Source organism: Streptomyces sp. MK7 (assembly GCF_032658145.1).
GTDB classification, from domain to species: domain Bacteria; phylum Actinomycetota; class Actinomycetes; order Streptomycetales; family Streptomycetaceae; genus Streptomyces; species Streptomyces spiralis.
Map to the genome: position 1 here is coordinate 1 of NZ_JAVACL010000037.1, position 56990 is coordinate 56990.

Sequence of the window (56990 nt, forward strand, 5' to 3'; positions counted from 1 at the left end):
GGCTGGAACCGGGCCGGCCGGCCCACCGGCATCGAGGACGTCGAGACCCAGGCCGAGGCAGCCTGAACCGAGGACCCGGAAACCACCGGGGTGGCGGCCAGGCGGTCCCGCCACCCCAACGGGCGGTTCAGCGCAGTGCGTCGAGGGCGGCGACGATGTCGGAGGGCTCGGCGCGGGTGGTGTGGTCGGTGGTGACGAAGGCCCAACGGATCACGCCGCCGCGGTCGATGACGTAGGTGGCGGGCAGCGGCAGGGTGTGCGGATGCCCGTCGTTGACGCGCTGGAGGTCGAGGCCCAGCCTGTCGTACACGGCGGCGAGGTCGTCGGGCAGGTCGAAGGCGAGGCCGTACTGCTTGGCCGTGTCGGAGCCGATGTCACTGAGGACGTCGAAGGCGAGGCCGTGCTTCTCGGCGAGGCTGAGGGACTCGTCGGGAATCTGCGGGGAGACAGCCACGAGGCGTGCGTCGCGCGCGATGATGTCGGCGTGGTGCTGTTGGAGCGCACGCAGCGCGATGTTGCAGTACGGGCACCAGGCGCCGCGGTAGAAGGTCAGGACGACGGGGCCGTCTGCGAGCAGGTCGTCCAGGGCCACGGTCTTGCCGGTGGCCGCGGGAAGCCGGAAGCGGGGCGCCCGGTCGCCGGCGCCGAGGGCCCGGTCGGCCTGTCCGGAGTCGGCGAGTTCCTGGCCCGCCCGGCGCATGATCTCGCGGATCTCCGCGGGAATCTGCTCCTGGCGGGCGGTGTAGAAGGCGCGCAGTTCGCTGTTGAGGGTGGTCAAGGATGTTCCTCTCGATCGGCGCGACGGAGATACTTGGAATGACCGTTTCAAGATAGCCGCGGGCCGGGCCGGGGCGCCAGTATCCTGGACCGGTCGTTTCAGGAGGACGAGGTGAGTCATGGCGGACATCAAGCACTTCGACCCGGATGGGGCCCTGGAGACGGTGGAGCGCCTGTTCTGGCGGCAGGGCTTGGCATCCACCGGCATCCAGGACGTCGTGGCGGCGACCGGCCTCAACCGCTCGAGCCTCTATGCGACCTTCGGTGGCAAGCAGGAGCTCTACCTCGCCGCACTGCGTCGCTACGTCGAGCATCGCTCCCGGCCGGCGTTCCGCCTGCTCGCACAGGACGACCGGGACGACCGGGGGCTGCCCGCCGTCGCAGACTTCTTCGCCGGCCTGATCGAGGCGCGATGCACGGGCGAATACGCCCGCTGGGGATGCATGGTCGCCAACGCGCACGCCGGTGCCGAGCAGGGGTCACCCGACGTCCGCGCCGTCCTCGACCGGCACCATCAGGAGCTGCGGGACGCGATGCGCGCGGCGCTCGTCATGGCCGAGACCGACGGCCGACTCGCTCCGGGGACCGACCCCGAGACCTGGGCCGAACTGCTCGCCCTGCTCGCCTACGGCGTGAACCTGCGCTCGCGCGCCGGAGCCGACCCCCGGTCGCTGCACCGGACGGTGACGGCCGCACTGGAGCCGATCGCTCATCCGTCCGCCAGGGCCGCGAAGCCCGATTGAATCGGCGGCGGCGCGTCGATCGCTCACGACTCCTGCGCTGTCGACGTCCACCGTCACTGAGCCGACCCCGGGGACACGCTCGACCTCCGCGGTGACGGATGCCGCGCAGCGTGCTCAGACCATGCCCGTAACGGTGCAGCGGGTCTCGGTCACGCCGACCCCTTCTCGCTGCCGGCGTCGGCGGGCAATGCGCGGGTGGCCATGTGTGCTCGGCGCATGCGCCCGTCGGCGGCGAAGCGGCCGAAGAAACAGACCTCGATGGCGAGGTCCTTGCCCCGCTGAGAAGCGTGCAGGGTGTAACGGGCGGCGATCCGGTCGCCGTCAGCGATGGCCTCGTGCACGTCCATCCGGATGGTGGGCCGGTTCTTGCGGACCGGGCGGGTGTGCGCGATGAGCTTGTCGCGGTCGATCCGGTGCCCGTCGGCCACCTGGATGATGTCCGGTGTGTGGAAGCGGTCGACGATCACCGCCGGGTCCTCGTCGCTCTGCAGCAACTCCTCCGTGAAGGAGGTGAAGAAGCCGGCGATGAACTCCTTGGGACCGGTCTCGTGGAGTGGGGTCATGGTGCTCCCGTCGGTCTGGGACTCCGCTAACTTTTACACTATGTAAGGATTGCAGGCCCCGTTACCTTTGACAAGGTGTAAGAGATGATGTCGCCTCCACCCCGCAAACGCCGGGCTGACGCCCACCGCAGCAGGGCAGCCATCCTGGATGCCGCGCCTCGGGTTCTCGACGCCGATCCGGACGCCGGCCTGGAGGCCGTAGCCGTCGCCGCCGGCGTGACCCGGCAGACCGTGTATGCCCACTTCCCCTCTCGTGAGCAGCTGCTGCTGGCCGTCGTCGACCGCGTCACCGAGGAGGCCGCAGCCGCGATGGACGCCGTCGAGCTCGATACCGGACCGGCTGCGGAGGCGCTGATGCGTCTGCTCGAAGCCGGCATGAAGGCGGCCCGGCGCTACCCCGTACTGCTGCAGAGGATCGCCGCCCTGCGTGTCAGCCCGCCGGCTGACCGGGACCGGCACAGGCCCGTCGCCGACCGCATCGAACAGGTGATTCTGCGGGGCCGGGAGAGCGGGGAATTCGATGACCGGCTACCGGTCGACTGGCTGGTCGCGGCGACCATCAGGCTCGGCCACATGGCGAGTGAGGAACGGGACGCAGGCCGGATGACCGGGACGGCCGCGCAGGACGCGCTTCGCACGAGCCTGTTCCGTCTGCTTGATGCGACCGGCGGGGAGGATGTCTCAAGGGCGCGCAGGTAAGTGCGTCGCGTCGGCCGGCGGCGTCTGCGGTGACGTGGTCACCTGGTGTGCGTCCGGTTTCGTGTCCTGAGCCGGAAGACGGCCAGTCCCACGATGCTGAACGCGGCGGCCCAGGCGAGCCCGAGGGCGAGATGCCCCCACAAGGCGGTCCGGCCGAAGGAGCCGCCGACGGCGAACTGCATGGGCCCGAAGGACGGGAACCACTGAAGGACGGGCTTGTTGGCGAGGGGATTGCCGAGAGGGTTCTGGAGGAAGGTGTCCATCAGCCCGCCCATGATGATCAGGAAGAAGCCCTCCAGGTCTCGCTTCACCAGGACGCCGAGAAGCAGCCCGAGGGCGCCGTAGGTGAGGGCGATGGCCGCGAACCCGGTGAGCACGGCGAACCAGCCGCCCACGGTCGGCCGCCAGAAGAACAGGATGGCCAGCGCGGTGTACAGGGCGATCGCGCCGGTGACCGCCGCGATGGCGAGGGTCTTGGCGCCGATGAGGGTGGACTGCCGGAATCCGGCGAAGACGAGGCGCCGGTCGAAGGCGAGGGCCTTGCGCACGGCGTCGAAGACGACGAACCCGGCGATCATCGTGACGGAGTTGAGGCCCGCGGAGATCAGGGTGAGGCGAGCGCCGTCGACGTGCAGGACCTTCCCCGTGGCGTACAGCTTGAAGTCCAGCACCTGACCCGAGGCCATGGCGTCCATCACCAGATACCAGACCGGCACGAAGACGACCAGCAGCAGTCCGGCGAGCCGGTTGCGGGTCTGGTCGCGCACCGAGAAGCGCAGCGCGGTGGAGAACTGACCGTACAGCACGTCGTGTCGTGAGGTGTCAGGCGCCGACATGGTGGTCCTCCCGGGATGCGGTACGTGGGGTGAGGCGGCCGTCGGTGAGGTCGGCCAGCAGGTCGAAGCGGTCCTGCTCGAAGACGAGATGGGTGATGATCACGACGGCTTTGCCGCGGGCGCGCAGGTTCTCGACCAGGTCCCAGAACCGCAGGTAGGTCTCCCAGTCGAAGCCCTGGTACGGCTCGTCGAGGAGGAGGACGTCCGGGTCGTGGAGCAGGGCCAGGGTGAGGTTGAGCTTCTGGCGGGTGCCGCCGGACAGCTCGCCGGCGGCCGACCGCTCGTACCGCTCGAAGCCGAGGAGACTGACGAGTTCGCGGCCCCGGTCCAGGTCGGGCAGGCGCCGGGCGGCGGCGAAGTAGCGCAGGTGCTGCTCGACGGTGAGCGCCCCGTTCAGGACCGGGTCCTGCGGACAGTAGCCGAGTGCCCCGGACAGGGCGACTTCGCCGCGGTCCGCGGGCTGGGTGCCGGCCAGGATCTTCAGCAGGGTCGACTTGCCGGCGCCGTTCTCGCCGACGACGGCGACGAGTTGCCCGGGGGCGACCGTCAGCTCGGCCCCGCGCAGAACGATGTGCCTGCCGTACGCCTTGTGGATGTCGTTGGCCTGAAGAACAGGTGCTGGTACTGGAGTTGAGCCGGTCGCCACGCGCGGCCTCCCTATGGGTTGTCTCTTTGAGGTTGTGGCGGTGCCGCGTTCAGTCCGCCCGCGTAGATGCTGAGCATCTCCGGCGCCCAGCGGGCCATGCCCTCGGCCGACAGCGGGTCCGTGCCGAGGACTTCGGCCAGACGGTCGCGCAGCAGGAACAGGGCAAGGTCGTTGGCGAGGAGCAGGGCGGCGCGCACCACCGGGTCCGCCCCGGGTGCGGCCAGTCCGGCCGCGGCCAGGCCGTCCAGCGCGGTGCTGCTCAGTTCGTACAGACGCCGGAACAGCAACCGCCCGGCGTCCGTGTCCGACAGCAGGAGCCGGCGCAGGTAACCCGGCAGGGGCGAGTCGTCCGGAAGGTGACGGGCGAACGCCTCGCTCAGCGAGCTCGCCCCGGCACCGGGATCGAGCAGTTCCGCTCCGCCGTCACCGGTCAGCTCGCCGAGCATCGCCTCGAAGACGTCCAGCACATACTGGTCGACCTCCTGGCGCAGCCCCTCCTTCGATCCGAAGTGGTGCACGACCAGGGCGGGCGACACACCCGCGGCGGACGCGATCTGCCGCACGCTGACCGCCTCCGGCCCGTGGGCGGCGAACAGGCGCAGCGCCTCGTCACGGATGACGGCCCGCGTGGTGCGGTCGTCGGGGATTGAACGCATGTACAGCATGCTAAACGATTGTTCAGTCCACGTCCAGGTGGGGTGCGCGCGATCTGCCGACGGAGTGCTCCCTTCGGCGGGTGTGGTCGGCGCGGGCCTGCTCGGTGACGGTTGGCGCGGAGGGCGGGGGCTCTCGTGGGCCGCCTGGCCGGGCGCGCCCTTGATCTGCTCTGACACGCCATCGCCGGCAGCCGCGCCCCCTTTGTGTGGCCTGTCGGCGGTCGGTGCGTCGCCCCACCCGCGATACGGGGCTTCACTCCATGGGCGCCGGGCAACCCCGACCGCCGACTCGGCCCCCAGTGCAAGCTTTGCATGATGCAAAAGCCGAGCGCCAGAACTTCGGGTATGTTGCGGCCGAGGCGCGAGCGCGACCGCTGTATCGGCCGGGCGGCTGGGGAGCGGGCGCCGGCCTCCAGTCGCACGAACGGAATGGATCTGGCGGCCTCCCGGAACTCCCCCCACCCCCGTCCCGGGCAAGCACGTGAACGCGCGCAGGCGATGTCCGGTCCGCGGATGTCGCCGGGCGTGGCGCGCCGTGATCTCGGCGTCGTCGGCCGGTTCGCGCTCTGCGGCTTCCCTGTCAGCTCCCGGCCTCAATTGGGTAAAGAGCCGAGGCGGGAGCCGCTTGGCCGGGAAAACCTTTGCATAGTCTAAAAGATGAGAGGGCCTGTGTGGTGGATGTGATCCGGCGGCTCTCGTTGTTGTCGGGCCGCTGGAGGGACGTCGTGACGGTGGGTAGACCGGGATCGGGTTCCGTGCTGCTGTCCTGGCTGCCGGTGGTGGCGATGGTGGTGGTGGCCGTGGCGGACGTGGTCGCGGGGCCGGGGGTGGGGTTCTTGCCGTTGGTCTCGCTCGGACCGGCTTTCGCGGGGCTTGTCGGGGGGTGGCGGCGTACGGCGTCGATCGGTGTGGTGGCTCTGCTGCTGTGCGTGGGGCTGGGCTTGTACGACGGGCTGTTCGAGGAGCGCCGGGGGTTCACGGCGATGGCGTCGGTGGCGGGGGTCACCGGCGCGGGTGTCGTGGCGGCCGTGATGCGCTCGCGCAGGGAGGCGGAGCTGGCGAGTGTGAGGTCGATCGCGGAGGTGGCCCAGCGGGTGCTGCTGCGGCCGGTGCCGCGTTCGGCGGGCCGGCTGCAGGCGGCGGTGTCGTACACCTCGGCGGTCGCGGCGGCGCGTATCGGTGGTGACCTGTACGAGGTGGTCGCCTCGCCGCACGGCATCCGTGTGATCGTCGGCGATGTGCAGGGCAAGGGGCTGGCCGCGGTGGAGACGGCCGCCGTCGTGCTGGGGGCCTTCCGGGAGGCGGCGCACGACGAGCCCGATCTGGTCGGGCTGGGCGAGCGGCTGGAGCGGAGCGTGGCCCGGGAGCTGGAGGGGGAGAGGTTCGTGACCGCGGTGCTCGCCGAATTCGGGTCGGAGCGGGAGGTGGTCTTCCTCAATCACGGTCATCCGGCGCCGATGGTCGTCCGTGCCGACGGCGGTGTCGACTTCCTCCAGCCGCCCTCCTACGCCCTCCCGCTGGGCCTGGGCGTCCACGGGGTCGAGGGGCCGAAGCCCTATCGGGTGGACTTCGCGCCGGGCGATCAGCTGCTGCTGTACACCGACGGCGTCACCGAGGCCCGCGACCCGCAAGGCTCCTTCTACCCCCTCGGGGACCGGGCGGGCCTGCTGAAGGAGCCCGACGCGCAGCGCGCCCTGGAGACCCTGCGCGCGGACCTGGTCCGGCACGCCGCCGGGCCGCTCCACGACGACGCCGCGATGCTCCTGCTCCGCTACCACGGCCATGCCACAGGGCAGTGTTCTCCCGTCGAGTGAAGCGCGCCGGCGTCGGCACGGTAGAAAGGACGTATGCCTGAGCGAGAGACCCCTGTGGGTGCCGTGGACGATGTCGATGCCGTCACCCGGGCGGTGCTGACCGCGTCGCGCCTGCTGGTGGCCGTCTCCGCCCGCTCGCTCGCCGCGGTGGAGGACCGGGTGACCGTGGCCCAGTTCCGGATGCTGGTGGTGCTGTCCAGCCGGGGGACGACCAAGCTGGTCGAACTAGCCGAACTGCTCCGGGTGGCGCCCTCCACCGCCATGCGCATGGTCGACCGGCTGATCGCCGTCGGTCTCGCCGACCGGAGACCCAACCCCGCCAACCGTCGCGAGACCCTGCTGCAGTTGACCGGGGAAGGCCGGCGTACGGTCGAGGAGGTCACCGCCAGGCGCCGTTCCGAGATCGCTGCCATCGTCGCACGGCTCCGGCCGACCGAGCGGCTGGCGCTCGTCGAGGCGCTCAACGCCTTCAACGAGGCGGGAGGGGAGCCTCCGGCCCCCGGAACGGACGCCCCGGAGCCGCACCCGCTCGGCTGGATCACGGACGGAGCGATGGCGGAGGACACGTGACCCGCTCCGGGTCCGTCGCACACCTGCTCGCTCGCAGGCCGCCCATCACCGGATCCCCCAGGTTTTGCATAATGCAACGCAGCTGTTGGACCGGGTCCGCCGACGGGCGTGGAAGGGACGCGGAAGTGTGACACCCATGCGCCGAAGGCGTCGCCCCTCGACCCATGCCGAGCCGCACCTGATGGCGCACCTGCGGACCATGGTGTGGGGCCCTGCCGAGTTCGTCGGGCTGCCGCCCGGGTGGCTCCTCGGCGAGGGGATCCTCGCGGGCAGCCTCGGCGCCGCGGCGATCGTCGGCACGGCCGTCCTGGGCGCCTGGACGGGCAGGCCCTCGCTGGCCGACGGCGAGGCGGGGCTGGTGTGCGCGGTGGCCCTCGCCCTGTACGTGGCTCTGGTGGGTGCGGGCCGTGCACTGATCGGTGTCACCGCCCTGCTCGGAGTGTGCCTCGCGCTCCAGGCGCCGCAGGCCGCCGCCGGCGTGGTGCTGGCGGAACGGGGGCGGGTCCAGTCCGTGGTGGTGACCTCGGTCGAGGGCGGCCGGGGGCCGGACAGGGAACACGGCCGCTACCTCTGCTCGGTGACGGACCACGACGGCGTCCCGCTCAAGGTCCGCATCTGGCGCGGCTGCGAAGTCGGGACGCGACCCGGGGACGCGCTCGCCGTCGTCTACGATCCCGAAGGGCGGGTGCCGCCACGCGGTGCGGCACCGGAGGGACCGGGACCGCTGCGCGACCTGGCACCGTGGGGCGCGGCCCTCATCGCCGCGACCGTGACCGCCGTGGTGCGCTCGTACCGGCTTCCCGGCCCTTCGTGACGTTCCGCCGTCCCCCGCGTCGGGGCGCCCCGGTCCGCCGCTGATCAACCCGTGGCAGGGGTGGCCGACGGGCCGGGCGCGGCCGTGTTCGTCGACACTCCGGCGGGTGGCGTGAGGGCGACGACAGGTGCCCCCGGCTGCGGCGGAGGCGGCGTGACCTGACCGGTCGGGAGCTTGGGCGGAGTCGTCTCCTGGAAGTTGACCTGGTCGAAGTTGACCAGTCCTGTGTTCTCCAGCACGGTGATGTGGTCCAGCACGACGTCGTTGGCCTGGTTGGCCAGCTGGCGGACCAGGGTGTTCTCGGTGGTGGCGCGGATCTTGGCGATGGCCGGGAAGATCTGGCCGTGCGTCACCCGGAGGATGTTGGCCAGGTCGGAGTCGAACTGCTTGCCCTTGTCCGCCGTCAACGTCGCCACGAAGCCCTGCTGCTGCGGGGTGGCCTGATTGGGGAGTGTGATCCCCAACTGGGGGGCGATCTTGCGGCAGGTCGCGTCGAGCGCGGCGTGTCCGATGACCAGGTGCTGGCCGGCGGTTCGTACGGCTGTGGATGTCCCCTTGGCGAGGGCCATCTCGCCGGAGGGGAATTCCCACAGTCCGGCGGAGCGCACCTTGACAACGAAGTCCCGGTCGGCCTCGGTGAGCGGACCGAAGGGGGTGTTGGCGATCACGCGGGACGGATTGCCGGAGGTGTGCTGCATCCCGAGCATGCTCGGGTAGGCGAGGGCGGCGAGTGTCAGGCTCAGTGCGCCGCCCACGAAGACGGTCCCGATGGTGCTGCGCGACATGTGCGCGGTGCCTCCTGGTGTGAGCGGTTGGACGACAGGAGGTACGGAGGCGCCCCGCGAAACTACCTTTGCTCCAGGTAAAATTTGCACCATCTCATATTGGAGCATCCCGCAAGATGAGCCGCGACTCCCGGCCGGCGCGGCCGGTCAGGCGCTGACGGGCGAGGCCGTGAAGGGGCCGACGGTCGCTGATGGATCCACGCACCGGCGAAGCGTCGTCGTCATCTCTCGTGCAGGCGCGCCGATGCCACGCGCCCGGGCCGCATGATGCGTATCTTGCGGCCTTCACAGGCGGGGCAGCGCGGTGACTGCAGTGGTGAGGGTACGGGCCTGCCGTCGAGGTGGTAAGTGGCGATGGTCCGCCCCTGATCGTCCAAGGTCACATCGATGTCGTACACGCTTTCCCACCCGTGTCCGCAGTCGAGGCATACGAACGAGTAGGCGTGCTGGACGTGCTTGATGTCCATGGCTCACCTCCGGGTCTGGTCGAGCCCCCTCTCTCTATTTTTGCACAATGCAAAAAGATCACGGCCGTAGAACGCGCAGCGCCCGGAGAGGGGCACGGTCAGGTGGTGGCATGCACGGCGCGCAACGCGCTTTGGTGGCTGAGCCAGCCGACCGGCTTGCCCCGTTCGGAGTCGAGGACGGGAACCCCGGAGCCGGCGGCTGACAGCAGGGTGTGCAAGGCCTGGCCGATGGGCTGGTCGGGAGTGACGGGTGCGGGTGGCTCGGCGAGCTGCCCGACCGTCGCGGGCGCGGCGTCAGGCTGTTCGGCGAGGGCCTCGGCGACCGACTGGGCGGTGACGACTCCGACGTACTGGCCGGTTTCGTCGACGACCGGGAGTGCGCCGTGGCCGGAGAGGCTCAGCAGGTCCGCGGCGTCCGCCAGGGGCGTGATCGCAGCCAGGGGGGAGGGCAGCGGCTCCATGACGGTGCCGACATGCTGGCGGCCGATGCGGGCCCCGGGTGCGGCGCCTTCGAGGTCGATGCCGCGGCGGCGCAGCTTGAGGGTGTAGATGGTGTCGCGGCTGAGCAGACGGCTGGTGGCGGTGGCCAGCACGATGGCCAGCATCAGGGGCAGGATGATCGAGTACTCGCCGGTCAGCTCGAAAAGGATGACCACCGCGGTGATCGGTGCCCGGGCCGCGCCGGCGAACACCGCGCCCATGCCCACCAGTGCGTACGCTCCCACTGCACCGGCCGTGCCGGGCAACAGGTGGTGGACGCCGATGCCGTAGGCCGAACCGAGCATCGCGCCGATGAACAGGCTGGGTGCGAAGACGCCGCCCGAGCCGCCGATGCCGATCGTCAGACTGGTCGCCACCATCTTGCCGAGCAGCAGGACCAGCAGGAAGCCGACCGCGTAGCCGCCCTGGGTCGCCTTCTCCAGGACCGGGTAGCCGACGCCGTACATCTGCGGCAGAGCCAGCAGCACCAGTCCGAGCGCGAGCCCGCCGACCGCGGGACGCAGCCACTCCGGGCCGCGCCAGAGCCAGTCGCAGGCGTCCTCGATCAGGTAGAGGAAGCGCGTGAAGCCCACCCCGACCGCGGTGGCCGCCAGGCCGAGGAGTGCGAACAGGCCGTACTGGGCGGGGTTGTCGACGTGGAAGTCCGGAAGGCTGAGGAAGGCGGCGTCACCGAAAGCGGCCCGTCCGATGATGCTCGCGGTGACGCTGGCCAGTACGGTCGCGCCGAACGCCTCGGCGGAGAAGGTGCCAAGGATCAGTTCCATGGCGAAGAAGACCCCGGCCAGGGGAGCGTTGAAGGTGGCTGCGATGCCGCCCGCCGCACCGCAGGCGACCAGGAGCTTTGTGCGGCCCTCGGTCGCCTTCGTCACCCGGCCCAGGGTCGAGCCGAGCGCCGAGCCGATCTGCACGATCGGGCCTTCGCGGCCCACCGAGCCGCCGGAGCCGATGGTCAGGGCCGAGGCGAGCGTCTTGACGACGGCGACCTTGGGGCTGATCCGTCCGCCGCGCTGGGCGACCGCGACCATCACCTCGGGCACGCCATGCCCGCGGGCCTCCCTGGCGAACCGGTGTACCAGGGGGCCGTAGAGCAGTCCGCCGATCACCGGGGTGAGCAGGACGAAGTACGGACCGAGCCAGGGCACGTGCGGGTTGCCGGCGCCGGGGGACGCGGAGTAGTCGGCGTGGCCGGACAGCAGGCGGGTGAAGGTCTTGATGCACCAGCGGAAGACGACCGAGCCCGCGCCCGCCCCGGCACCGACCACCACGGCCAGTGCCATCACGGCCCACGGGGCGTTGCGCAGTTCCGCGATCGTCGGCGTGGGCGCGATGCCCCTCGCCGTGGTGGTGGACGACTTCTTCCCGTCCCGTGCTGCCGGTGTGGCAATCATCGATTCCCCTTTCTTACTTTTGCATTATGCAAAACGAGCGCGGGGAGTGCGCCACCTGTCCACCCAGTGGGACACAATGGTCCTGTACGTGGGATGCGTCGATGGGAGCGCGGGGAGCGCGGGGAGGCCCGGAGGGCCTCTGGGTGCCCTCCGGGCCTCCACCGGCGAAAAGGGGCCGCCGCGGCGGTCACCGACCGCCATGACCACCGTGCCGTCCAGGAGCTCGCACCGCACAGAAAGGGGTAGTACCGACGTGCCCGATTCCAGCCCCCTGGAGCTGATCCGCCTTTCGGACGAGGAGCAGAGCGTCTCCCTGCGCATCATCGGAGGAATGAGCTTCTCCGGCACTGACCAGTGCGATGCCCTCCATGCCGAGATCGTGGTCGGCACCGGATTCGTCAGTGGTCGCGTCGAGCTGTATCTCAACGCGTACGACCTCGACAGCTGGGCCGAGGTTTTGGAGGCTGTCGCGGCCGGAAGGAAGGCCACCTGGCTGGAGAGCGGACGCTCCCCGCGGATCATGATCGACCCCACGGAGGAGACCGAGAGCGGGTGCACGGAGGTGAGCGTCTGCGACGTCGCCGGCTCGCAGGTCTTCGTCACCGTGCCCATCGTGAATCAGCCCGATTGGGGCGCCCACCGCCGGCTGCTCGCGGCGGTCAGAAGCCGATTCCAGCTGGAGCGGTGCCCGCCTGGTCCTGGACACGCTGCCGTACGGCGTTGAGAAGCCGTACGGCGTTGAGAACGTCGCTCTCGCTCAGCACCCCGCACCCCTGCCGGCCGTGCTCGACCCAGTCGCTGCCGACCGGGGCGCCGGCATGCATCCGGGCTCGGTCGGTCAGCGGGTGGCTTCCTCGGGGGTGGGCGGGGAGACGAGGCCGTGCAGCATCAGGTCGAGGGCGGCGAGCAGTTCCTTCGTCAGCGTGCCGGTCGGGGCGTCGGGGCGACCGCACCAGCGGTAGAGGGCGCCGAGGTAGATGTCACGCAGGGCGTTGCCCGCGTGCTCGGGGGCGACGTGCTCGCGGAACTCTCCGCGCTGCATGCCCGTGGCCGCGATCTGGGCGAACAGGTCGGCGAGGTAGGGCTCCTCGACCAGGGGGTGCCCCGCGCGGACCCAGGCCATGAGCAGGGCCCCGGTCTCCTTCTGGTGCTCCTCGCTCATCCGGCCGAGAACCGTCATGCAGCGGCGCAGCTGTTCGGCGGCCGAGCCGCCGCCGCGGCCGTCCGAGGCCAGGGCGGTCGTGAGGGTGCTGCGGCGCTTCTCCCCCCAGGTGCTGAGCAGGTCTTCCTTGTGCTGGAAGTAGTTGAAGAAGGTGCCACGCGCGACGTCGGCCCGCTCCGCGATCTCGTCGATGGAGGTTTCGTCGTAGCCCTGCTCCGTGAACAGGGTGAGGGCCGCGTCGTAGAGCCGCTCCTTCGTCCTGATCTTGTTGCGTTCCCGTCGGCCCAGTGGGGCCGGCGCCTGGTCCACTGCTCCCGTCGCGCTCACAGTGACTCCGCTCTGCTGGTTGGCGATCAGATCCCTCCCCCTCCAGATTGATGTACCACAGTTTAAATATGTTGTACAGTCGAAGTTGGAGGCGGTAGGGGCTTCCTGAAGTGCCGAGCGTCCGCGGCCGACTCCGCTGGAGCCGGAGTGTCATGACGGGGTGTCGGGCGCCGGCGGTCGAGCTGGTCCTCGGGCGTCTCAAGGGCCCCGCGGGCGGCGGTCCGTGGCAAGGAGGCCGTGGGTACTCTCACCGCCGCTTGTGGTGCGGCCCGTCCGGGGTCGCGATGCCGTGCAGCAGCAGGTCGAGGGCATGTTGCAGATCGGCGCCGAGCGAGTGCTGCTCCGCCGGGGCCGGCGGGCCCGGCGGCAGACCACGCCGATGTAGAGGTCGCGCAGGAGTTCGCCCACCTGCCTGGAATCGAGGGCGTCGGGGAAGCACCATGCGCTGGGACCTGGAGGTCGTCGACACCTACGAGTACGACGGCGGCCCTCCGCCGACCACGCCGCTCTCACTGTTCGCGGGGGAGGCGGACCCACTGGTCCCGCCCGAGCGGGTCCGCCGCCGGCGGGCGCACACCCGGGCCTCCGCCGTCTTCCACCGCCTGCCCGGTGGCCACTTCTACCTGTTCGACCGGGCCGCCGAGGTCTGCCGGCGCATCGTCGAGGACGTCACCGCCCACACGCGCCGCACCGTCGCGACCCGGGCACCGGCCCCACCGGCCCAGGAGGCTCTCCAGGCCGGCGCATCGCGTCCGGCCGTTCCCGGGTCGCCCTGACGGAGGCCGGTGGACATCCGGGCCCTGCCTCCGATGCCCGCCTTTCGGCCGACTCCGAAACGAGAGATGCTGGTGTGACGTCGCCCGCGGACGAGCGAACAAAAGCGGGCCGGAGCGCATCTCACGCTTCGCGAGGCCCACCTCGTGTGCATACGGCCCTGAGCGCGACGCGTACCGTCGCGTCTTCCGAAAGGAGATCGGGCGATGAATCTCTCGTCGTACCGGGACAGCAGAAGCGAGACAGCACCCCGGAGAAGCGCGACAGCACCCCGGCGGCTGCGCGGCCGGGTCACGACCGCCGGCAGAGCGAGCGGGGCCGCCGCCGTGGCGGCGGTGCTCCTGGCGGGCTGCGGCGCGGGCGCCGGCACGCCCAAGGCGACCGGTCACTCCAGTGGCCCCGGCGTGTCCCCCGCCCCGCCCGCCGCGTCCTCGGCCTCCCGTCCCGCCAAGACCCCGCATACCTCGCTCGCTCCGGACCTCTCCGCCACCGCGACCGCCAAGGCGTGCACCAACAGCTCGAAGCTGGCCGGGTGGTCGAACCGCCGGCTGGCCATGCTGACCATCGCCGTCCCGGTGTCGGAGACCTCGGTGTCCGACGCCACCTCCGAGGTGAGCGCCGGCGCGGGCGGAGTGCTGCTCTTCGGCAGCAAGGCGCCCTCCGACCTCGGCGCCCGGCTGACCACCCTGAAGTCCCATGTGCCCGGCCACCTCGGCCTGCTGGTGATGACCGACGAGGAGGGCGGCGGCATCCAGCGCATGGCCAACCTCGTCGGATCCCTGCCCTGGGCCGCGTACATGGGTGCGCACTGGACCCCGGCCCAGATCCAGCAGAACGTCGCGAAGGTCGCCACCAAGATGGCGGCCGCCCAGGTGAACATGAACCTCGCGCCGGTGGTCGACGTCGACGGCAGGAACGTGGCACCCAGCAAGACCAACCCCGACGGATGGCGCTCCTTCAGCGGCAACACCACGGTGGTCTCCAAGGCCGGTGTCGCGTACATGAACGGGATGCGCGCCGGTGGCGTGATACCCGTCGTCAAGCACTTCCCGGGCATAGGCGGCTCCACCTACAACTCCGACTTCGGCCCCGCCCGCACCCTGCCCTGGTCCACCCTGCAGAAGGTGGCCGTCCCGCCGTTCACAGCGGCCATCAAGGCAGGTGCCCCGGCCATCATGGTCGCCAACAACATCGTGCCGGGCCTGGGCACCAACCCGGCGGGCCTGTCGCCCACCGCCATCGGCGAGCTGCGCGGCAAGATGGGCTTCAAGGGGCTGGTGCTCACCGACTCGCTCAGCGCCAAGGCGATCTCCGCCGCCGGCTTCAGCGTGCCCGCCGCCGCCGTGCAGGCCCTGCGCTCCGGTGCCGACATGGTCTTGTTCGACCTGAAGGGCAACGTCAGCTCCCAGACGTCCTCGATCGCGACGGCGATCACCAACGCGGTGACCGGCGGACACCTCTCCCGCAGCCGCCTCATCGACGCGGCGGGGCACGTCCTGGCCGTCCGGCACGTGAACCTCTGTTCCTGAGCGATCCCGCTCCTGACCGCCGGCCATCGCGGCCGGGTGCGCCACGCCCGGTCAGGAGCGCTCGCCGGTGCTCTCCCGCACGGCCAGCCGGTGGCCGACGAGGCGGTCGACGGCGTCCTCCGAGTCCGGCCGGTCGATCCGGTCGATCAGCAGGGACACCGCGCTGTCCGCGATGGCCTCCTTGTCCGGAGCGATCGTGGTGAGGCTCGGCACGCTGAAACGTGAGGCCTCGATGTCGTCGAACCCGACCACGTCGAGGTCGTCGGGGGCGCGCAGGCCGGCCTCGTGCAGGGCACGCAGCGCGCCGAGGGCGAGGTGGTCGTTCAGGCACAGCAGGGCGTCCGGGCGTGGCCGCCGCTCCAGCAGGGCGGCCGCCGCCCGGGCGCCGTCCTGCCAGTGGTAGTGCTCGACCGGTACGACCAGATCCGGTGTGAACGGGACATGGGCGGCCCGCAGAGCCGACTGGTAGCCCTTGGTGCGCAGCCGGTCGGTGCCCTGCCGGCCCCGGACCGCGCCTCCGACGACCGCGATGGTGCGCCGCCCCCGGGCGAGCAGGTGCCCGGTCGCCTCACGGGCGGCGCCGACGTTGTCGATGCCCACATGATCCACCGCGCCCGGGGCCTGGCGCTCCCCGAGGAGGACGACGGGCAGCCGGGTGTCCCGTGTGGCGAGGTCGCGCGGCGTCAGCGACAGCGGGCTGAGGATGATCCCGTCGGTGAACTGGGCGTCGAACCCGTGCAGGGCGGACAGTTCGCGCTCGCGGACCCCACCGGTCTGGTGCAGCAGAACGGTGCGGCCGCGCCGGTCCGCCGCGGCCATCACGTGCTTGGCCAGCTCGGAGAAGTAGGCGACGTCGAGCTCGGGGACCGCCAGCGTGATCATGCCGGTGCGGCCCTGGCGCAGCTGCCGGCCGGCGAGGTTGACCCGGTAGCCGAGCGCCTCGATGGCTTCCCGCACGGCGGCCCGGGTGTGCTCCGAGACGTGTTCGAAGTCGTTGATCACGTTGGAGACGGTCTTGGGGGAGACGCCCGCGTACTCCGCGACGTCCTTGATCCTCGGCCTGGTCGCCACCGCCGCACCTCCTTCCCCTCCGGTGGGATCCTATCCGCGATCACGGGAGCGACGGCGGCTCCGGCTTCTCGTCCGGACCGGGCTGTGCGCCGGTGACGATGCGGCGGATCGTCTCCAGCGGCAGCTTCGGCGAACCGTCCGCGTACAGCAGGCCGTTGGTCTCCTGGGCGGTGTCCATGAACTGCGTGTAGCAGAAGCCCGCGACGACCGGACTCGCGTGCAGCGCACCGAAGATGTCGCCGAGCAGGGCCGCGTACTGGGCCTCGGAGCCGGTCCGGGTGTACGAGAAGTCGCCGTCGTCGGCGCGTACCGACAGGCCGCCGAACTCGGTGATCATCAAGGGGGTGTCACCGGCGGCGTACCGCTCCTTCTGCCGCGGGCCGACCGACAGCACGCGCCCCTGCGGGCCGGGACCGGCGAGCAGCCGGTCGAACGCGGCGGCGTCGCCGTAGCGCCGGGTCAGCACCTGAGGGTCGGAGGAGTAGTCGTGCACGCCGAGGATGTCGCTGTCGGTGTGCTCCCAGCCCTCGTTGGACATCACCGGCCGGGTCGGGTCCAGGGCCCGCGTGAGGTGGGCCAGGGCGAGGGAGTAGTGCCGCTGCGCGGGGTCGTGGGGGATGTCCGAGGCGCCCCAGCTCTCGTTGATCGGCACCCAGGTGACGATCGACGGGTGGCTGCGGTCGCGCCGCACCATGGCCGGCCACTCACGGGTGAGCAGCTCCACGGCCTCGGTGCCGAACTCGTACGCGGCACCGGTCTCGCCCCACACCAGCAGCCCCAGCCGGTCGGCCCAGTACAGGAAGCGCGGGTCCTCGGCCTTCTGGTGGACGCGGACCGCGTTGAAGCCCATCGCCTTGATCAGCTCGACCTCGCGGCGCAGCTCGGCGGTCCCGGAGTTCGCGATCAGGGTGTCGGGGCGGTAGCCCTGGTTGAGCACCGAACGCACGTAGTAGGGGCGGCCGTTCAGCAGGAAGGCGCCGCGGCCGACGCCCGCGCTGCGCAGGCCCACATAGCTGTCCACCGTGTCGAGCACCGCGGACGTGTCCGCCTCGCGCACGGTCACCCGCGCGTCGAGCAGGGTCGGCCGCTCGGGGCTCCACAGCAGTTCCTGGCGGTCGATTCCGTTGCGCAGCGCGGGAACGACGAGGTCGATCCGGCAGCGCGGGGTGCGCACCGTGCTGGTGCTCTCGGCCAGCACCTCCCCGTCACGGCTCAGCACGATCTCCACGGTCACCGGGGCGGCCGGCACCTGGGCCAGGGTGAGTTCGGCCAGCACGCCGCGCGCGGGGTCGGGGATCCAGGCGAGGTCGGTGATGTGCTGGGCGGCCACCGTCTCGGCCCACACCGTCTGCCAGATGCCGGTGGTCCGCTCGTACCAGACCTCGTGCGGGCGGTCCTGCCAGTCCTGCTTGCCGCGCGGCTGTGCGAGGTCGGCCGGCCGGTCCTCGGCCCGGACGACGAGCAGGTGCTCGTCGGCACCGGGGCGCAGCGCATGGGTCACATCGGCGGTGAACGGGGTCTGGCCGCCCACGTGTTCGGCCACCAGGCGGCCGTCCAGCCACACCTTCGCCCGGTGGTCGACGGCTCCGAAGTGCACCAGCGCCCGCCCGCCGTCGTCGGCCGCGAGGAGCTCGTGGGGTATGCGGCGGCGGTACCAGACCACCGCGTGCGGTGCGGTCTCGCCGATGCCCGAGGCGGGGGCCTCGGGCGGGTAGGGGACGGTGATCTCCCGGTCGAACGCGCCCGTCACCCCCTCGGTGAACCACGCGGCGCGCTCGCCCTCGTCGGCGTCGTCGTACCCGAACTCCCAGACGCCGTCCAGGCTGTGCCACCGCTCCCGCCGCAGGATCGGCCTCGGATACGTCCCGTCCTGCTCGCTCACCCTCACTGATCCTCCTTCTGCCGCTCCGTACGTCCCCGGCCACGGCGTCTCCACGATCGAAGTGCTGCCATCATGAGTGATCGTTTACATCGATGCAAGGACAGATCGGGGGACGAAACGGCGCCGTCGGTGCGGCAGGTCACGTGACGCCGGGAAAGAGGCGGACCTCGGATGGGACTACTTTCCGCCGGTGTATTGCATCGTTGTAAATCGTGTGTCAGGGTCTGCGCCATCGAGGCCACATCGAATTCAACGAGGTGCACACCCCTATGAGTGGAGCGATGGCGCGCCGACGGCTCCTGGCCCTCGGCGGTGGACTCGCCCTGACCGGAGCGCTCGCGGCATGCTCCTCACCGCTCGCATCCGGCCTGACGGGCTCTCAGCCGAACACCGCGGACGTCATCTTCTGGAACCTGTTCACCGGCGGTGACGGCGCCAACATGGTGCTGATGGAGGACAGGTTCCGGAAGACCCACCCGGGGACCTCCGTCGAAGCGACCGTCCTCGCCTGGGGCAACCCCTACTACACGAAACTGGCACTGGCCACCGCGAGCGGCACGCCCCCGGACGTCGGCATCGTCCACCTGTCGCGGCTCCCGCTGCTGGCCGCCTCCGACCTGCTGGATCCGGTCGAACGGGCCGGACTGGGCGAACTGGGCATCACCGAGGACAAGTTCACGCCCGCGGCCTGGCGCAAGGCCACCGTGGACGGGACGGTGTACGCGGTGCCCCTGGACACGCACCCCTTCGTCCTCTACTACAACGTCGACCTGGCCCGCAGGGCCGGCCTCCTCGACGCCGCCGGCGACGGCCTCGTCCCGCTCAAGGGCAAGGAGGACTTCCTGGCCGCCGTCAAGGCGATGAAGACGGCGGGCGGCGCCCAGTACGGAGCGGTGATGTCGGTCATCGCCGACCCGTCCACGGCGTGGCGCTACTTCAGCATGATCTACTCCGGCCTGGCCGGTCCGGTCGTCACGGACTCCGGTACCAGGATCGACCTCGACACCGAGGCGGTGCGGGAGACGGTCGCCTTCATGCAGAGCCTCACCGCCGACGGCCTCATGCCGGGAGAACTGAACGGTTCCGGCGCGAACGCCCTGTTCAGCACGGGCAAGGCCGGTTTCCTCTTCGACGGCGAGTGGCAGATCCCGGCATACCGGCAGGTCAAGGGCCTCCGCTTCGACGTCGTGCCGTTCCCGGCGCTGCTCGGGCCGAAACCGGTGGCCTACGCCGACTCGCACGCCCTGGTCCTGCCCCGCAACGGCAGACGCTCGCCGACCCGTACCCGCGACGCGGCGCAGTTCATCAGGAGCCTGCTCGACAACAGCGCCGTATGGGCCGAGGGCGGGCACATCCCCGCCTGGCTGCCGACCCAGCGCAGCAAGGCGTTCCTCGACCAGTCGCCGCAGCGCAACTACGTACAGGCCGCCTTCGACGCCCGGTACGACCCCGAGGCCTGGTACACCGGCGCGGGTTCGGACTTCCAGAGCGTCGTCGGCGGGACGGTCATCGAGGCCATCGCCGGGCGGCTCAGCCCCAAGGACGCGGTGGCCGGCCTGCGTTCCGACCTGAAGCGGTTCACCACGGCACGACCGCCGGTCACGATGAAGTAGGAGGCTTCAGTCACCATGACGACCGCCGTCCCGACGCGACCGGCATCCACGGCGCCCGCAGCGGCCCCGCCCGCCGACCGGCCCTCCCGCTCCGAACGCCGGGCCGGAGCGCTGCTCACCGCTCCGTTCCTCGTGATCTACCTGCTGTTCCTGATCGGCCCGCTGCTCGTGGGCGTGGGCTTGAGCTTCTTCAACACCACCACCGTCAAGAGCGGTCTGGGCGACTGGGTCGGCCTGTCCAACTACTCCGAGGTGATCACCGACCCGCAGTTCTGGGACGCCATGTGGCACTCGGTGCTCTTCACCCTGCTGACCACACCACCCCTGGTCGTCCTCGCGCTGGCCGGTGCCGTCCTCGCCTCCCGCGTACGGCGCGGCCGGGTCCTGTACCGCCTCGCGTTCTTCGCGCCGTACGTCGTGCCGTCGTCCGTCGTCGCGTTGATCTTCCTGTGGATGTACACCCCGCAGATCGGACTCCTGCCGAAGATCTTCGACGCCGTCGGCCTGCCCGTGCCCGACTTCATCGGCAGCACCGCGGGCGGCTGGACCGCCGTGACGCTGATGACGCTGTGGTGGACCTTCGGCTTCAACTTCGTCCTCTACACCGCCGCGATCCAGGACGTCCCGCCGGACGTCTACGAGGCGGCGGCCATCGACGGAGCGGGCCCCTGGCAGCAGATCCGCCACATCACGGTGCCGCTGCTCGGCCGGACCACCAGCCTGGTGCTGATCCTGCAGATCCTCGCCTCGCTGAAGGTCTTCGACCAGATCTACCTGCTCCTCGCCGGAGGGCCCGACCAGTCCACCCGCCCGGTCATCGAGTACATCTACGACACCGGCTTCACCGCGTACCGGGGCGGCTACGGCGCCGCCGCCACCATGGTCTATTTCGTCGTCATCGTCGCGATCTCGGCGGCCTGGTACGGGCTGCGCCGCCGCCGCGCGAGCAGCACCGCGGCCTGAGCGGAGGATTCATGACCACCATCACCCAGCCGCGGCCCGCCACGACGAAGAGCGCGCCGGCGACCGACGGCGCGGCGCTCTTCAACCGGCTCTGCGCCGTGTGCGTGACCCTGTTCGCCCTGATCTGGCTGGTGCCCTTCGCCTGGGCGATCGCCACCTCCCTGCGCTCCGACGGATCGATCACCCAGAACCCGACATCGCTGTTCGCCGGCGGCTGGTCCCTCCACGCCTACTCCTCGGCATGGGACAACCATCCGATCGGCACCTGGTACCTCAACAGCCTGGTCATCTCGGCACTCGCCGTGATCTTCACGGTGGCCTTCGGCTCGATGGCCGGCTTCGCGCTGGCGTTCCTGCGCCACCGCGGCCGGGCCGCGGTGATGGCCCTGGTCGCCGCGGGGCTGATGCTGCCGAGCGAGGCGCTCGTGCTGCCGCAGTTCATCGAGTACCGGGCGTTCCACCTGCTCGGCACCTTCTGGGCGCTGATCCTGCCCTCGATCGCCGCGCCGATCTCGGTGTTCGTCTTCCAGTCGTTCTTCCGCGGCATCCCCCTCGCCCTGATCGAGGCCGCCCGCATCGACGGAGCGAGCTGGTGGCGGATCTACGCGAGGGTCTGCATGCCGCTGTGCCGTCCGGCGCTGTCCACGGTCGCCATCCTGACCTTCGTCACCACCTGGAACTCCTTCCTCTGGCCGCTGCTCGTCCTCAACCAGACCAAGTCCCAGACCATCCCGGTGGGCCTCGCCTCCCTGGTCAGCAACAGCAACATCCAGTACGCCGAGGTGATGGCCTCCTCGGTGCTGGGCTTCCTCCCGCTGATCGCCGTGTTCCTGGTCTTCCAGCGGCAGATCGTGCAGGGAGTCGCCACGACCGGCATCAAGTAGGGGGGCAGCGTGCGCCGCGCGCCGCGGCCTGGAACAGCGGGGTCCGGGTACCCGAGGCGAAAGACCAGGCCGCCCGCAGGCGAGGAGGTCCGAGTGGCGTGGAGACACCCTCACGGAACCGCGGCGCGCACCGGACCCAGCTGCCACCGCTCCTGGGCGGCGACGACCTGGACCGCCTCCAGGCCGGACTGCAGCGGCTGGCCCACGCGCACGGCCGGATGCGCTCTCTGCTGGACGCGGTGGTGGCCATCAGCGGCACCCTGGAACTCGACGTGGTCCTGCGCACCATCACCGAGTCGGCCCGGCGGCTGATCGACGCGCGCTACGCCGCCATCGGCGTCCTCGGCGAGGACGGCAGGTTCTCCGAACTGATCACCTCCGGATTCGGCGCCGACCAGTTCCGCGGGGAGTCCGGTGCTGAACTGCCGCACGGCACCGGACTCCTGGGCGAGCTCGTCCGCGAGCCCAAGCCGCTGCGGGTGGACGACCTGTCGGCGCACCCCAGCGCCTCGGGCTTCCCCGAAGGCCACCCCGTGATGACCAGCCTGCTCGGTGCGCCCATCTCGGTGCGCCACACCATCTACGGCAACCTCTATCTCGCCGACGAGCACGGAGGCGCCTCCACCGACGACGACGAGGAGATCGTCACCGCCCTGGCCGGTGCGGCCGGCGTGGCCATCGAGCACGCACGTCTCTACGAGCGCATGCGCCAGGCCACCGAGGACCTGCTCACCCAGGGCGGCGGGACGTTCCACGACGACGTCGCCCTGCTCGCCGCCCGCCTCGCCCCCTGACAACCAGGGTGCGCATCGACGCTTCGGCCACCGAGCCGGCGTGCGCCGGTGACCGCTCCCGGTGCCGGCGGGGGGCGGCCGGCGCGGCGCCGAGGAGGCCGACGAGCGCCGTTGTGCACGGACGACCGGGACCCCACCGCGGGTCGCGGTGGGGTCCCGGTGGTGGCCGGAGGGGATCACAGGAGCCAGCGGTTGCGGCTGACGAAAGGCAGGCGCGCCCACAGCCGGCCCAGTCCCCAGGCGGCGCCCGCACCGGTGGCCGCGAGGGCGATCAGGGCGAGGGCGTAGACGAGGTGGTAGTCGGCGAAGGGATTCGTCGACATGCTGGCCGTGCCGTCGGAAAGGTGCTTGGCCGGCGGCCACTCGGCCATCCACATCAGCGCCATCATCACGGTGCCGGCCACGGCGGCGAGCCGCAGTCCGATCCCCGCGATCAGCGCGACGCCGACGCCCAGCAGACCGAGCATGAACAGCCAGTCGGCCCAGGTGTCGCCGGCCCAGGAGTGGAACGTCGACTTCATCGGTCCGGCGGCGACCGAGCCGAGGAAGCCCTTCGTCGGCGAACCGCCGTCGATCCAGCCCTTGCCCGACGGGGTCGCGTAGCCGAAGCCGAACGTCTTGTCCAGGAACGCCCACAGGAAGACGAACCCGAGCAGCACCCGCAGCCCGGCCAGGGCGAGGGCACCGCCCGCGGTCGCCGTGGCGGCCTCGGAGGTGACGGCGGCGGAGCCCGAAGCGGTTCCGGTCCGGCGCAGGAACGACAGGTGGAAGCCGACGTGCCGGTGGGAGTGGTCGTGCACGGCCATGATCTTCATCCCTTCCAGGGGGTCCCGCGGGCTCTCGGACGGTCGCGGGGTGAGCGGTCGCTCTCGGTGCGCCACCAATGTCCCGCTGTGGCGACCGGGTGCGCAGGGGCTGTGCGGCCCGGCCGCCGGGGCCGAACGTCCTTGCTCGTAAGGCCCGTTCAGCCGTCACGGGCGGGTCACTGGGCCGCGAGGCCCCGGGCGCGGAACTGCGCCCGTACCCGTTCGACGAGGGCCTCGTCCGGGACGGGGTTGTCCCGCAGCGGGAACGGGATGCCCAGCGCGTCGTACTTGTGCGCGCCGAGTTTGTGGAACGGCAGCACGTCGACCCGCTCGACACTGTCCAGGCCGGCCACGAACCGGGCCAGCCCGTCCACCGCCCGCTCGTCGTCGGTCCATCCGGGCACCAGGACGTACCGGATCCACATCCGTACGCCGAGCCGGGCCAGCCGGGTGGCGAAGTTGAGGGTGGGTGTCAGGTCTCCGCCGGTGAGCCTGCGGTAGGTGGCGACGTCGAAGGACTTGATGTCCAGCAGCACCAGGTCGGTGTCGGCGAGGAGTTCGTCCGTGGCCCGGTCGCCGAGGAAGCCGGAGGTGTCCAGGGCGGTGTGCAGGCCCTCCTCCTTGCAGCGGCGCAGGACGGCACCCGTGAAGGCGGACTGGAGCAGGGGCTCGCCGCCGGTGAGGGTGACGCCGCCGCCGGCCGTGGTGACGAAGGGGCGGTACTTGCCGATCTCCGCCATCACCTCGTCCACGGTGACCTCCCGCCCGTCCCGCATGTGCCAGGTGTCGGGATTCGCGCAGTACAGGCACCGCAGCGGGCAGCCGCTGACGAAGAGAACGAACCGGGTCCCGGGACCGTCCACGCCGGTGGACAGGTCCCAGGAGTGGATCCGGCCGGTGACGGGGCGGCCCGCGGCCGGCTCGCCCGCGCCCACGGCGGGCCTGGTCATGGCACTCACAGCGCCCCGTGGAAGGTACGGCTGATCACGTCGAGCTGCTGCTCGCGGGTGAGCCGGACGAAGTTGACCGCGTATCCGGAGACACGGATGGTCAGCTCGGGATACTTCTCCGGGTGCTCCATGGCGTCCTCCAGGACGGCCCGGTTCAGCACGTTGACGTTCATGTGGAAGCCACCGGCCGACATGTAGGCGTCGAGGATGCCCACCAGGTTGGTCGCCCGGTCCTCAGGAACGTGTCCCAGGCCTTCCGGGGTGATGGTCGTGGTCAGCGAGATGCCGTCGCGTGCCTCCTCGTACGGCAGCTTGGCCACCGACAGCGCGGAGGCGGCCACCCCGTGCCGGTCGCGCCCGTTCATCGGGTTGGCGCCGGGAGCGAAGGGCGCGCCGGCGCGACGGCCGTCGGGCGTGTTGCCGGTGTGCTTGCCGTAGACCACGTTGGAGGTGATGGTCAGCACCGACTGGGTGTGCTCGGCGTCGCGGTAGGCGGGGTGCCGGCGCACCTTCGCCATGAACGACTCGACCAGGTCCACGGCCAGCCGGTCGGCGCGGTCGTCGTTGTTGCCGTACGCCGGGTACTCGCCCTCGACCTCGTAGTCGACGGCCAGCCCGGTGCCGTCCCGGATCACCTTCACCCGCGCGTGCTTCACCGCCGACAGGCTGTCCGCGGCCACCGACAGGCCGGCGATGCCACAGGCCATGAACCGGTGCACCGGGTAGTCGTGCAGGGCCATCTCCAGGCGCTCGTAGGCGTACTTGTCGTGCATGTAGTGGATGACGTTGAGCGCGTCGACGTACGTCTCGGCGAGCCAGTCCAGCACGCGGTCGTACGCCGCCGAGAGCTCCTCGTGGTCCAGGTACTCGCCGGTCAGCGCGGGCGCCGGCGGGGCGACCTGCTCGCCGCTCAGCTCGTCCCGGCCGCCGTTGATCGCGTACAGCAGGGCCTTGGCGAGGTTGACGCGGGCGCCGAAGAACTGCATCTGCCGGCCGACCGCCATGGCCGAGACACAGCAGGCGATCGCGGTGTCGTCGCCGGTGCGCGGGCGCATCAGGTCGTCGGACTCGTACTGGATGGCGCTGGTGTCGATGGAGACCCGCGCGCAGAACTCCTTGAAGCCGGCGGGCAGCCGGGGCGACCACAGCACGGTCAGGTTCGGCTCCGGCGCGGGGCCGAGGTTGTAGAGGGTCTGCAGGAAGCGGAAGGACGTGCGGGTGATCAGCGGCCGGCCGTCGCGGCCGATGCCGCCGATGGACTCCGTCACCCAGGTCGGGTCGCCGGAGAACAGGGCGTCGTACTCGGGCGTGCGCAGGAAGCGGACGATCCGCAGCTTGATCACGAAGTCGTCGATCAGCTCCTGCGCGCCTGTCTCGTCGAGGGTGCCCTCGTCCAGGTCGCGCTGGAGGTAGACGTCCAGGAAGGTCGAGGTGCGGCCCAGCGACATCGCGGCGCCGTTCTGCTCCTTCACGGCGGCCAGGTAGCCGAGGTACAGCCACTGCACGGCCTCGTGGGCGGTGGCGGCGGGGCGGGTGACGTCGCAGCCGTAGGAGGCGGCCATCCGGGCGAGTTCGCCCAGCGCGCGGATCTGCTCGGCCAGCTCCTCGCGGTCGCGGATGACGTCGCCGGTGGAGGGACGGGCGTCCAGCAGGGCGCGTTCGGCGCGCTTGGCCTCGATCAGCCGGTCGGTGCCGTAGAGGGCCACGCGCCGGTAGTCGCCGATGATCCGGCCGCGGCCGTAGGCGTCCGGCAGTCCGGTGATGATGCCGGCCTTGCGGGCGGCCCGCATCCCGGGGGTGTAGGCGTCGAAGACGCCGTCGTTGTGGGTCTTGCGGTAGGTGCCGAAGACCTTGGTGACGAACGGGTCGGGCTCGTATCCGTACGCCTTCAGCCCGTTCTCCACCATGCGCAGCCCGCCGTTCGGCATGATCGCGCGCTTGAGCGGGGCGTCGGTCTGCAGTCCGACGATGAGCTCGCGGTCTCGGTCGATGTAGCCGGGGGCGTGCGAGGTGATCGTCGAGGGCGTGGCCGCGTCGACGTCGTGGATGCCCTTGCGCCGCTCCTCCGGGAACAGCGCGCTGACCTTCTGCCACACGGTACGGGTGCGGTTCGTGGCGCCCGCCAGGAAGCCCGCGTCACCCTCGTACGGCGCGTAGTTCGCCTGGACGAAGTCGCGGACGTCGATCCGCTCACGCCATCCGGTCCCGGCGAAGTGCCGCCAGGCGCCCGCCGTCCCGCTGCCGTCCCTGCCGCTGGCTGTCACCGTCGCGGTCATCACGGTTCCTCTCCCTGTGCGCTTGTGGCTCACCGTCGATGCTGGCCGTACCGGACGGGGGCGAGGAGTGCCGGACAGTGCATGGGCCGTGGCCGTCCGGCCCCGGCCCGGAAGGATCGGAATAGGGCCGATCGGCCCTGTCCGCGGGTCCCGTTTTCCGGGAAGGTGTGCTGTGGAATGCGTATCCCATGGCAAGGAGTGACTGACACATGGCGGACCGTGAGCAGGCCGGCCCCGACGCCCCGGTCCGGGTCTTTCTCCTCGACGATCACGAGGTGGTACGGCGCGGGGTGCACGACCTGCTGAACGACGAACCGGACATCGAGGTGGTCGGCGAGGCCGCCACCGTCGAGCAGGCGCTGGTGCGTGTACCGGCGCTGCGTCCGGACGTCGCGGTGCTGGACGTCCGGCTGCCCGACGGGGACGGTGTGACGGTCTGCCGTGAGCTGCGCTCCCGCCTGCCGGAGCTGGCCTGTCTGATGCTGACCTCGTTCGACGACGAGGAGGCGCTGCTGGACTCGATCATGGCGGGCGCGTCCGGGTACGTGCTCAAGCAGATCCAGGGCTCCGACCTGGTCTCGGCCGTGCGCACGGTGGCGCGCGGTCAGTCGCTGCTCGACCCCAGCGCCACGACGAAGCTGATGGCCCGGCTGAGGGGTGGTCAACAGCAGGAGGAGGAGCCGGATGTGCTGCCCGGTCTCACCGACCGGGAGCGGGAGATCCTGGATCTGATCGGTGAGGGCCTGACCAACCGTCAGATCGGCCAGCGGCTGTACCTGGCGGAGAAGACGGTGAAGAACCACATCTCCCGGCTGCTGGCCAAGCTCGGCGTCGAGCGGCGCATCCAGGCCGCGGTCATCGCCACCCAGGCCCGCGACCGGCTGCGCGGCGAGAAGTCCTGACCTCCGGGCGGGTCGAGCACGGTGCCGGCCCCTGCGACGTGCGGGCCCGGCGTGGACCGTGCGGCCCGAGAAGCCGGCGCGGCGCGCCGCGACCGTGGCATGGACGTCATCCGCTTCGCCCCGCACGGGCTGCCGGCCTCGAGAGGTCGAGGTGGTGCCGGTCGCGGGCGACGCCTGCGGGATCGGGGTCTGCGGCCGCGACCTCACCGCCGGCCGGCGGCGGTCCGGGACCGCGTGTCGACGCGGTCCCCGACGGCCGACGACCGCCCGGCCCGCACGGTCACGGCGTCCCGCACGGCCGGTGCCGTGAGGTCCCGGCCGTGCGTGTGGCCGTGCGGTCGCCCGGCCGGCTCACCGCAGGTCCCGAAGGTCCCGGCCCCCCACGCCCCCCACGTCCCCCAGGTCCCTTGTGTCCGTGAGGACCTCCCGGACGGCGCGGCGCGGTGAGGCGGGGCCTTCGGGGCCGTACCCGAGCCGGACCACCATCTGGGCGTGACCGCGCCTGCCGTTCGCCTGCGGTCCGATCCGGGCGCGCAGGTCCGGCCACTCCAGGCTCTGGTGCAGCAGTGAGGCCCGTACGCCGTGTGCCGTGGCCACCAGCAGCACCCGCTCCAGCGCCTGGCCGGCGCGCAGCCAGTCGGCGCGGCGGTCGTGGGCGGTGGACAGCACCGCGATCAGCGGGTGCGTCTCGTAGGGGCGGGCGGGGAGCACGGCGGGGTGCCGGCGGGCGCCGAAGTCCCGCATCGGGACGTGGCCGCGGAAGTCCTGGTGGCCCTGCGCCGCCGACGGGATGCCGAGTCCGGCGGGCGCCGCTCCCGGTTCGCGCACCCAGCGGCGGCTCTCGGCCGCGCGATCGACGTCGGCGGTGTTGCGCCGCTCCGCCTCCCGGGTGACCCGGAGGACCCGTTCGGCCTCGTCCGGCGTGGCGACGGCCAGCGCGGCCCCCTCGGCCTGGGCGGCCTCGGACAGTTCGGTGAGGACACCGGCGGGCAGCGGCCGGTCGGAGAACGGGAACCGGCTGCTGTGCCGCTGCCACAAGGCGTCGTACAGCCCGGGCACGAGAGGGGAGTGCGGCGGGCCGGCCAGCCGCACGGTGGCGAGTAACGTGGGCCGGTCGGGGCGTGGCAGCAGCCGGGTGACCGGCTCCCGGCCGAAGTGTGCCGCGGCCACCCGCACGTTGAGGAGTGCGCAGCCCACGGAGACGTGGAGGGCGCGGCCGGCCGGGTCGGTGTGGCGCAGGCCGCGCTCCGCGGCGGCGCGGATCTCCAGCGTGCCGGTGTCCGGCCGGATCCGGAAACGCCAGGGCTGGGTGTTGTGGATGGAGGGGGCCACCACGGCGGCGGCGACCAGTTTGTCGTGCGTCGAGACGTCGAGCGTGGTGCCGGTGCTCATCGGTACTCCTCCCCGCGGACCGCGTTGGGCGGCGCTGGTCGGTGACCGCCCCAGTCTGGGACGGCGCCGCCACGGCGGGCAGGGACCGAGTGGGCCCCGGTCTGCCCCGTACGGCCCTGCCGCACGGTCCCTGCGGACTACTGGGGACGGTCGGCCCCGAGGGGGGACCTGCGGCCCCTGACCCGGACCCCGCGGCGGCGGCGATGCTCGTGGCGGATCCCTCGTGGCGGATCCCTCGTTCCGGATCACTCGCAGGAGGTGGAGACCATGCCCCGCACCGTCACCGTCGGTCTCGACGGGTCGCCCGAGAGCCGCGCCGCCGCTGAATGGGCGGCACGGGAGGCGAAGCTGCTCGACGCGTCGGTGAAGCTCGTGCACGTGTGGGAGCCCGTGCCACAGGCCATGGCGCAGGCGCCGCTGCTGGGCGCGGAGACCCACCAGCACTGGACCGAGAGGGTGCCCCGCGAGGCGGCCGAGGGCCTTCGGCTGCGCCACCCCGGCGTCGAGGTCGTGACCGAGCAACTGCCGGGCCGCCCGGCCGACCTGCTCGCCAAGGTGGCCAGGGAGGCCGACCTGTTCGTGCTGGGCTCGCGGGCCCTGGGCGGGGTCGGCGGATTCATGGTCGGCTCCGTCGGCCTGTCCGTCATCGCCCACGCCGACCGGCCCGTCGTCCTGGTCCGCGCCGGTGAACAGGCCGCGGACGAGCACGCGATGGACCCCGCGGGCGTCCCGTCCACGGCGACTCCCTTCCGGCCCGTCGTCCTGGGCCTGGACACCACCGCCCCGGACGAGGACCTGATCGGGTTCGCCTTCGAGGCGGCCCTGCGCCGCCGCACCTCGCTGCGGGTCGTGCACGGCTGGTACCCGCCCCCGTACTACAGCTACGCCATGCCCGTCGACGCCGAACTGCACGCGTCGCTGGCGGCGACCGAGGCCGCCGCCCTGACCGACGTGCTGCGCCCGTGGCGGCAGAAGTACCCGGACGTCGAGGTCGTCGAGGAGTGCCGCTGCGCCGGCCCCGCCGAGCTCCTGGTCGACGCCTCCCGGGAGGCCTCCCTGGTCGTCGTCGGCCGGCGCGTGCGCCGCAACCCGCTCGGCGCCCACATCGGCCATGTCACCCATGCCGCGCTGCACCACGCCACCGCGCCCGTCGCCGTCGTGGCGCACGGCTGAACCCGGCCCCGGAAGCTCGAGGAGGCAGAGATGAGGACGACGGACCTGCCACTGGTCGTCGGGGTCGACGGTTCCGAACCCAGCCTGCGGGCCGTGGACTGGGCGGCCGACGAGGCCGCCCTGCGCCAGGTCCCGCTGCGGGTGGTGTACGCCTCGCTGTGGGAGCGCTACGAGCACACCGCCCTCGCGCGCGAGCTGGGCAAGCCGGACGAGCATGTGCGCGCCCAGGTCGTCGTCGAGGCGGCGGCTCTGCGTGCCCGCGCCCGTCAGGACGGCCTGACGGTCGTCGGGGCCGCTCTGCCCGAGGAGCCCGAGTACACGCTCGTGCGGGAGGGCCGCGAAGCCTGCGCGCTGGTCGTGGGCACCCGTGGCCGCAGCGGGGTCGCCGGCCTGCTGCTCGGCTCGGTCAGCCTGTTCGTGGCCGCGCACGCCGACTGCCCGGTCGTCGTGGTCCGCGGCAACAACGACAACCAGGCCCGCACCCCGGTCCACGGCCGCGTCGTCGTCGGCGTCGGGGACGGAACCTCGAGCGGGGACGGGAACGGGCCCGCGGCCGCGGTGCGGTTCGCCGCCCGGGAGGCCGGGCTGCGCGCGGCCGTCCTGGAGGCGGTACGTGCCTGGCGGTCGCCCGCGCGTGCGAGCGTCGAGCACCCGCTCATCGACGGCCAGCCCGACCCGTACGAGGTGCGGGCAGCGGAGGCCCTGGACGTCGCGCTGCGGGACGTGCCGCAGGATGTGAAAGTGCGGTGCCACGCCGTGGAGGGACCGGCCCGCAGGGTGCTGCTCGCCGCCGCCCACGAGGCCGATCTGCTGGTCGTCGGCGCCCGCCGCCGGACCGGGCACTTCGGGCTTCAGCTCGGCCGGACCGCCCACACCGTCCTGCACCACTCGGCCTGCCCGGTCGCCGTGGTGCCGGAACGCGAACGGGAACGGGAACGGGCATAGGCCGGTGGGCGCGGGATCGGGCCGGCTTCGTGCCGCCGGCGTCCCGCGCCTCGCAGACCATGGGGGCCGTCCGGTCCCCGGTCCACCCCCAACAGCCCCTGGGCCCGCCGGTCCGCGCCGCCGGATGCTCGAAACAGGAGGGCGACCAGGTACCGGCGCCGGAATGGAGGGAACGGACATGCAGCACGACAAGATCGGTTCCGTGATGACCGCCGAGGTCGTCCGGGCCGAGTACGGCACTCCGTTCAAGGAGATCGCACGCATGCTCGTCGACCACCGGATCAGCGGGCTGCCCGTGGTCGACGAGGAGGACCGGGTCATCGGGGTCATCTCGGAGACCGACCTGATGTCGCGCCAGGCCCAGGCGCCCGGCGCCCACGAGCCGCCGAGGCGCCAATGGCTGTCCGGCCTGAGCGCGAGCGGACGCCGGCGGGCGGCGAAGGCGAGTGCGCGTACGGCCGGTCAGCTGATGACCGAGCCACCCGTCACCGTGCACGCCGACGACACCATCGTGGAGGCCGCCCGGACCATGGCCCGCCGGCAGGTGGAAAGGCTGCCGGTGGTGGACGAGGAGGACCGGCTGGTCGGCATCGTCACCCGGCGCGATCTGCTGCGGGTGTTCCTGCGGCCCGATGCCGAGATCCGCGAGGAGGTCGTCCGCGAGGTGCTGGGGAACACCCTGTGGCTGGCCCCGGGCACCGTGTCCGTGTCGGTGACCGAGGGCGTGATCACCCTGGAGGGCCACCTGGAACGCCGGACCGACACCGAGATCGCCGTGTCGATGACCCGGCAGATCGACGGTGTGGTCGACGTGGTCGACAAGCTCACCTTCCGGCTGGACGACGCGCGCATCCAGCCCGAGGACCAGGCCCTGCACGGCGTGGCCGACAACTGGCTGCGCGGACGGTGAGAGGAGGTGGATCACCATGGCAGCCAAGGTCCTGGTCGCCTACGGATCGACCAACGGCTCGACGGCGCGGATAGCCCGGACCGTGGCCGAGACCCTGCGCCGGGACGGTATCGAGGCCGAGGCACTGCCCGCCCCGTCGGTGGCGGCGGTGACCCCCTTCGACGCGGTGGTCGTCGGTGGCGGGCTGTACGCCGGGCGCTGGCACAAGGACGCCCGCCGCTTCGTGCGGCGCCACCGCCGGTCGCTGGCCGGCCGCCCGCTGTGGTTCTTCAGCAGCGGGCCGCTGGACGGCTCGGCGTCCGAACGGGACATCCCGCCCGTGGCGGCGGTGCGGCGCATGATGACGCGGCTGGACGTCACCGGTCACGCCACGTTCGGCGGCCGGCTGGAGGAGGGTGCGAAGGGACGCGTGGCCCGCATGATCGTGCACTCCGGGAAGGGCGGGGACTTCCGGGACTTCCCGGCGATCGAGGCATGGGCGGACCGGATCGCGAAGGAGCTGGACAACAGGAGCGGCGGAGGGAGCCGGTGACCGAACGGACCGCGTCGCCCCGGTGCCCGGGTCTCGGCACCGGGGCGTTTCGCGTGCGGCGGGGTACCTGGCGGCGGCACATGGACCGGGGGCGCATTGCCGGGGCGAGGGGCGCGGGGCGGGGGCGAGGGGTCAGGGCGCACGGGCCGACGCACAGGGCCAGGGAGCATGGTCCGGCGGGGAGGAGATTCTCTCTCGGAGCCACGGAGCCACGGAGCCACGGAGCCACGGAGCCACGGAGCCACGGAGCCACGGAGCCACGGAGCCACGGAGCCACGGGGGGCCGGGGAAGAGGGTCTCAGGGCCCCGGGCCCTGCCGCAGTCACCTGGCCGTGCGCCCGGGGGCGGTCAGCTCGGTTGCCGTGTGCTCGGGCGGGTCAGTCAGCTCGTCCACTGGTCCCAGCGGGGGCGATCAGGTCCCCTGCTCTGAGTCTGGGGACTCTCGCCCGCCGACCTGGGGCAGGCCGGTCAGCGGGGCGTGCGCGGTCCGCCGGAGGGCCGCCCGCCGATGTCGCCGACAGGGGACAAACCGGCCTATACGGTCGGGCCGTTCTCCGGTGCGGCCGGGACCGACGGCCCTCGTCCGACGGCCCCCGCCGCCCGACGATGGAAGCACGAGGTACGGCTGCACTGGCCCAACCGGACGGAGGGACGGACCGGCTCATGTATCGCAACGACGGATTCCGCGAACTCCAACGGCACGAGTGCCTGCGCCTGCTGGCCACGGCGCAGGTGGGCCGCATCGTCCACACGCGCCACGCCCTGCCCGCGGTGCTCCCGGTCAACTTCGCCCTGGACGGCGACGGCGCGGTGCTGCTGCGCACCTCGGCCGACTCCGAGCTGGTGCGCGCCGTCGACGGCGCGGTCGTCGCCTTCGAGGCCGACGAGCTGGACGCGGCCGCCCACTCCGGGTGGAGCGTCGTGGTCACCGGCCGCGCCTCGGTGGTGACCGATCCGGCCGATCGCCGGCGGCTGGCCCGCAGCGGCCCCAGCTCCTGGGCACCCTCGCCCCGGGAGGTCTTCGTCCGCATCGATCCGGAGCTGGTCACCGGCCGCGAACTGGCCGGCGGCCTCAGCCTGTACGGCCTCGATTCCTTCTTCTGACTTCTTCCGGCCTTCGGGCCCCTCCGCGGACCTTCCGGTCTGCCGACCTTCCCACCTTCCGACCTTCCGAGCGCACCCGCGGGAGGACGCCATGCAGGATTCCCAGTACACCGTCGGCGACGTGATGACCCCCACCGTCGTCGCCCTGGCCGGCGGCGCGACGTTCAAGGAGATCGCTCGGACGATGCGGCAGTGGGGCGTCAGCGCGATGCCCGTACTGGACGGCTTCGGCCGGGTGGTCGGCGTCGTCTCCGAGGCCGACCTGCTGCGCAAGGAGGAGTTCCGCGACAGCGACCCGGACTGGCCGGGAGAGCGACCCCGCCCGGCCGATGCCGCCAGGGCGCGGGCGGTGACGGCGGAGGAGCTGATGAGCACCCCGGCCGTCACCGTCCACCCCGGCGCCGGCCTGGGGCGGGCGGCCCGCCTGATGGCACGGCACGGCGTCAAGCGGCTCCCGGTCGTCGGCGACGACGGCGTGCTCACCGGCATCGTCAGCCGCTGCGACCTGCTGAAAGTGTTCCTGCGCAGCGACGAGGACATCGCCGAGGAGGTCCGCCGTCAGGTCGTCGCCGACCGGTTCCCGGTCCCCCTGGACGCCCTGCGGGTGACCGTGCGCGAGGGTGTGGTCACCCTCACCGGGCGGGTCCCGGAAACCTCATTGGTGCCGCTCGCCGTACGCCTGGTGCGCTCCGTCGAGGGCGTGGTGGACGTGCGCTGCCTGCTCACCGGACCGCCGCGCCGACCTGTACTGGAACCCGACCTGACCGATGGCGAGAAACCGTCTTCCCGTCCGACGGGCGCTTCCAGCGCCGGGCCCGAACCCTGACCGGTCGGCCACCTTGTTGATCGCCCTCGGCGTGAGGCTGTTCCGCAGGTTCCTGCGCCAGGACGGCCGGGGCGGCCAGGACGGTCCGGGGCAGGGCGGGTACGCGTCCCGGACCGGCCGGGGCACCGGGCAGGCCCCCTGACCGTCCCGGTGGACCCGGACGACGTCGCTCGTCATCACCTCGAGCGTGGGGGAGCCGGCAACCGACGACAACGCCGCTGGAGGCCCCCCTACGCCCTAATGGCAGTGGGAGGGCGTGCCGGCTCCCGCGTCTGCGCCATGAACAGCCGGACAGGCGCTCAGCGCTCCGGGCCACCGCGCCACGGGGGCGGTGTGGCCGCCCTGCGGGCAGCGTCCTCGCGGTGCGTGGTGCGGTCGGTGCGGGCGCGGAGCCGGTCCTGCAGCCGGTCGGCGAGCTCGCGGGCGCTCGCCTCGCGGGCGCGGACGACCACGAGTTCGCCGCCCACCCGGATCTCGGCCCCGGCGGCCCAGGGCAGCTCGACGTGGTGGGCCGCCGCCCGGGTGATGCGCACCTCGCCGCTGACGGGCGGCAGTCCCGGGCGCTCCAGCGCCGCGCCGACCTTCTCCCGGACGTAGGCCAGGGCGTCCGCGTCCACGTCGCCCTCCGCCCGCACCCGCACCGCGCCGGTGACCTGGGTGTCGGTGTCCCTGACAGTCATGTCTCCACTCCTCGGATTGATCGCCGGATCGCCGGATCGCCGGATCGCCGGAATCCCGGTACGCGTCGGCACGCGTCGTACGCGCCGTTCCTACGGGCCGTTCGTGCGGGCCGTTCGTGCGTGTCGTACGCGCCCTGCCGGCCCCCGCGAACTCCGGATCTTCAGACTGCTGCCGGCGCCGGCTCCGGCCCAGGGCCACCCGGCCCCGTCCTCCGGGACCGGGTGGCCCCGCGGCCACCGAGCGGTCGGCTGGACCCGGGGCGGGGCTTCGGTTCCGCCGCGTCCCGCCATTCGCACGCCGGCCCGGCCGGAGGAGGTCGTGATACCCGTACGACGGCACGACGTCGAGACGGTGACCGCGCCGGTCGCCGAGGCCGCGGCGGCCGCCCCGTCGATGCACAACGCGCAGCCGTGGCCGTTCCGCTGTCCGACCGCCGGCCAGGCGCCGGAACGCGTCCTGCTGGAGGCCACCTCGGACGGGCTCGCCACCCCCTGGCCTCCCATCCGCTGGAGAGTGCCCCGACCTGCGACTGCTCGCCCGCGATCCGGTCCGGGGCCGGGGCCATGCCCAGATGGTGCCGCGCCTCGGCCACGGGCCGAGCGGTCCGGCCAGGCCGTGCCGCCCCGTCGGCGCCCGCCGCTCGGCTGCTCAGCCACTCGGGTACGTCAGCTGCTCCTATGCGTCAGCTCGCGCCCGGTGACCATCGCGGACTGGATCCGGATGAAGACGTCCTCCTGGATCGGCATCCAGGAACGGGGACCGGTCCGCAGCAGCCGCTCGTGCTCGGCGGGATCGCTCACCGCGCCGGCCTGCCCGGTGACGACCACGCTCCAGCCGGACCGGTTCTCGGGGTCGAACGCGTCCGCCTCGAAGGCGACCACGGCACCGTCGACGGCCCGCACGAGATCCGACCCCGCCGAGGTGCGCAGCAGCACGGACGCGTCCGTGTCCAGCGAGAAGTTGACCGGGAGCACCGCCGGCAGGGCGTGCCGGGTGTACACGACACGGCCGACCGGCACCTCGGCCAGGAACCGCAGGCACTCCCGCCGGTCCATCGAGCGAAAGCCGTCGTCGCGCAACATCCCTTCAGTTTCGGACCGGCCCGGCCCGGCGTCAGGGTCCAACGGCCCTCCTGACCGGTCCACACGCCACCGCCGACGCCGCCCGTACCCCCGGCCTGCCGTGGCCCACCACCCCCCATCACCCGCATGGCCGAAACAGGCCTGGCAGGGTGTACGTGCCGCCCCGCGCCGTGCGCTGCGCCGGGTGGCGGGTTCGTGCGCCGCGACGGGCGGCGGGGGCGTGCGCCTGATGAAATCCTTGGTTCGCAGGTGCTGATCGCGTGCGGAGCGGTATGCGGCGATGGTGGAGGCAACAAGGGATCAGTGCGTTCCACATCTGACCGGCAGGACGAGCGAGCGACCACGGGCGCGGCCCGGGAGGGAGCGGCGCGGTGGCCACGGAGACCGACCCGACATCGATACCGGCGCGCGGGGCACCACGGCCGGGACTGGACAGCGAACTGACGGACGCGCTGGTGCGCTCCCGCCGGTACTTCACCCGGGCGGAGGTCTCCGGGGACCTGCGCGCCGTGTACAAGAAGGGCGGTCGCCGCGCGGACGACTTCTACCGCGACCGCTGGTCGCACGACAAGGTGGTCCGCTCCACCCACGGGGTGAACTGCACCGGCTCCTGCTCCTGGAAGGTGTACGTCAAGGACGGCATCATCACCTGGGAGGCCCAGCAGACGGACTACCCCTCGGTCGGCCCCGACCGCCCCGAGTACGAGCCCCGCGGCTGCCCCCGCGGGGCCGCCTTCTCCTGGTACACCTACTCGCCCACGCGCGTGCGCTACCCCTACGTGCGCGGTGTGCTGCTCCAGATGTACCGGGAGGCCAGGGCCCGGCTCGGCGACCCGGTCGCGGCCTGGGCCGACATCGTCTCCGACCCCGAGCGGGCCCGGCGCTACAAGTCCGCGCGCGGCAAGGGCGGCCTGGTGCGGGCAAGCTGGGACGAGGCGGTGGAGATGGTCGCCGCCGCGCATGTGCACACCATCAAGGAGTACGGCCCCGACCGGCTGGCCGGCTTCTCGCCGATCCCGGCGATGTCGATGGTCTCGCACGCGGCCGGTGCCCGGTTCTACTCGCTGCTCGGCGGTGTGATGCTCTCCTTCTACGACTGGTACGCCGACCTGCCGGTGGCCTCCCCGCAGGTCTTCGGCGACCAGACGGACGTCCCCGAGTCCGGGGACTGGTGGGACGCCGGGTATCTGATCATGTGGGGATCCAATCTGCCGGTGACCCGGACCCCGGACGCGCACTGGATGGCCGAGGCCCGCTACCGCGGCCAGAAGGTCGTCGCGGTCTCCCCGGACTACGCGGACAACGTGAAGTTCGCCGACGAGTGGCTGCCCGCCCAGCCCGGCACCGACGGGGCCCTCGCCATGGCCATGGGCCACGTGGTGCTCAAGGAGTTCTTCGTCGACCGCCGGACCCCGTACTTCGAGGACTACGTCAAGCGCTTCACCGACCTGCCGTTCCTGGTCGCCCTCGACGAGCGCGAGCCGGGGACGGGGACGTACACGCCGGGCAAGTTCCTCACCGCCGCCGACCTCGGGGGCGAGCACGCGACGACGGAACACGCGGAGTTCCGGACCGTCCTGCTGGACGCCGAGGGCCGTCCCGTGGTCCCGAACGGCACCCTCGGCGACCGGTTCGCCGAGAGCGGGGCCGGGAAGTGGAACCTGGACCTGGGCGGCGTCGGCCCGCTGCTGTCGGCCGACGGCGGCGACGAGGCACCCGTGACCGTCGAACTGCCGCGCTTCGACGCCCCGGACGGCAGCGCCGGCCTCCTGCGGCGCGGTGTCCCGGTCAGGCGGATCGCCGGGCGGACGGTGACCACGGTGTACGACCTGCTGCTCGCCCAGTACGGGGTGGCCCGCCCCGGCCTGCCCGGCCGCTGGCCGGCCTCCTACGACGACGCCTCCGAGCCGTACACACCCGCCTGGCAGGCCCCGATCACCGGTGTGGACGCCGGGCGGACGGCCCGGATCGCGCGGGAGTTCGCCGCCAACGCCGAGGAGTCCCGCGGGCGTTCGATGGTCATCATGGGGGCGGGCACCAACCACTGGTTCCACTCCGACACCGTCTATCGCGCCTTCCTCGCCCTGACCACGCTGACCGGCTGCCAGGGCGTCAACGGCGGTGGCTGGGCCCACTACGTCGGCCAGGAGAAGATCCGCCCCCTCACCGGCTACACGGCGATCGCGACGGCCGCCGACTGGAACCGGCCGGCCCGGCAGATGATCCAGACGGCGTACTGGTACCTGCACAGCGACCAGTTCCGCTACGACCCCTTCTCCGCCGGCACCCTGGCGGCGGCCGGCAGCGGCGGGCCGTTCGCCGGGATGGCCACCGCGGACGTGATCGCCGCCTCCGCCCGCATGGGCTGGATGCCCTCGTACCCGACCTTCGGCCGCAATCCGCTGGACCTCGCCGACGAGGCCGAGGCGGCCGGACGCCCGGTCGGCGAGCACGTGGTCGAGGAACTCAAGGCGGGGCGGCTCACTTTCGCGGGCGAGGATCCGGACGCGCCCGAGAACTTCCCGCGCGTGCTGACGATCTGGCGGGCCAACCTGCTCGGCTCCTCCGCCAAGGGCAACGAGTACTTCCTCAGGCACCTGCTGGGCACCGACTCCGCGGTGAACGCCGCCGAGGCCCCGCCCGAGGCCCGGCCCCGGGACGTGGTGTGGCGCGAGGAGGCGCCCGTGGGCAAGCTGGACCTGCTGCTCACGCTGGACTTCCGCATGACCAGCACGACAGTCTTCTCCGACGTGGTGCTCCCGGCCGCCACCTGGTACGAGAAGCACGACCTGTCCAGCACCGACATGCACCCCTACGTGCACGCCTTCAACCCGGCGATCGCCCCGCCCTGGCGGACCCGCAGCGACTTCGACGCCTTCAGCACTCTCGCCGGTGAGTTCAGCCGGCAGGCCGCCGCCCACCTCGGCGTCCGCAAGGACGTGGTCGCCGCCCCGCTGCTGCACGACACCCCGGACGAACTCGCCACCCCGCACGGGCGGGTACGGGACTGGAAGACCGGCGAGTGCGAGCCGGTGCCCGGCCGCACCATGCCCAGACTCCTCACCGTCGAGCGGGACTACGGCGCCGTCGCCGAGAAAATGGCCGCGCTGGGCCCGCTGCTGGACTCGCTGGGCGCCACCACGAAGGGCGTCACCTTCACCGTCGACCGCGAACTGGACTATCTGCGGCACAAGAACGGCACCGTGCGCGGGGGAGTGGCGGACGGCAGACCCTCGCTCGCCCGGGACGTGCACGCCTGCGAGGCGATCCTCGCGCTGTCCGGCACCACCAACGGCCATCTGGCCACCCAGGGCTTCCACGCCCTGGAGCACCGCACCGGAGTCCGGCTCGCCGACCTGGCCGCCGAGCACGAGGGCAAGCAGGTCACCTTCGCCGACACCCAGACGGCTCCCGTCCCGGTGATCACCAGCCCCGAGTGGTCCGGTGCGGAGACCGGCGGGCGCCGCTACTCGCCCTTCACCGTCAACGTCGAGCGCGGCAAGCCCTGGCACACCCTCACCGGCCGCCAGCACTTCTACCTCGACCACGACTGGATGACCGCGCTCGGCGAACAACTCCCCGTCTACCGGCCCCCGTTGAACATGCACGCGCTGTTCGGCGAGCCACCGGTCGGGCAGACGGGCGAACTCGGCGTGACCGTGCGCTACCTCACCCCGCACAGCAAGTGGTCCATCCACTCCGAGTACCAGGACAACCTGTTCATGCTGTCGCTGTCCCGGGGCGGCCCGACGATCTGGATGTCGACCGCCGACGCGGCGAAGATCGGCGTGCGGGACAACGACTGGATCGAGGCGGTCAACCGCAACGGCGTCGTCGCGGCCCGTGCGATCGTCTCGCACCGCATGCCCGAGGGCACCGTCTACATGCACCACGCGCAGGACCGGCTGATCGACGTGCCGCGTACGGAGACGACGGGCCGGCGCGGCGGAATCCACAACTCCCTGACCCGGCTGCTGGTCAAGCCCAGCCATCTCATCGGCGGCTACGCGCAGTTGTCGTACGCCTTCAACTACCTCGGCCCGACCGGCAACCAGCGCGACGAGGTCACCGTCGTCCGCCGACGCGGCGACCAGGAGGTGCAGTACTGACATGCCCCACGGCGAAGCCGCCATCGGACGCGTGATGGCCCAGATGGCGATGGTGATGAACCTCGACAAGTGCATCGGCTGCCACACCTGCTCAGTGACGTGCAAACAGGCATGGACCAACCGCTCCGGCGTGGAGTACGTCTGGTTCAACAACGTCGAGACCCGCCCCGGCCAGGGCTACCCCCGGCGCTACGAGGACCAGGACACCTGGCGCGGTGGCTGGGAGCTGAACCGGCGCGGCCGGCTCGCCCTGAAGGCCGGCGGCCGGTTCAAGAAGCTCATCACCATCTTCTCCAACCCCGTACTGCCGTCCCTGGACGACTACTACCAGCCCTGGACCTACGACTACGAGACGCTGACCAACGCCCCGTTGCAGGACCACACCCCTGTCGCCCGCCCCAAGTCCCTGATCACCGGCAAGGACATGAAGATCTCCTGGTCGGCGAACTGGGACGACGACCTGGGCGGTTCGGCACAGCACGGCGAGAAGGACGTGGTGCTCGGCCAGATCTCCGAGAGGATCAGGCTGGAGTTCGAGCAGACGTTCATGTTCTACCTGCCGCGCATCTGCGAGCACTGCCTCAACCCCTCCTGCGCGGCCTCCTGCCCCTCCGGCGCCATCTACAAGCGCAGCGAGGACGGCATCGTCCTGGTGGACCAGGACCGGTGCCGGGGCTGGCGGATGTGCGTGACCGGATGCCCGTACAAGAAGGTCTACTTCAACCACCGCACCGGCAAGGCCGAGAAGTGCACCTTCTGCTTCCCCCGCGTCGAGGTCGGCCTGCCCACCGTCTGCTCCGAGACCTGCGTCGGCCGGCTGCGCTACATCGGTCTCGTCCTCTACGACGCCGACAAGGTGCTCCAGGCGGCCACCACCCCCGACGACACCGACCTGTACGAGGCGCAGCGCGCCGTCTTCCTCGACCCCCACGACCCGCACGTGGTCGCCGAGGCGGAGAAGGCGGGCATCCCACGGGACTGGATCGAGGCGGCCCAGCGATCCCCTGTGCACGCCCTGATCAACACCTACAAGGTGGCGCTGCCTCTCCACCCGGAGTACCGCACCCTGCCCATGGTCTGGTACGTCCCGCCGCTCTCCCCGGTCGTCGACGCCGTGCGGGACACCGGCCACGACGCCGAGGACCACCGCAACCTGTTCGCCGCCGTGGACGCCCTGCGCATCCCGGTGGACTATCTCGCCCGGCTGTTCACCGCGGGCGACCCCGCCCCGGTGGACGCCGTGCTGCGCCGGCTGGCCGCCATGCGCTCCTACATGCGCGACATCAACCTCGGCCGGGAACCGGACGCGTCGATCGCCGAGCGGGTCGGGATGGGCGAGGAGCAGATGTACGACATGTACCGGCTGCTGGCGCTGGCCAAGTACGACGAGCGGTACGTGATCCCGTCCGCCCACGCCGAACAGGCCCACAGACTCGAGGAACTGGCCACCGAGTGCAGCCTGGACTACGAGGGCGGCCCCGGCATGGGAGGCTCCGGCCCCTTCGGCGAGACCTCCGGCGGCGCCGCCCCGATCGCCGTGGAGAACTACCGGGCCCTGCGCGACCGGCAGACCTCCGACACCCCGGCCGCCCCGGTCGGCAAGGAGACCCGCGTCAACCTTCTCAACTGGGACGGCAAGGGCTCCCCGCCCGGCCTGTTCCCGCACCGGCCACCCGGCGACGACACGGCCGCGGACGGCGGCGGAGAGGCCGAGCCGAAGCCATGAGGAGGAAGCCGAATCCATGACGAGGAAGCCGAAGCCATGAAGAGGAGACCGAGGCCGGCGGCCCGCACCGAACCCTGGCATCCCTGCGCCTGGCAGGTGCAGTCCCTGCTCCTGGCCTACCCGGACGAGCAGATGGCGGAGCGCCTGTCCCTGGCCCGCCGGGCCGCCCCCGTCCTGCCCGCCCGGGTTTGCGACCCGCTGCTCGCGTTCACCGCGCACGCCGAGCGCACCTCGGCCGCCGAGCTGGGCACCGCCTACGTCGCCACCTTCGACCACCGCAAGCGCTGCTGCCCGTACCTCACCTACTACGCCCACGGCGACACCCGCAGGCGCGGCATCGCCCTGCTCCGGCTGAAGCAGGCCTACGCCGCCGCGGGGCTGCGCCTCGCCGACGACGAACTGCCCGACCACCTCGCCGTCGTCCTGGAGTTCGCCGCCGCCGAACCGGCCGCCGGGCACCGGCTGCTCACCGGGCACCGGGCCGGACTCGAACTGCTCCGGCTGGCGCTGCGCGCAGAGGACTCGCCCTGGGCGGCGGTCCTGGAGTCCGTCTCCGCGACGCTGCCGCCGCTGGGGGGCGCCGAACAGGACACCGTCGCCCGCCTCGCCGCCCAGGGCCCGCCCGAGGAACAGGTCGGCCTCGCCCCGTACACGCCCCCGCAGTTCATGCCCGACCCCGCAGGAGGCCCGCGATGAGCGCACCCGCGCAGTCCCTCACCTCGGCCGCCGAGGCCGGCACCGGCGGCATCCTGCTGTGGGTGGTGCTGCCGTACGTCGCCCTGGCCGTCTTCGTCCTGGGCCACATCTGGCGCTACCGCTACGACAAGTTCGGCTGGACCACCCGCTCCTCCCAGCTGTACGAGAACCGGCTGCTGCGCATCGGCAGCCCCCTGTTCCACTTCGGCATCCTGGTCGTGCTGCTCGGCCACATCGGCGGTCTGCTCATCCCGAAGAGCTGGACCCAGGCGGCGGGCGTGAGCGAGCACACGTACCACGTGACGGCCGTCGTGCTCGGCACCGTCGCCGGGGTGTGCACGCTCGGCGGCCTGGCGATCCTCGTCTACCGGCGCCGCACGGTGGGCCCGGTCTTCTCCGCGACCACCCGCAACGACAAGGCGATGTACGTCTTGCTCACCGCGACCATCGCCCTGGGCCTGGCCGCCACGGTCGCCGCGAACCTCGCCGGCGGCGGCTACGACTACCGGGAGACCATCTCCCCCTGGTTCCGCTCGATCTTCTACCTGGAACCCGACCCGGACCTGATGAGCGGCGCGCCCATCCTGTTCGAACTGCACGCGATCAGCGCGCTCGTGCTCTTCGCCGCCTGGCCCTTCACCCGCCTGGTCCACATGCTCACCGCCCCGCTCGGCTACCTCACCCGCCCCTACATCGTCTACCGCAGCCGCGACACCCGGCTCGGAGCCCGGCCACCGCGCCGGGGCTGGGAACGCGTCGGCTGACAGGGGGCGCGCACCCACCGCGCGTGCGCCGTGCGGAACGGGGCCGAACGGCCCCGACCCGAGTCCGGGAGGCCTCTGCCCCTGCGTGCCGGGCGGCGGGACGCTGACGGGGAGAGCGCATCGAGCGCAGGAGGTGTGGGTCATGCTGTCGCCCGTCGTCGTAGGAGTCGATGGTTCCGCCGAGAGTCTCGCCGCGACCGAGTGGGCCGCGCGGGAGGCCGAACGCCGTGGCCGGGACCTGCGGCTGTTCCACGCCTGGAACTGGCACCCGCGCCACGGTGAGGGCGCGCGGGCCGAAGCGGCCCAGCGGTCCCTGGCCCGGCGCGCGCTGAGCCGGGCGGAGGAGCGGGCGCGCGGCGCCTGCCCCGGGCTGTCCATGGAGGAGGAGCAGGCCGAGGGACCGGCGACCGCGGCGTTGCTGAAAGCCGCCGGGCGGGCCGGTCTGCTGGTCCTGGGCTCGCGCGGCCTGAGCGGCTTCACCGGGTTCCTGGTGGGCTCCGTCGCGCTCGCCACCGTGGCGCGGGCGAGCTGCCCGGTCGTCCTCGTCCGGGCCGACGAGGAGGCCGCCGACGAGCACCTCCCCGCGGCCGACGGCGGCACCTCCACCGAGACCGGGTACCGGGACGTGGTGCTCGGCGTGGACGTCGCCGTCCCGTGCGACGAGGTGATCGAGTTCGCCTTCGAGGAGGCCCGGATGCGCCACGCCCGGCTGCGCGCCGTCCACGCCTGGCAGCAGCCGTCCGTGCTGGGGCTCGGTCCCGGCGAGATAGCGCTGGTGGACGACCCGTGGCGGGCCGAGGAGTGGCAGGGCTTCCTGTCCGCCGTGCTCCAGGTGTGGCGGGAGAAGTACCCGGAGGTCGAGGTCGTGGAGACGGTCGTACGGGAGAAGCCCTCGACCGCGCTGGTACGGGCCTCCTCCGGGGGGAGCCTGCTCGTGGTCGGCCGCGGGCCGGCCGAGTCCCTGGCCGGCCCGTGCACCGGTCCCGTCACCCACGCCGCCATCCACCACGTCGGCTGCCCCGTGGCGGTCGTCCCCCACGAGTGAGAGGCCCGGACCAGGGCACGGCGCGCGCCCGGGGCACGGCGCGGCCCCGGGGAACGGCGTGAAGAGGGACCTTTGGTCCCTGAGCAGGGGACCGCAGAGGGGTCCTTGGACCCTATCCGGCCCCCGTACCCCTGAGCCGATCATGTAGCGGCGGCCGGGGAGTGCCGTGCCTTTCCACCGCATGTACGGCACTTCCCGGTTCGTCAGCGACACGAGCAGATGGGGAGGACGCCGTCCGATGGACGAGGCGCAGATCGAGTACGTGAACGACGCGGAGGGGGCACGATCGCGCCCCGCGGCCCGCGAGCAGGGCGGCACGGCCGCGCGGACGGCTCACCGGCCGTCGTGGGTGGAGTGGGCGACCACCACCGACCACAAGAAGATCGGGACGCTGTACCTGGTCACCGCGTTCGCCTTCTTCGTCGTCGGTGGTGTCCTGGCACTGCTGATGAGGGCCGAACTGGCCCGGCCGGGCCTGCAGATCATGTCGAACGAGCAGTTCAACCAGGCGTTCACGATGCACGGCTCGATCATGCTGCTGATGTTCGCGATGCCGCTGTTCACCGGCTTCGCGAACTGGATCATGCCGCTCCAGATCGGCGCTCCGGACGTGGCCTTCCCCCGGCTGAACATGCTCGCCTACTGGCTCTTCCTGTTCGGCTCCTCCATCGCCGCGTTCGGCTTCCTCACCCCGGGCGGGGCTGCCGACTTCGGCTGGTTCCTGTACGCCCCGCTGTCCGACGCCGTCCACTCGCCCGGCCTGGGCGCCGACCTGTGGATCATGGGCGTGGCGCTGTCCGGGTTCGGCAGCATCCTGGGCGCGGTCAACTTCATCACCACGATCGTCTGCATGCGCGCGCCGGGCATGACCATGTTCCGCATGCCGATCTTCACCTGGAACGTGCTGCTGACCGCGGTCCTCGTCCTGATCGTCTTCCCGGTGCTGGCAGCCGCGCTGTTCGCGCTGGAGTGCGACCGCAGGTTCGGCAGTCACATCTTCGACGCGGCGAACGGCGGCGCGCTGCTGTGGCAGCACCTGTTCTGGTTCTTCGGCCATCCCGAGGTGTACATCCTGGCGCTGCCGTTCTTCGGCATCGTCTCGGAGGTCATCCCGGTCTTCAGCCGGAAGCCGATGTTCGGCTACATGGGCCTGATCGGCGCCACGATCGCCATCGCGGGTCTGTCGGTCACCGTGTGGGCGCACCACATGTACGTCACCGGCGGGGTGCTGCTGCCCTTCTTCTCCTTCATGACCATGCTGATCGGGGTGCCGACCGGGGTGAAGTTCTTCAACTGGATCGGCACCATGTGGAAGGGGTCCCTGAGCTTCGAGACGCCGATGCTGTGGACCACGGGCTTCCTGGTCACGTTCCTCTTCGGCGGCCTGACCGGCATCATCCTGGCGTCCCCGCCGCTGGACTTCCATGTCTCCGACTCCTACTTCGTCGTGGCCCACTTCCACTACACGGTCTTCGGCACGGTCGTGTACGCGATGTTCGCCGGATTCCACTTCTGGTGGCCGAAGTTCACCGGCAAGATGCTCGACGAGCGCCTCGGCAAGATCACCTTCTGGACGCTGACGGCCGGATTCCACCTCACGTTCCTGGTCCAGCACTGGCTGGGCGTCGAGGGCATGCCCCGCCGGTACGCCGACTACCTGGCCGGCGACGGCTTCACCGCCCTCAACACGCTGTCCACGATCGGCTCGTTCCTGCTGGGCCTGTCGATCCTGCCGTTCTTCTACAACGTCTGGAAGACCGCCAGGTACGGCAAGCCGGTCGACGTCGACGACCCCTGGGGCTACGGCCGCTCGCTGGAGTGGGCCACCTCCTGCCCGCCACCGCGGCACAACTTCGCCTCGCTGCCCCGCATACGCTCCGAGTCCCCGGCGTTCGACCTGCACCACCCGGAGATCGCCGCGCTCTCGGAGGTGCACTGAACCGTGTCCCACGCCGTCCTCGCCCTGGGCGCCGCCCTGGTGACCGCCGCCGGCTGCGTCTGGTACGTCCCCGCCCTCGCCGACCTGCGCGCGGGAGCCGACCGGCCCGTCTCCCGCCGCAGCGCGGCAAAGGCCTGCCTGTCCGGCTGGGCCACGGTCGCGGTCGTGGCCGCGGCCCTGCTCATGACCGGCACATGGTGGGTGCCCGGAGTCTCGGCCGCCACCGGCGCGGTCGTGACGACGGCCCTGCGGATCCGAGCGGTCGTGCACAACCGGCGTGAGTTGCGGGAGGCCGGCCGCGACTGGGCGGAGCTGCGTCAGGGGCCGCCCCCTGCCGACGCGCACCGCTCCCGCACCGTCGTCGTCACCCTGGTCTGCGCCGCACTGGCCGCCGCGGCGGCAGCGGCGTTCCTCCTGGCGGCCGCCGGTGCCGCCGACCGCCACTGGCTGACGATCGCCGTGGTGCCCACCGCGGTCATCGGGGTGGCCCTCACCCTCGCCGTCACCCATGCGTCGATGGCCCGCCGCACCGCGGCGGGCCATCCCTGGCCACGGCGGTAGGCGGCGCCGTCGCGGTGCGACGGCGCTCGTCCGCGTCCGGCCGTCAGGACTGCCCGACGGCTCCATGGGGCCCAAGGCCGAGGCCGCCGCCCGGTTCGTCGAACGCGCCGGCCAACTGGCCGCCATCGGGGCCCTCGACGCCGCATACGAGATGGTCCACGGCGGGTCGGGAACCCTGGTCCGCCGCGACCTGGCCGGCGGCTGACAGTCCGCCGGCAGCACGAGGGGCCCGCGGCCTCCCGGTGTTCCGGGTGGACCGCGGGCCCCTCGTGCTGCCGGCGCGGTGCCGTGGCCGACGCGTACCGGGTGCCCCGCTCTCCTGTCCCGGACGGGGGATCGGGAGCCGCAGACACAGGTGCACCCGGCCGCCCACTCAGAAGACCACGATGGCCGGAGCGCGTGTAGGGCCCAACGGCCCTGTGGGCCAGGGCCGTTGGGACGCCCGGTTCCGACGGACGTCCTGTGCCGACGGGCCCGGTTCGGACGGACGCCTTGCTACGAACCGGACGGCCTCACCGGCTCACGCGGAGCGCGGGACGCGCTCGTCCTGGTCCGTGCCCGGTCCGCCGGGCGGGCGGCCGTAGTAGGCGGTGCGCATGATGTCCTGCATGTCGTCGAGCATCGGCATCCGGGGGTTGGCGGGCGCGCACTGGTCCTCGTAGGCGTTCAGGGCCTGTTGGGGCAGGGCGCCGAGGTAGGCCTGCTCGTCGATGCCGAGCGCCTGGAACGACGGCTGGATACCCACGGCGTCGCGCAGTTCCTCCACGGCGCGGGCGAGCGACGCCACGCCCTCGGCCGGTGTGGCGGCGGGCAGGCCCAGGGTGCGGGCGATGTCCTGGAAGCGTTCCGGAGCGCGGTAGCTCTCGTACTTGGGCCAGCCGGTGAGCTTGCTCGGGACGGTGCCGTTGTAGCGGATGACGTGCGGCAGCAGGACCGCGTTGGTGCGGCCGTGGGCGATGTGGAAGGTGGCGCCGAGGGTGTGCGACATGGCGTGGACGATGCCGAGGAAGGCGTTGCCGAAGGCCATGCCGGCGATGGTGCCGGCGTTGTGCATCTTCTCCCGCGCGTCCGGCCGAGCGGCACGGTCCTTCACGGCGGCTTCGATGTTGTCGAAGACCAGGCGGATCGCGTGCAGGGCCAGACCGTCGGTGAAGTCGTTGGCGTAGACGGACACATACGCCTCGATGGCGTGGGTGAGCGCGTCGAAGCCGCTGTCGGCGGCCGGCGCCGCCGGGAGCTCGGTGGTGAGCAGCGGGTCGACGATGGCCACGCTGGGGGTGAGGGCGTAGTCGGCCAGCGGGTACTTCTTGCCGCTTGCGGGGTCGGAGATGACCGCGAAGGGAGTGACCTCGGCGCCGGTGCCGGAGGTGGTGGGGATGCAGACCAGGCGGGCGAGCCTGCCCAGGACGGGGAAGCGGAAGGCGCGCTTGCGGATGTCGGAGAACTTCTGCCGCATGTCGGCGAAGTCGATGTCCGGCTGCTCGTACAGCAGCCACATCACCTTCGCCGCGTCCATCGGGGAGCCGCCGCCCAGCGCGATGATGGTGTCCGGGCGGAAGTCCCGCATCAGGCGGGCACCGCGATGCACGGAGTCGATGCTCGGCTCGGGTTCGACGTTGTCGATGATCTGAAGGGTCACCGGCTCACGGCGCCGCCGCAGGACGCGCGCCACGCGGTCGACGATGCCCAGGCGGGTCATGGTCGCGTCGGTCACCACGGTGACGCGGTGGACGTCCGGCATGGACGTCAGGTAGCGGATGGACTGCGGCTCGAAGTAGATCTTCGGCGGGACCTTGAACCACTGCAGGTTGTTGTGGCGCATCGAGACCCGCTTCACGTTCAGCAGCTGGGCGGCGGAGACGTTGTTGGACACCGATGTGCTGCCCCACGAGCCGCAGCCCAGGGTCAGCGAGGGGAGCAGGCTGTTGTAGACGCCGCCGATGGCGCCCTGCGAGGACGGCGAGTTGACGATGATCCGCACCGTCTTCATCCGCCGGCCGTACGCCTCCGCCAGCCGCGGGTCCTCGGTGTGGACGACGGCCGTGTGGCCCTGGCCGTGGAAGGAGACCATGTCGGCCGCCAGGTCGAAGCCCTGCTCCGTGGAGCCGGCGCGCAGCACGGCCAGGACGGGGCAGAGCTTCTCGCGGGTCAGCGGCTCGTCCGGGCCGACATGGGAGGCTTCGACGAGGATCAGCGAGGTACCGGCGGGCACGGTGAAGCCCGCCTGCTCGGCGATCCAGGCCGGGGACTGCCCGACGGCCGCGGAGTTCACCTTGGGCTCGCACCCCGCGCCCGCCGCGCCGACGGGGAACAGGAACGCCTCCAGCCTGGCCTTCTCCTCGGCGGTGGCCACGTGGGCGTGCAGGGTGCGGAACTCGGCGAGGCCCGCGTCGTAGATCTCCTCGTCGAGGATGACGGCCTGCTCGGAGGCGCAGATCATGCCGTTGTCGAAGGACTTGGACAGCACCAGGTCGTTGACGGCCCGGCGCAGCTTGGCACTCTTGTGCACATACGCGGGCACATTGCCCGCGCCCACGCCCAGGGCGGGCTTTCCGGCCGAGTAGGCGGCCTTGACCATGGCGTTGCCGCCGGTGGCGAGGATCAGGGAGACACCGGGGTGGCGCATGAGGGTGCCGGTCGCCTCGACGGAGGGGGACTCGATCCACTGCACGCAGTGCTCCGGCGCCCCCGCCGCGACGGCCGCGTCCCGCACGATGCGGGCCGCCTCGGCGCTGCAGCGCTGGGCGGAGGGGTGGAACGCGAACACGACGGGGTTGCGGGTCTTCAGCGCCATCAGCGCCTTGAAGACCGTCGTGGAGGTCGGGTTGGTGACGGGCGTGATCGCGCACACCACGCCGACCGGCTCGGCCACCTCGATGATGTCGTCGACGTCGTCACGGGCGATGACGCCGACCGTCTTCATCGGGCCCATGCTGTGTGTGACGTGTTCGCAGGCGAACATGTTCTTGGCGGCCTTGTCCTCGAAGACCCCGCGCCCGGTCTCCTGCACCGCCAGGCGGGCCAGCGCGGTGTGCTGGTCCAGGGCGGCGACGGACGCCTTCTTCACTATGTGGTCGACCTGTTCCTGGGTCAGTGCCTCGTAGTCGGCCAGCGCCTTGAGTCCGTTCGTCACCAGCCGGTCCACGGCGATGGCGGTGTCGGACGGGGCGCCGGCGGGAACCGCGGTCTCGGTGCGGTCGTCGTGGCGGGTCATGGGACGTGTGCCTCCGTCATCCAGAGAGCGGGCCGCTGAACGGGCGGCCCGTGCGGGAGCGGCACCGGGGGGATCGGTACCGCTCCCATCGGCAGCGTCTCGCGGATGCCGGCGCGTCCCCCAGGTCCCCTCGGTCCCCGGCCGGTGTCCGACCGGCCCCGAACGCCGGGCCAGGCGGCCCAGGGTGGCGTGCCCGGGACCTGGGGGCCGACCGGTCCGGGCGCCGACGGACCCTGACGCCGTCACCTGCTCTCGCCGGGCGCCGTCACCTGCTCTCGTCGGGCGCCGTCTCGGCGAGCGCGGCGCGCCCCGCCTCCAGGCGTGCGACCGGGACACGGAAGGGCGAGCAGGAGACGTAGTCGAGTCCCGCGTGGTGGAAGAAGTGGACCGACTCGGGGTCCCCGCCGTGTTCGCCGCAGACGCCGATCTTCAGGTCGGGCCGGGTGGCGCGGCCCTCGGCGACCGCGATCTCGACCAGCCGGCCCACACCGTCCCGGTCGATCGTCTCGAACGGCGACACCTTGAAGATGCCCTTGTCGAGATAGGCGGAGAAGAACGCCGCCTCGACGTCGTCACGGGAGAAGCCCCAGGTCGTCTGGGTCAGGTCGTTCGTGCCGAAGGAGAAGAACCGCGCCTCCTCGGCGATCCGGCCGGCCGTGAGTGCGGCCCGGGGCAGCTCGATCATGGTGCCCACCGGGCAGTCGACGGGGATCCCCGAGGCCCGGCCGACCTCGGCCAGGACTTGCTCCACCTCCTCGCGCACGAGCCGCAGTTCCTCGACGGTGTCGATCAGCGGGACCATGATCTCGGCGTGCGGATCGCCGCCCGCACGCCTGCGCTCCACGACCGCCTCGGCGATCGCCCGCACCTGCATGGCGACCAGGCCCGGCGCCACCAGCCCCAGGCGCACGCCGCGCAGGCCGAGCATGGGGTTCTCCTCGTGCATGCGGTTCACGGCGTCCAGCAACTCGGCGTCGTGCTCGCTGGTCGGGGCGCCGTGGGCCTCGGCCGCGGCGATGCGCACCGCCAGCTCGGTGCGGTCGGGCAGGAACTCGTGCAGCGGCGGGTCCAGCAGCCGGATGGTGACCGGCAGGCCGTCCATCGCCTCCAGGATGCCGACGAAGTCCTGCCGCTGCAGGGGCAGCAGCGCGTCCAGTGCCCGTTCGCGGTCGGCGTCGGTGCGGGCGAGGATCATCGCCTCGATCAGCTGCCGCCGGTCACCGAGGAACATGTGCTCGGTACGGCACAGGCCGATGCCCCGGGCGCCGAACCGGCGGGCGCGGGCCGCGTCCTCGGGTGTGTCCGCGTTGGCCCGGACCCCCATCCGGCTCGTCCTGTCGGCCTGTTGCATGGCGCGGGCCACCGCGTCGACCAGCCCGTCCGAGCGCTCGCCGGTCTCGAAGTACCGCATGACGGCGGAGTCGACCAGCGGGGCCGCCCCGGCGTACACGGCGCCCTCGGAGCCGTCGACGGAGATGACGGTGCCCTCCTCGACGGTGGTGCCACCGACGGTGAAGCGGCGCCCCTCAGGGTCCACGGAGACGGCCTCGGCTCCGCACACGCACACCTTGCCCATGCCGCGGGCGACCACGGCCGCGTGGCTGGTCTTGCCCCCGCGGCTGGTCAGGACGGCCTGGGCGGCGACCATGCCGGGCAGGTCGTCGGGCGTGGTCTCCTGTCGTACGAGCACCACCTTCTCCCCGGCGGCGGCGCGCCGTACGGCCTCGGCGGAGTCGAACACGGCGGCGCCCACCGCGGCACCCGGCGAGGCGGGAATGCCGTGGGCCAGCGCCTCACCGACGGCCGAGGTGTCGAAGCGGGGGAACATCAGCCGGGCGAGCCCTTCGCCGCTGACCCGGGCCAGGGCCTCGTCCGGGGTGATGAGGCCCTCCTCCACCAGTTCGGCGGCGATGGCGAAGGCGGCCTCGGCGGTGCGCTTGCCGACCCGGGTCTGGAGCATCCACAGCCGGCCGCGCTCGATGGTGAACTCGATGTCGCACAGGTCCCGGTAGTGGGTCTCCAACTGCCGCATGTGATCGCGCAGTCGGGCGAAGGCCCGCGGGTTCAGGCGGCCCAGCTCGTCCAGCGGGACGGTGTTGCGGATGCCCGCGACGACGTCCTCGCCCTGCGCGTTGGGCAGATAGTCGCCGTACAGGCCGGGCCGTCCGGTGGCCGGGTCGCGGGTGAAGGCGACACCGCTGCCGGAGTCGGGGCCGAGGTTGCCGAAGACCATGGTCTGCACGTTGACCGCCGTGCCCAGATCGTCGGGGATGTGCTCGCGCCGCCGGTACAGACGGGCCCGCTCGCCGTTCCAGGACTGGAAGACGGCGAGGACCGCCCGGTGGAGCTGCTCGGCCGGGTTCTGCGGGAAGTGCTCGCCGGTCTCCCGGCGGATCAGCTCCTTGTACGCCTCGACGAGCCCGGCCAGGTCGGCCGCGCCCAGGCCCAGGTCGTCCGCCGCGCCGCGGGCCTCCTTCAGGCCGGACATGGCGTCCTCGAACAGCGCGCCGTCGACCCCCATGACGGTGCTGCCGAACATCTGCACGAGGCGGCGGTAGGAGTCCCAGGCGAATCGCTCGTCGCCGGAGGACTTCGCCAGTCCCAGGACCGACTCGTCGTTGAGCCCGATGTCCAGGATCGTCTCCATCATGCCGGGCATGGAGAAGCGGGCCCCGGACCGGACGGACAGCAGCAGCGGGTCGTCCGGCTGCCCCAGCCGCCGCCCGGCGGCCCGCTCCAGGGAGGTCAGGTGCTCGGAGACCTCCCGGGCCAGCCCGTCCGGTTCGGCGCCGGTGGTGAAATAGGCCCGGCAGGCTTCGGTGGTGACGGTGAACCCGGGCGGCACCGGAAGGCCCATGCGGGTCATCTCGGCCAGATTGGCGCCCTTGCCGCCGAGCAGGCCGGCCATGTCGCGGCTGCCCTCGGTGAACGCGTACACGTAACGGACCATCGCGGTGCTCTTCCTTCCGGTTCTCGGGTCGGGTGCGGGAGTCGCGACTTTCGCTTCTCGGGCCGGGTGCGGGAGTCGCGACTTTCGGTTCTCGGGCCGGGCGCGGGAGTCCTGTCCTCCGGGTCACATCTCGAAGACGACGCGCGCCTCGACCCGTCCGGCGAGGACGTCGGCGATGGACTCGTTGACGGTCTCAAGCGGGCGGGTCTCGTAGATCACCCTGGTGCGTCCGGCGGCGTGCAGCTGGAACACCTCGGCCAGGTCCTGGCGGGTTCCCACGATCGAGCCGATCACCGAGGTGCCGTTCAGGACGGTGTCGAAGATCGGCACCTGGATGGTGCCTCCGGCGGGCAGGGCGACCATGACCAGCTTGCCGCCGCGTCGCAGGCCGCCGTAGACGGCGCCGAACGCCTGCTCGTTCACCGCCAGCGCGATCGCGGCGTGCGCGCCGCCGTGCCGCTTCAGCACCTCGGCGGGCTCCTCCTTGCGGGCGTCGATCAGGATGTCCGCGCCGAGCTCCCGGGCGAGCTCCAGCTTGTCGTCGGTGACGTCGATCGCGGCGACGGTGGCCCCGGCGATCTTCGCGTACTGCACGGCCAGGTGGCCGAGCCCGCCGACGCCGGAGATCGCGACCAGTTGGGCCGGGCGGACGCCGGCGACCTTCAGCGCCTTGTACGTGGTGACGCCGGCGCAGGTCAGCGGGGCGGCGTCACGCGGGTCGATGCCGTCGGGGACCGGGGCGGCGAAGTCGGCCGGGGCGAGCATCTTCTCGGCGTAGCCGCCGTCCACGCCGTAGCCGGTGTTCTGCTGCCGCTCGCACAGCGTCTCCCAGCCGGACAGACAGTGCTCGCACCGCCCGCAGGCCCAGCCCAGCCAGGGCACGGCCACCCGCTGCCCGGCCTCCAGATGGGTCACGCCGTCGCCGAGCGCCTCGACGACGCCGACGCCCTCGTGGCCGGGGACGAACGGGAGGGCGGGCTTGACCGGCCAGTCGCCGTGCGCGGCGTGGATGTCGGTGTGGCACAGGCCGGACGCCTCCAGCCGGATGCGGACCTGGCCGGGACCCGGCTCGGGGTCCGCGCGGTCCTCGATCACCAGCGGCTCGCCGAAGGACCGGACGACTGCTGCCTTCATGGGATGCTCCTCAGGAGTGTGGGTGCCGTGCGGGTCCAGGCTCGAACCGCCCACGATCGCGGCGGCAGGTCCTGGACGTCCTCCGTGATGGGGCCGCTCGGCCCCGGGCCGGGAGAGGACCGCCCTCCAGGGCGTGTTCCGAGTCCCTCTCGCGGCCGGCTGTGGAGCATCCCCGTTTCCGGGCCGAACGTCCCTCACCCGGCGCCCGTGCGGCCCAAGCCCGGTCCCTTCGCCGGCGGGCAGGCTGGCAGCGCGGCCCGGACCCGCCGGGCGCCGCTGACCGGGAGGACGACGGACATGAGCGTGCGCGTGGGCATCAACGGCTTCGGCCGCATCGGACGCAACTACCTGCGCCGCGTGCTGGAGCGCGCGGAGACGGCGGCGGGCACGCAGGTGGAGGTCGTGGCCGTCAACGACATCGCCTCACCGGCGACGCTGGCCCATCTGCTGGCCTACGACTCCACATACGGCCGCCTCGGGCGCCCCGTCGGGCACGACCACACCTCGCTCACCGTCGACGGCCGCCGCATCGCCGTCACCGCCGAGCGCGACCCGGCCGCCCTCGCCTGGGGCGACCTCGGCGTGGACGTCGTCATCGAGTCCACCGGCCGCTTCCGCACCCGCGAGCAGGCCGGCGCGCACCTGACGGGCGGTGCCCGCAAGGTGCTGCTGTCGGTGCCGGGCAAGGACGTCGACGCCACGATCGTGATGGGCGTCAACGAGGGCACGTACGACCCCGAGCACCACCACGTGGTCTCCAACGCCTCCTGCACCACCAACTGCGTGGCACCGATGGTGAAGGTGCTCGACGAGCACTTCGGCATCGTCAAGGGCCTGATGACCACCATCCACGGCTACACCAACGACCAGGTCGTCCTCGACGGCCCGCACAAGGACCTGCGCCGCGGCCGCAGCGCCGCCGTCAACATCATCCCCACCTCCACCGGCGCCGCCCGCGCGGTCGGACTCGTGCTGCCGGAACTGGCCGGCACCCTGGACGGCATCGCCGTCCGCGTCCCCGTCGAGGACGGCTCGCTGACCGACCTGAGCGTGGTCCTGGACCGGGCGGTGACCGCGGACGAGGTCAACGCCGCCTTCCGCGAGGCCGCGGACGGGCCGCTGAAGGGGATCCTGCGCGTGTCGGACGCCCCGATCGTCTCCCGCGACATCGTCGGCGACCCCGCCTCCTGCGTCCTGGACGCCCCGCTCACCCAGGCGCACGGCGACCTGGTGAAGGTCTTCGGCTGGTACGACAATGAGTGGGGTTACACCAACCGGCTGCTCGACCTCACCGAGTACGTCGCCGGCAGGCTCTTCTGACACAACGGCTCTGACGCGACGGCCGAATCATCACCCCTTGCGAGGAGAGGAGAGCAGTGGAGATCGTCGCCTACGGCGTCCTCGCGGACGAGGAGCCGCTGCTGCGGGAGGCGTTCGGCAAGGTGTTCGGAGGCCTGCACGAGCTGCGCTGCCTGAGGCTGTTCCTCACCCGGGACACCGTCCCGACCGCGGCCGGCCGCGAGGTCGTGCTCAGCAGCGTCAACGACACCCTTGACGCCGAGGTCCTGCGCTCGCTGGCCGCGGGCGGAACGAGGATGATCGCCCAGCGGGCCACCGGCTACAACAACATCGACCTGGCCGCGGCCGGGGAACTCGGGCTGACCGTGGCACGGGTGTCGTCCTACTCCCCGTACTCGGTCGCCGAGTTCGCCTGGGCGCTGGCGCTCGCCGTCGACCGGCGCATCGTGCGCGCCGCGCACCGCACCCGGGAGTTCGACTTCCGGCTCGACGGGCTGATGGGCCGCGACCTGCGGGACCGGACGGCCGGCGTGGTGGGGACCGGAAAGATCGGGGCGGCGTTCGCGCGGATCGCCCACGGCTTCGGAATGTGGCTGCTGGGCTGGGACGTCGCCGAGAACCCCGACTGCCTGGCGCTGGGCATGGAGTACGTCGAGCGCGAGCGCCTCTTCGCCGAGGCGGACCTGGTCAGCCTGCATGTGCCGCTGCTGCCGGACACCCACCATCTCGTGGACGCGCGGGCTCTGGCGCTGATGAAGGACGACGCGATCCTGGTCAACTCCAGCCGAGGCGGCCTGGTGGACACCGACGCCCTGCTGGAGACGCTGCGCGCGGGTCGGCTGAGCGGTGTCGGCCTGGACGTGTACGAGGAGGAGGCCGGCGTGTTCTTCCTCGACAAGTCGCTGGAGGTGATGACCGACGAACGCCTGGCACGGCTGATGACCTTCAACAACGTGCTGGTCACCTCGCACCAGGCGTACTTCACCCGGGACGCGGTGGCGCAGATCGCCGAGACGAGCGTGGGCAACGTCGCGGACTGGTTCGCCGGCCGGACCGGCGACAACACACTGGTCCGTCCGGCGGTCGCCGAAGGCACCGCCGCACATCCGTGACAGCGCGAACGGCGCGGCTGCCGCGGACCCGCCGCCCCGGCCGCGGCGCCGTGCCGGCAGGCGCCTCGCCGTCCGTGGGGGTACCCGATGACGTGTACGGGGCGGCGCCGCTCCGGCGTGCGAGGAGGCGATGATGGCTTCGCGACAGCTGGATGAGAGGACAGTGACCGGGCTGGTGGCCGAGGCGACCGCGGCCCCGTCCATGCACAACGCGCAGCCGTGGCGTTTCCGCTTCGTCACCGGCGAGCGTCTGCTGTTGCTGCGTGCCGACCCGGCACGGGCCATGCCGCGGTCCGATCCCGACGACCGGGCGCTCCACATCGGTTGCGGGGCGGCGCTGTTCAATCTGCGCGTCGCCGCCGCGCACGCCGGTCTCGTCCCGGAGACGACGCTGCTGCCCGAGCCGAGGGACCCGCGCCTGCTCGCCGCGGTCCACCTCGCCGACCCGGAGGGGCGCCCGCGCGACGACGACCTGGCACGGCTCCACCCGGCGATCCGGCAGCGGCACACCAGCCGCCACCCCTTCGCCGAGAAGGAGATCCCCGAGGAGGTGCGGACGACCTTGCGGGACGCCGCGGCACGGGAGGGAGCGGTGCTGCACTTC

General features: G+C 72.0%; 49 protein-coding genes and 1 pseudogene (1 of these 50 running past the window's edge). 30 read left to right on the forward strand and 20 right to left on the reverse strand.

Annotated features, from left to right (window positions below; genetic code table 11):
• Positions 1-127 precede the first annotated feature (127 nt).
• Positions 128-778: a peroxiredoxin-like family protein gene (locus R2S09_RS30340; protein ID WP_316744460.1), complete on the reverse strand. Its 651-nt coding sequence runs from the start codon at positions 776-778 to the stop codon at positions 128-130.
• A gap of 118 nt (positions 779-896) precedes the next feature.
• Between R2S09_RS30340 and R2S09_RS30345 the strand changes: the two genes are divergently transcribed.
• A complete protein-coding gene (locus R2S09_RS30345) occupies positions 897-1520 on the forward strand; it encodes a TetR/AcrR family transcriptional regulator (RefSeq protein WP_316744461.1) in 624 nt (207 codons plus the stop codon).
• A 149-nt stretch (positions 1521-1669) separates the two neighbouring features.
• On the opposite strand, the gene R2S09_RS30350 is transcribed toward R2S09_RS30345, so the two are convergent.
• The gene (locus R2S09_RS30350) at positions 1670-2083 is read right to left on the reverse strand and encodes a nuclear transport factor 2 family protein (protein WP_306185352.1); all 414 of its coding nucleotides are present in this window, start codon (positions 2081-2083) and stop codon (positions 1670-1672) included.
• Positions 2084-2170: 87 nt separating this feature from the next.
• On the opposite strand from R2S09_RS30350, the gene R2S09_RS30355 reads away from it, so the two are divergent.
• Positions 2171-2782, forward strand: coding sequence for a TetR/AcrR family transcriptional regulator (locus R2S09_RS30355; protein WP_316744462.1), 612 nt, complete (start codon positions 2171-2173; stop codon positions 2780-2782).
• A 38-nt stretch (positions 2783-2820) separates the two neighbouring features.
• Here R2S09_RS30355 and R2S09_RS30360 read toward each other — a convergent pair whose 3' ends face one another.
• From R2S09_RS30360 to R2S09_RS30370, 3 genes are read right to left on the reverse strand one after another with little or no spacing between them, the layout of a single operon-like run.
• The gene (locus tag R2S09_RS30360; RefSeq protein ID WP_316744463.1) at positions 2821-3618 is read right to left on the reverse strand and encodes a hypothetical protein; all 798 of its coding nucleotides are present in this window, start codon (positions 3616-3618) and stop codon (positions 2821-2823) included.
• Complete coding sequence (locus tag R2S09_RS30365) at positions 3605-4264, reverse strand: ABC transporter ATP-binding protein (RefSeq protein WP_306185348.1); 660 nt, start codon at positions 4262-4264, stop codon at positions 3605-3607. Before R2S09_RS30365 ends, R2S09_RS30360 begins: the two co-directional genes overlap by 14 nt.
• 11 nt (positions 4265-4275) lie before the next feature.
• Complete coding sequence (locus R2S09_RS30370) at positions 4276-4920, reverse strand: TetR/AcrR family transcriptional regulator (protein WP_306185346.1); 645 nt, start codon at positions 4918-4920, stop codon at positions 4276-4278.
• Positions 4921-5705: 785 nt separating this feature from the next.
• Between R2S09_RS30370 and R2S09_RS30375 the strand changes: the two genes are divergently transcribed.
• The 3 genes from R2S09_RS30375 to R2S09_RS30385 all read left to right on the forward strand — a co-directional run bounded on the left by R2S09_RS30375 (position 5706) and on the right by R2S09_RS30385 (position 8118).
• Positions 5706-6734, forward strand: a complete 1029-nt coding sequence (locus tag R2S09_RS30375; RefSeq protein ID WP_316744522.1) for a PP2C family protein-serine/threonine phosphatase — start codon at positions 5706-5708, stop codon at positions 6732-6734.
• Positions 6735-6767: 33 nt separating this feature from the next.
• On the forward strand, positions 6768-7304 hold the full coding sequence (locus R2S09_RS30380; protein WP_306191471.1) for a MarR family winged helix-turn-helix transcriptional regulator: 537 nt from the start codon (positions 6768-6770) through the stop codon (positions 7302-7304).
• 136 nt (positions 7305-7440) lie between these two features.
• Positions 7441-8118, forward strand: coding sequence for a hypothetical protein (locus tag R2S09_RS30385; RefSeq protein ID WP_316744464.1), 678 nt, complete (start codon positions 7441-7443; stop codon positions 8116-8118).
• A gap of 44 nt (positions 8119-8162) precedes the next feature.
• Here the strand turns inward: R2S09_RS30385 and R2S09_RS30390 are convergent, their stop codons facing one another.
• From R2S09_RS30390 to R2S09_RS30400, 3 genes are all read right to left on the reverse strand, one after another.
• Positions 8163-8903, reverse strand: a complete 741-nt coding sequence (locus tag R2S09_RS30390; RefSeq protein ID WP_316744465.1) for a DUF4142 domain-containing protein — start codon at positions 8901-8903, stop codon at positions 8163-8165.
• A 221-nt stretch (positions 8904-9124) separates the two neighbouring features.
• A complete protein-coding gene (locus R2S09_RS30395; protein ID WP_306191474.1) occupies positions 9125-9370 on the reverse strand; it encodes a hypothetical protein in 246 nt (81 codons plus the stop codon).
• 98 nt (positions 9371-9468) lie between these two features.
• Complete coding sequence (locus R2S09_RS30400; protein WP_316744523.1) at positions 9469-11148, reverse strand: chloride channel protein; 1680 nt, start codon at positions 11146-11148, stop codon at positions 9469-9471.
• A gap of 364 nt (positions 11149-11512) precedes the next feature.
• On the opposite strand from R2S09_RS30400, the gene R2S09_RS30405 reads away from it, so the two are divergent.
• Complete coding sequence (locus tag R2S09_RS30405; RefSeq protein ID WP_316744467.1) at positions 11513-11983, forward strand: DUF5959 family protein; 471 nt, start codon at positions 11513-11515, stop codon at positions 11981-11983.
• Positions 11984-12097: 114 nt separating this feature from the next.
• Here R2S09_RS30405 and R2S09_RS30410 read toward each other — a convergent pair whose 3' ends face one another.
• Positions 12098-12748 (reverse strand): TetR/AcrR family transcriptional regulator, encoded by a 651-nt coding sequence (locus tag R2S09_RS30410; RefSeq protein WP_316744468.1) that lies wholly within the window; start codon positions 12746-12748, stop codon positions 12098-12100.
• A 440-nt stretch (positions 12749-13188) separates the two neighbouring features.
• On the opposite strand from R2S09_RS30410, the gene R2S09_RS30415 reads away from it, so the two are divergent.
• Together R2S09_RS30415 and R2S09_RS30420 are read left to right on the forward strand one after the other, a co-directional pair.
• A complete protein-coding gene (locus R2S09_RS30415; protein ID WP_316744469.1) occupies positions 13189-13524 on the forward strand; it encodes a hypothetical protein in 336 nt (111 codons plus the stop codon).
• Positions 13525-13728: 204 nt separating this feature from the next.
• The gene (locus R2S09_RS30420; RefSeq protein WP_316744470.1) at positions 13729-15051 is read left to right on the forward strand and encodes a glycoside hydrolase family 3 N-terminal domain-containing protein; all 1323 of its coding nucleotides are present in this window, start codon (positions 13729-13731) and stop codon (positions 15049-15051) included.
• A gap of 51 nt (positions 15052-15102) precedes the next feature.
• On the opposite strand, the gene R2S09_RS30425 is transcribed toward R2S09_RS30420, so the two are convergent.
• A complete protein-coding gene (locus tag R2S09_RS30425; RefSeq protein ID WP_306191481.1) occupies positions 15103-16122 on the reverse strand; it encodes a LacI family DNA-binding transcriptional regulator in 1020 nt (339 codons plus the stop codon).
• A gap of 40 nt (positions 16123-16162) precedes the next feature.
• Positions 16163-18004: a glycoside hydrolase family 2 TIM barrel-domain containing protein gene (locus R2S09_RS30430; protein ID WP_316744471.1), complete on the reverse strand. Its 1842-nt coding sequence runs from the start codon at positions 18002-18004 to the stop codon at positions 16163-16165.
• 269 nt (positions 18005-18273) lie between these two features.
• Between R2S09_RS30430 and R2S09_RS30435 the strand changes: the two genes are divergently transcribed.
• The 4 genes from R2S09_RS30435 (at position 18274) to R2S09_RS30450 (ending at position 22258) form a co-directional block, all read left to right on the forward strand.
• Complete coding sequence (locus R2S09_RS30435; protein ID WP_316744473.1) at positions 18274-19617, forward strand: extracellular solute-binding protein; 1344 nt, start codon at positions 18274-18276, stop codon at positions 19615-19617.
• 15 nt (positions 19618-19632) lie between these two features.
• Positions 19633-20580, forward strand: a complete 948-nt coding sequence (locus tag R2S09_RS30440; RefSeq protein ID WP_316744474.1) for a sugar ABC transporter permease — start codon at positions 19633-19635, stop codon at positions 20578-20580.
• 11 nt (positions 20581-20591) lie between these two features.
• Positions 20592-21464 carry a carbohydrate ABC transporter permease gene (locus tag R2S09_RS30445; RefSeq protein WP_316744475.1) on the forward strand — a complete coding sequence of 291 codons (873 nt, stop codon included), beginning with the start codon at positions 20592-20594 and terminating at the stop codon, positions 21462-21464.
• A 98-nt stretch (positions 21465-21562) separates the two neighbouring features.
• Positions 21563-22258, forward strand: coding sequence for a GAF domain-containing protein (locus R2S09_RS30450; RefSeq protein WP_316744476.1), 696 nt, complete (start codon positions 21563-21565; stop codon positions 22256-22258).
• 176 nt (positions 22259-22434) lie between these two features.
• On the opposite strand, the gene R2S09_RS30455 is transcribed toward R2S09_RS30450, so the two are convergent.
• From R2S09_RS30455 to pflB, 3 genes are all read right to left on the reverse strand, one after another.
• Positions 22435-23064, reverse strand: coding sequence for a DoxX family membrane protein (locus tag R2S09_RS30455; RefSeq protein WP_316744477.1), 630 nt, complete (start codon positions 23062-23064; stop codon positions 22435-22437).
• A 176-nt stretch (positions 23065-23240) separates the two neighbouring features.
• On the reverse strand, positions 23241-24014 hold the full coding sequence (gene pflA, locus R2S09_RS30460) for a pyruvate formate-lyase-activating protein (RefSeq protein WP_306191489.1): 774 nt from the start codon (positions 24012-24014) through the stop codon (positions 23241-23243).
• 5 nt (positions 24015-24019) lie between these two features.
• Positions 24020-26290, reverse strand: a complete 2271-nt coding sequence (gene pflB / locus R2S09_RS30465) for a formate C-acetyltransferase (RefSeq protein ID WP_316744478.1) — start codon at positions 26288-26290, stop codon at positions 24020-24022.
• Positions 26291-26499: 209 nt separating this feature from the next.
• Here pflB and R2S09_RS30470 point away from each other — a divergent pair, with 209 nt between their 5' ends.
• Positions 26500-27192 carry a response regulator transcription factor gene (locus R2S09_RS30470; RefSeq protein WP_316744479.1) on the forward strand — a complete coding sequence of 231 codons (693 nt, stop codon included), beginning with the start codon at positions 26500-26502 and terminating at the stop codon, positions 27190-27192.
• A 351-nt stretch (positions 27193-27543) separates the two neighbouring features.
• Here the strand turns inward: R2S09_RS30470 and R2S09_RS30475 are convergent, their stop codons facing one another.
• Positions 27544-28584, reverse strand: coding sequence for an Acg family FMN-binding oxidoreductase (locus R2S09_RS30475; protein WP_316744480.1), 1041 nt, complete (start codon positions 28582-28584; stop codon positions 27544-27546).
• Positions 28585-28851: 267 nt separating this feature from the next.
• On the opposite strand from R2S09_RS30475, the gene R2S09_RS30480 reads away from it, so the two are divergent.
• The 6 genes from R2S09_RS30480 to R2S09_RS30505 all read left to right on the forward strand — a co-directional run bounded on the left by R2S09_RS30480 (position 28852) and on the right by R2S09_RS30505 (position 34074).
• Positions 28852-29757 (forward strand): universal stress protein, encoded by a 906-nt coding sequence (locus R2S09_RS30480; protein WP_316744481.1) that lies wholly within the window; start codon positions 28852-28854, stop codon positions 29755-29757.
• A 30-nt stretch (positions 29758-29787) separates the two neighbouring features.
• A complete protein-coding gene (locus tag R2S09_RS30485) occupies positions 29788-30702 on the forward strand; it encodes a universal stress protein (RefSeq protein WP_306191494.1) in 915 nt (304 codons plus the stop codon).
• A gap of 178 nt (positions 30703-30880) precedes the next feature.
• Positions 30881-31612, forward strand: coding sequence for a CBS domain-containing protein (locus R2S09_RS30490; RefSeq protein WP_306191495.1), 732 nt, complete (start codon positions 30881-30883; stop codon positions 31610-31612).
• Between the two features lie 16 nt (positions 31613-31628).
• Complete coding sequence (locus R2S09_RS30495; RefSeq protein ID WP_316744484.1) at positions 31629-32144, forward strand: flavodoxin domain-containing protein; 516 nt, start codon at positions 31629-31631, stop codon at positions 32142-32144.
• Between the two features lie 663 nt (positions 32145-32807).
• On the forward strand, positions 32808-33248 hold the full coding sequence (locus R2S09_RS30500; RefSeq protein WP_306191496.1) for a pyridoxamine 5'-phosphate oxidase family protein: 441 nt from the start codon (positions 32808-32810) through the stop codon (positions 33246-33248).
• Between the two features lie 91 nt (positions 33249-33339).
• Complete coding sequence (locus R2S09_RS30505; protein ID WP_306191497.1) at positions 33340-34074, forward strand: CBS domain-containing protein; 735 nt, start codon at positions 33340-33342, stop codon at positions 34072-34074.
• A 299-nt stretch (positions 34075-34373) separates the two neighbouring features.
• On the opposite strand, the gene R2S09_RS30510 is transcribed toward R2S09_RS30505, so the two are convergent.
• Positions 34374-34754, reverse strand: a complete 381-nt coding sequence (locus tag R2S09_RS30510) for a hypothetical protein (RefSeq protein WP_316744487.1) — start codon at positions 34752-34754, stop codon at positions 34374-34376.
• A 666-nt stretch (positions 34755-35420) separates the two neighbouring features.
• Positions 35421-35837, reverse strand: a complete 417-nt coding sequence (locus R2S09_RS30515) for a pyridoxamine 5'-phosphate oxidase family protein (RefSeq protein ID WP_306191499.1) — start codon at positions 35835-35837, stop codon at positions 35421-35423.
• 371 nt (positions 35838-36208) lie between these two features.
• On the opposite strand from R2S09_RS30515, the gene R2S09_RS30520 reads away from it, so the two are divergent.
• From R2S09_RS30520 to R2S09_RS30555, 8 genes and pseudogenes are all read left to right on the forward strand, one after another.
• On the forward strand, positions 36209-39946 hold the full coding sequence (locus R2S09_RS30520; protein ID WP_399145019.1) for a nitrate reductase subunit alpha: 3738 nt from the start codon (positions 36209-36211) through the stop codon (positions 39944-39946).
• A gap of 1 nt (position 39947) precedes the next feature.
• Positions 39948-41672 carry a nitrate reductase subunit beta gene (gene narH / locus R2S09_RS30525; RefSeq protein ID WP_316744489.1) on the forward strand — a complete coding sequence of 575 codons (1725 nt, stop codon included), beginning with the start codon at positions 39948-39950 and terminating at the stop codon, positions 41670-41672.
• Positions 41673-41708: 36 nt separating this feature from the next.
• Complete coding sequence (gene narJ / locus R2S09_RS30530) at positions 41709-42368, forward strand: nitrate reductase molybdenum cofactor assembly chaperone (RefSeq protein ID WP_316744490.1); 660 nt, start codon at positions 41709-41711, stop codon at positions 42366-42368.
• On the forward strand, positions 42365-43132 hold the full coding sequence (gene narI, locus R2S09_RS30535) for a respiratory nitrate reductase subunit gamma (protein WP_306191502.1): 768 nt from the start codon (positions 42365-42367) through the stop codon (positions 43130-43132). Before narJ ends, narI begins: the two co-directional genes overlap by 4 nt.
• A 142-nt stretch (positions 43133-43274) precedes the next feature.
• Positions 43275-44177, forward strand: a complete 903-nt coding sequence (locus R2S09_RS30540; RefSeq protein ID WP_316744492.1) for a universal stress protein — start codon at positions 43275-43277, stop codon at positions 44175-44177.
• Positions 44178-44415: 238 nt separating this feature from the next.
• Positions 44416-46116, forward strand: coding sequence for a cytochrome c oxidase subunit I (gene ctaD, locus R2S09_RS30545; RefSeq protein WP_316744493.1), 1701 nt, complete (start codon positions 44416-44418; stop codon positions 46114-46116).
• Between the two features lie 3 nt (positions 46117-46119).
• A complete protein-coding gene (locus R2S09_RS30550; RefSeq protein ID WP_316744495.1) occupies positions 46120-46677 on the forward strand; it encodes a hypothetical protein in 558 nt (185 codons plus the stop codon).
• A 40-nt stretch (positions 46678-46717) separates the two neighbouring features.
• Positions 46718-46882 (forward strand): annotated as a pseudogene (locus tag R2S09_RS30555) (carbamate kinase); the annotation flags it as partial.
• 315 nt (positions 46883-47197) lie between these two features.
• Here R2S09_RS30555 and adhE read toward each other — a convergent pair.
• The 3 genes from adhE to R2S09_RS30570 form a co-directional block, all read right to left on the reverse strand.
• The gene (gene adhE, locus R2S09_RS30560; RefSeq protein WP_306191506.1) at positions 47198-49891 is read right to left on the reverse strand and encodes a bifunctional acetaldehyde-CoA/alcohol dehydrogenase; all 2694 of its coding nucleotides are present in this window, start codon (positions 49889-49891) and stop codon (positions 47198-47200) included.
• 265 nt (positions 49892-50156) lie between these two features.
• Entirely contained in the window at positions 50157-52841 is a 2685-nt protein-coding gene (gene ppdK / locus R2S09_RS30565) for a pyruvate, phosphate dikinase (protein ID WP_316744498.1), read from the reverse strand.
• Positions 52842-52964: 123 nt separating this feature from the next.
• Entirely contained in the window at positions 52965-53975 is a 1011-nt protein-coding gene (locus R2S09_RS30570; protein WP_306191509.1) for a zinc-dependent alcohol dehydrogenase, read from the reverse strand.
• Between the two features lie 297 nt (positions 53976-54272).
• Between R2S09_RS30570 and gap the strand changes: the two genes are divergently transcribed.
• From gap to R2S09_RS30585, 3 genes are all read left to right on the forward strand, one after another.
• Positions 54273-55295: a type I glyceraldehyde-3-phosphate dehydrogenase gene (gene gap, locus R2S09_RS30575; RefSeq protein WP_316744500.1), complete on the forward strand. Its 1023-nt coding sequence runs from the start codon at positions 54273-54275 to the stop codon at positions 55293-55295.
• Between the two features lie 56 nt (positions 55296-55351).
• Positions 55352-56386: a 2-hydroxyacid dehydrogenase gene (locus R2S09_RS30580; protein WP_316744503.1), complete on the forward strand. Its 1035-nt coding sequence runs from the start codon at positions 55352-55354 to the stop codon at positions 56384-56386.
• Between the two features lie 133 nt (positions 56387-56519).
• A protein-coding gene (locus R2S09_RS30585; RefSeq protein WP_316744504.1) for an Acg family FMN-binding oxidoreductase crosses the window boundary here: on the forward strand, positions 56520-56990 show its 5' portion. It continues 522 nt past the right edge of the window; only the first 471 of its 993 coding nucleotides appear in the window; the start codon lies at positions 56520-56522; its stop codon lies off the right edge, out of view.

Coding starts and splice junctions, on each gene's coding strand:
- R2S09_RS30345 (WP_316744461.1), top strand. CDS start 897: ATGGCGGACATCAAGCACTTCGACCCGGATGGGGCCCTGGAGACGGTG.
- R2S09_RS30350 (WP_306185352.1), bottom strand. CDS start 2,083: ATGACCCCACTCCACGAGACCGGTCCCAAGGAGTTCATCGCCGGCTTC.
- R2S09_RS30355 (WP_316744462.1), top strand. CDS start 2,171: ATGTCGCCTCCACCCCGCAAACGCCGGGCTGACGCCCACCGCAGCAGG.
- R2S09_RS30360 (WP_316744463.1), bottom strand. CDS start 3,618: ATGTCGGCGCCTGACACCTCACGACACGACGTGCTGTACGGTCAGTTC.
- R2S09_RS30370 (WP_306185346.1), bottom strand. CDS start 4,920: ATGCGTTCAATCCCCGACGACCGCACCACGCGGGCCGTCATCCGTGAC.
- R2S09_RS30375 (WP_316744522.1), top strand. CDS start 5,706: ATGGTGGTGGTGGCCGTGGCGGACGTGGTCGCGGGGCCGGGGGTGGGG.
- R2S09_RS30380 (WP_306191471.1), top strand. CDS start 6,768: ATGCCTGAGCGAGAGACCCCTGTGGGTGCCGTGGACGATGTCGATGCC.
- R2S09_RS30385 (WP_316744464.1), top strand. CDS start 7,441: ATGCGCCGAAGGCGTCGCCCCTCGACCCATGCCGAGCCGCACCTGATG.
- R2S09_RS30390 (WP_316744465.1), bottom strand. CDS start 8,903: ATGTCGCGCAGCACCATCGGGACCGTCTTCGTGGGCGGCGCACTGAGC.
- R2S09_RS30395 (WP_306191474.1), bottom strand. CDS start 9,370: ATGGACATCAAGCACGTCCAGCACGCCTACTCGTTCGTATGCCTCGAC.
- R2S09_RS30400 (WP_316744523.1), bottom strand. CDS start 11,148: ATGGCACTGGCCGTGGTGGTCGGTGCCGGGGCGGGCGCGGGCTCGGTC.
- R2S09_RS30415 (WP_316744469.1), top strand. CDS start 13,189: ATGCGCTGGGACCTGGAGGTCGTCGACACCTACGAGTACGACGGCGGC.
- R2S09_RS30420 (WP_316744470.1), top strand. CDS start 13,729: ATGAATCTCTCGTCGTACCGGGACAGCAGAAGCGAGACAGCACCCCGG.
- R2S09_RS30435 (WP_316744473.1), top strand. CDS start 18,274: ATGAGTGGAGCGATGGCGCGCCGACGGCTCCTGGCCCTCGGCGGTGGA.
- R2S09_RS30440 (WP_316744474.1), top strand. CDS start 19,633: ATGACGACCGCCGTCCCGACGCGACCGGCATCCACGGCGCCCGCAGCG.
- R2S09_RS30445 (WP_316744475.1), top strand. CDS start 20,592: ATGACCACCATCACCCAGCCGCGGCCCGCCACGACGAAGAGCGCGCCG.
- R2S09_RS30455 (WP_316744477.1), bottom strand. CDS start 23,064: ATGGCCGTGCACGACCACTCCCACCGGCACGTCGGCTTCCACCTGTCG.
- pflA (WP_306191489.1), bottom strand. CDS start 24,014: ATGACCAGGCCCGCCGTGGGCGCGGGCGAGCCGGCCGCGGGCCGCCCC.
- pflB (WP_316744478.1), bottom strand. CDS start 26,290: ATGACCGCGACGGTGACAGCCAGCGGCAGGGACGGCAGCGGGACGGCG.
- R2S09_RS30470 (WP_316744479.1), top strand. CDS start 26,500: ATGGCGGACCGTGAGCAGGCCGGCCCCGACGCCCCGGTCCGGGTCTTT.
- R2S09_RS30475 (WP_316744480.1), bottom strand. CDS start 28,584: ATGAGCACCGGCACCACGCTCGACGTCTCGACGCACGACAAACTGGTC.
- R2S09_RS30480 (WP_316744481.1), top strand. CDS start 28,852: ATGCCCCGCACCGTCACCGTCGGTCTCGACGGGTCGCCCGAGAGCCGC.
- R2S09_RS30485 (WP_306191494.1), top strand. CDS start 29,788: ATGAGGACGACGGACCTGCCACTGGTCGTCGGGGTCGACGGTTCCGAA.
- R2S09_RS30490 (WP_306191495.1), top strand. CDS start 30,881: ATGCAGCACGACAAGATCGGTTCCGTGATGACCGCCGAGGTCGTCCGG.
- R2S09_RS30495 (WP_316744484.1), top strand. CDS start 31,629: ATGGCAGCCAAGGTCCTGGTCGCCTACGGATCGACCAACGGCTCGACG.
- R2S09_RS30500 (WP_306191496.1), top strand. CDS start 32,808: ATGTATCGCAACGACGGATTCCGCGAACTCCAACGGCACGAGTGCCTG.
- R2S09_RS30505 (WP_306191497.1), top strand. CDS start 33,340: ATGCAGGATTCCCAGTACACCGTCGGCGACGTGATGACCCCCACCGTC.
- R2S09_RS30510 (WP_316744487.1), bottom strand. CDS start 34,754: ATGACTGTCAGGGACACCGACACCCAGGTCACCGGCGCGGTGCGGGTG.
- R2S09_RS30515 (WP_306191499.1), bottom strand. CDS start 35,837: ATGTTGCGCGACGACGGCTTTCGCTCGATGGACCGGCGGGAGTGCCTG.
- narH (WP_316744489.1), top strand. CDS start 39,948: ATGCCCCACGGCGAAGCCGCCATCGGACGCGTGATGGCCCAGATGGCG.
- narJ (WP_316744490.1), top strand. CDS start 41,709: ATGAAGAGGAGACCGAGGCCGGCGGCCCGCACCGAACCCTGGCATCCC.
- narI (WP_306191502.1), top strand. CDS start 42,365: ATGAGCGCACCCGCGCAGTCCCTCACCTCGGCCGCCGAGGCCGGCACC.
- R2S09_RS30540 (WP_316744492.1), top strand. CDS start 43,275: ATGCTGTCGCCCGTCGTCGTAGGAGTCGATGGTTCCGCCGAGAGTCTC.
- ctaD (WP_316744493.1), top strand. CDS start 44,416: ATGGACGAGGCGCAGATCGAGTACGTGAACGACGCGGAGGGGGCACGA.
- adhE (WP_306191506.1), bottom strand. CDS start 49,891: ATGACCCGCCACGACGACCGCACCGAGACCGCGGTTCCCGCCGGCGCC.
- ppdK (WP_316744498.1), bottom strand. CDS start 52,841: ATGGTCCGTTACGTGTACGCGTTCACCGAGGGCAGCCGCGACATGGCC.
- R2S09_RS30570 (WP_306191509.1), bottom strand. CDS start 53,975: ATGAAGGCAGCAGTCGTCCGGTCCTTCGGCGAGCCGCTGGTGATCGAG.
- gap (WP_316744500.1), top strand. CDS start 54,273: ATGAGCGTGCGCGTGGGCATCAACGGCTTCGGCCGCATCGGACGCAAC.